Raw genomic sequence first — 57671 nt, 5'->3', positions numbered from 1 at the left:
GTGACGTTGTCCTCGAACGAGGCGTTACACACTTCCAGATGGACCGGTTCGTCGTCGTTCAGGAGGTGGGCGGCGAGGCACTTCTCGGGGGCGGCGTGGCCGTTGGCGTTCGCGCGAATGTACTCGGGGTGCTCGTCGGCCCACGCGGCCCGGACGGTCTTGCCGACGCCGTCGACGCCGTGACTGCGCTGGAACTCCTCGGCGCGCTCGGGCGCGTCTTTGAACAGAATGTCTTTGGTGACGTACACGTCCAACCGCTCGACCGGGTCCAGCCCGAGCGCTACGTCGCCGTACACCCACACCTCCCGGACCGGGACCGGCATCGTCTCGTCCTCGACTGTGGCGACGATTTCTTCGACCCGCTCGACGGCCTCCGGACGGTCCAGACTCATTGCCTGCTCTACCAGTTGCGCGGCCTAAACGCTGACTCTCCGGAGGCGAACACTGATACCACTGTGCTGTCTCCACGAGGATATGTCAGCGCTTCAGGCACAGTTTCGGGACCTGGCTGAGTGGGCCACCGATTCCTCCCCGCTGTACGCTCACCTCTGCCGCGAGGCGGCGGAAGACAGCGATATCCTCGACATCGCAGCGACCGTTCCCGAGGGTCGCCAGGCCCCGCACCTCCTGCTGGCCGCAGTGCATTACCTGCTCGACCGGCATCCTGACCATCGGCTGGCCGAGTACTACCCGAGCATCTCTCCGGAATCTCAGGCCCCTGATGACGGGTGCTTTCCAGCCTTCCGCGAGTTCTGCCTCGACCATGCCGACGCCATCCGGCCGCTCCTGCGGACCCGGCGCACGCAGACGAACGCGGTACGGCGCAGTGCGGTCCTCTACCCGGCCATCGCACAGGTGGCAAGCGCCGCCGACGGGCCGCTCGCGCTGGTGGAACTCGGTCCGAGCGCCGGCCTGAACCTGCTGTTTGACCGCTACCGCTACGACTACGACGGTCGTGTGGTCGGCAACAGCGACTCGCCAGTCACCATCGGGAGTCGCGTCCGACGTGGCGACTCGCCGCTCCCGGAAACGCCGCCCGCTATCCGCTCCCGGGTCGGTCTCGACCGCAATCCGCTCGACGTGACCGACGAGGCCGACAGGGACTGGCTCCGCGCACTTGTCTGGCCCGAACACGAGGAACGGCGCGCCGTCTTAGACGGTGCGCTGACGGTTGCACGCGACGACCCACCCGAGCTTATCGAGGGCGACATGCTCGATGACCTGCCGCCGGTCCTCGACGAGATTCCGTCCGACGTCCCGGTCTGTGTCGTCAACACGCTCGTGCTGTATCAGGTCCCGGCGGAACTGAGCGAGGCGCTGACGGCGTTGCTCGAAGCGCAAATGGCCGAGCGCCAGCTTCACTGGCTCACCGGTCGGCGGGACCTGTCAGGCGGCGAGTCGGTGGAACTGGACTGGAAGCGCTGGAGTGGTGACGGCGTCAAGACGACCCACCTCGTCGACTACGAGCCACACGGGGCGTGGCTGTCGTGGCGGCCGTGAGCGCACACGGGCGATCCATATCGACAACGCGACGGACGGCTGTCAGGCGTTCACCCGGGCTTATGTCCTCGCCGCGGGAACGTCGGGTATGCAGATTCGCGTGTACGACGAGGGGGCTGTACAGGATTGCCTGTTCGTCCTCGGCTGGGGGAACCGGTGTCGACACCGGACTGTCCAGTGGCTCATCGACCAGCTTACCACGGCGTACCGCGTTCACGCCGTCGAACTGCCGACACACATCACCGACTACCGGCGGGAGTGGGTCGGTCCGGTTCAGGAGTACGCCGCCGACCTCGGCAGGTTCGACCTGCTCGGACACAGCGCGGGCGGACTGACAGCAGCCCATCTCGACGCCGACGGTATTGGGAATCGAGTGTACCTGAGCCCCTGGTGGGACAGTGACTTTCCGGTTCCGGGGCCGGTACTCGACGCTATCGCATCGCTCCCGATTACGAAACCGTTCATCCCTATCGATACCTTGGACGCCGATGCTATCGGCGACCTGGCGACGGCCCAGCAACTCGCGGAGGCTCCGTCGTCGGTTTCGCCCGCCTTCCTTCGGACGGTGTTTCGTGCCCAGCGGTCGCTGCCGCCGGCCCGGGACACTGCCGCGGCGTTTTGCTCACTTACGGACACAGTTGTCGACCCGCGTGCCGTCGGGGAGCGCCTGCCGGCCGACCGTATCCGGCTGTATGACGGCGGCCACGAACTGTTCTCCTCGAGCGGCCGCGAGGACACCGCCGAGACAGTCATCGACACGTTACAGCACGGCCCCGACGCGCTGTGAGGTGTGGCTGTGACCGGTTCGGTGCGACCCTGTCCGTCGAGGCCGAGACGAAACCCTCTCACCATTGCGGCCACGACTACTCGCTACGATGGAGTGCGACAAATGCGGCGAGAATGCGGTGTTACACGCGGCCTATTCCGGGCTTCACCTCTGTGAGTCTCATCTCTGCCGAGCGGTCACGAAACGGGTCCGCCGTCGCATCCGCGAGGACGGCCTCGTGTCCGACGACGCCACGGTTGAGGACCCTGAGACGTGGGTCATCGGCCTCTCGGGCGGCAAAGACAGCGTCGTTCTCACGCAGATTCTGCACGACACGTTCGCCGAAGACCCCCGCATCGAACTGGTTGCGCTTTCTATCCACGAGGGCATTGAGGGCTATCGCGACGCGAGCTTAGAGGCCTGTGAAGAACTGACCGATGATCTGGGCATCGAACACGTCACCGTCTCCTACGCCGAGGAGTTCGGCGTCCAGATGGACGATGTCGTCGAGGACGACCCCGAAGGGATGGCCGCCTGTGCCTACTGTGGTGTGTTCCGCCGTGACCTCCTCTCGAAGTACGCCGAGGAACTCGACGCCGATAAACTCCTGACCGGCCACAACCTCGACGACGAGGCCGAGACGGCACTGATGAACTTCCTCGAAGGCGATATCTCACAGATCGCCAAGCATTTCGAAGCGTCGCTGGGACCGTTCGACTCGTCCGCCGACGCACCGACGGAGCAGACGCGTGAGGCGCAAGACCACCATATCCCACGGGCCAAGCCGCTCCGTGACATCCCGGAGAAGGAAGTCGCGCTGTACGCCCGGTTCGAAGATCTCCCGGCGCACATCACCGAATGTCCCCACGCCGAGGAGGCTTACCGCGGCGAGATACAGGAGCTCATGCTTGGCCTCGAAGAGAACCACCCCGGAACCCGCCACTCGATTATGGCCGGCTACGAAAAACTCGCCGCGTTAGCCGCCGACACCTACGGCGGCGAGAACAGCGACACCGACTACGGCGAGTGCGACAACTGCGGCGCACCGACGGCGCGGGACCTCTGCCGGAAGTGCAATCTGCTGGACGCGCTGGAAGCGGTCTGACGCGCGTGTCTGACATCCCGACGTACACGTATCGGTTCTGTATACTATTGTACCGATCGCGTCGCTCGCGGCCGTAGAAACCGAAAGAAAAGTCGTAGACGTCGCTACTTGTTCGTCCGGATGACGTCGAGTCCGTTGTTCTTCTCCCGCTGGTCCTGCCCGCCGTCGGTCTCGCTGTAGCCGGTGGTGCGACCGCCGCTGCTCTGACTCCCGCTGTTCGGGGCGGGGCTGTCGAAGCTTTCGACGTTGTCTGACGCGTCGAAGGACGTGTCGTCGCCGACTTCCTGAATCGCCTCGCGGGACTTGTTGGCCTGCTTCTGGGTCGTCGGGCCGAGTACCTGGGCGGACTGGACGCCGGTCATGATGGCCATGACCCGCACCTTACCCTTGTACTCTTCCTGAATCCGTGCGCCCCAGATGACGTTGGCGTCGGCCTCGAGCCGCTCGGTGATGTTCTGTGCGATGCCCTCGGCCTCCTTCAGCGTGAGGTCCGGGCCGCCGGTGATGTGGACTAGGCCACCGCTCGCGCCGCGGTAATCCACGTCAAGCAGCGGATGGTTCATCGCGTCCTTGACGACCTCTTCGGTCTTATTCTTGTCCTGAGTCTCGCCGACAAGCATCACCGCGACGCCGCCCTGATTCATGATGGATGTCATGTCGGCGTAGTCGAGGTTGATGAGGCTCGGCTGTGTGATGGTCTCCGAGATACCCTTGACAGTCTCGGCGATGATCTGGTCCATCACGGAGAACGCCTTGCCGATCGGCAGGTTCGGGACGTAATCGAGCAGACGGTTGTTGTCCAGCACGATGATGGAGTCCGCTTCGTTGCGGAGCTTCTCCAGGCCTTCCTCGGCCTTGACCGTCCGTGCTCGCTCGACGTTGAACGGCGTCGACACCATGCCGACGACGATTGCGCCCTGTTCCTTGGCGATCTTCGAGACGACGGGGGCGGCCCCGGTCCCGGTTCCGCCACCCATGCCGGCGGTAACGAACACGAGGTCAGCGTCGCCCAGCACTTCCTTGATAGTCCCCTGTGCCATCTCCGTCGCGCGCTCGCCCATCGACGGGTCGCCACCGGCACCGAGGCCGTTGGTGAGAGACTTGCCGACCAGAATCTTCGTGTCGGCTTCGATCATCTTGAGGTGCTGTTTGTCCGTGTTGATGGCCACGGTGTCAGCGCCCTCGACGCCGATGTTGTACAGGCGGTTGACCGTGTTGTTGCCGGCGCCACCACAGCCGACGATGACGATGCGCGGGTCGCCGAAGCCGTCGACATCACTGTCGGACAGCTGTTTCTGCTCCTGCTCGTCGCGTTCGAGGGCCTCATTAACGATATCCTGCATCGTTACACCTTGGCCCAGGACCGCTTCTTTTCGGAGGCTTTCTCGGAGCCTTCCTCGGCGAGCATCTCCCGAACCGCCGAGCGAATCGCTTCGCTCCGATTGGGGTACTCGCCCGTCTCGACCATTTGTTCGACCTCTTCAATCTGCTGCTTCGGAATCCGTAGTGTCACACGCTCCATGTTTGGTAGTTTCCCCTTGGGTAAGACGGCCCGGACGGGATCTGTTTACGACCCGCACGAGTGTTTACACAGCGAAACCGCAGTACGAGGGCGGCATCCCCTCGCGTTCGCCGCTGTGTAAGACGACCGTCTTACGCAGAATAAACCACTGACCCTGATGTATTAAAACTTACGGGCAGTGTCATACACTTTCCCGCTTACGGCGTTTAGAGGGCGTGTAATGCGTGCAAACGCTGGTTTAGGTCTGGTCAAGCACATCCGCCGCAGGCGTGCGTCTTCCGCACCCCGGACAGAAACCCCAGTCCGACCGGAGCTCATCGCCGCAATCACAGAACACCCGACGGGATGCCTTCTCACCGCAGTTCGGGCAGTAAACGTGGTCAGAGCCCAGATTTTCACCGCATTGCGCGCATGTCTTACGTTCCTCTGTGTCGGACCTCTCCCGTGTTTCCGGCTCTGTCTTACGCCCGCTCGTGTCGGACGCCTGACTTTCACTGTGAGACCGCCCGTCCTCGGCGCTTGCACCCCGGTCAGCGGTGCGCCGTTGTTCGGTTTCGGCGTTCGCTGCCCCTGCGCTGACGCCGTCTAACGAGATGTTTACGTTGACATCCTGTGGCTGCGGGTGGTGGTGTCGCGTTTGCAGTCGGTCGGCGATGATACTGTCAACACGTTCTTCGATGAGTTCGTCGATCGTCTCGGCGTCGGTCACGGACTCCGACGCCGACGACGGTGGGTCCGACGCTGACGGAGACGCGTCTCCGAGGTACTCCCGGAGCGCCTCGCGCATGACCTCGCTCTTCGAGGCATCGAACGCCTCGAGTTGGTCGATGAGGTCATCGTCAGCACGGAACGTTATTTTACTCATCGGACTCGGTGAGAGTATTATACATGATGGTATTTTAATCTTCCCGCGCTGTCTGACGCCCGTCAGCTACCGGCATGACGCGATACACCGCCTTGCTCAGATTCCCTTGGAGACTGCTTTGACCCGTCTGTCAGAACATCGGCAAGCGGGTCAGACGTGTCTGACATTGGCCAGTGTGTCACTCCGCGTCGTGTGACCGTCCGGCGAACCCTCCGCGAATAACAACCCTTAAGTCCAGACGGCGGGGTATTTTCGGGTGTCGACCGCCCTTAGCTCAGACTGGTAGAGCAGTCGACTGTAGATCGACTTGTCCCCCGTTCAAATCGGGGAGGGCGGACTTGGTTTTCTGTTGATTCGCAATCGGCTGTAGATCGACTTGTCCCCCGTCCTCGTGAGCGAAGCGAGCGAGGGCTCGGAAGACGCGCAGCGAAGTGAGCACGTCTTCCGGCGTTCAAATCGGGGAGGGCGGACTTGGTTTTCCGCGAATCATCGAACGTGAGACTGTGAGCGGCAAGTACGCCTACCGGGGCGATTTGAGCACGAGTCAGGCGTTCAAATAAGAACGGGCTTGCGTTTCAACCTTGCACCACCCGGCCACTGAAGGCGGTCAGCCGGTGAGCGTAACCGGGCGTTCGGCAGCGAGCATGATGTCCTGCGTGGTGCCCCCGAGGAGGACGTTCGCGATCCCCGACCGTTTGCGTCCGCCTATGACGATGCTGTCGGCGTCCCGGTCCGTTGCGGCGTCGAGTATCTTCCGTCCGACCTCGCCGCCGACGGCGACTCGTTCGACGGAGATGCCCTTCGCTTCCAGATGCTCCGCAGCAGTGACAGCGGCGTCGACCTCCTCAAAGTCGTGGGATGGAGCGCCCTTGTAATCCTGATGTGGGAATACGAAGAGGACCGTTGCTTCGACTGAATCGGGAATGTTGGGAAGGGAAGTCAGGTACTTAGCCTGGTTCCGTGCTCGCTCTTCGCTCGTATCGACTGGGACGAGGACTCGCCGTATTCCGTCGCCGAGGACAACGCTCTCGCCCGTGATTGTGACCGGCCGCTCAGCTGAGAGCAGGACGTCCTGTGCAGTACTACCGAGCAAGACTTTCGAGACGCCCGATCGCTTGCGTCCGCCGACGACGATCTCATCGCTGTCCAGTTCGGTCGCGGTACGGACGATCTGTTGGGCAACGCCGCCGTCATCAACCATTCGAGTTACCGAGACGCCAGCCGCTTCCAGTTGGTTGGCCGCCTGGACAGCAGCGTCTATGTCGTCGAACGCCACCTCAGCAGCGTCGGCGAATTCGTCGGGGGGCACCACGTAGAGCACTGTCGCCTCGACGGTGTCAGTGGCATCCGGGAGCTGTGAAACATAGCTCGCTTGATTCGACGCGCGCGCTTCGTCTCTGTCGACGGGTATGAGTACACTGTACATCACACGTAGATGTGTTAGTGCAACTGAATTAAATCATGACATATGTTCTCGCAGGGTAAGAAAGCCAGTCTGCGTGACCAGCTCGACCGGGTGATATGAACCGTACTGCTGTGATGCGCTTGAAGCAGTAGACGCAGGTCTCGAAACAAAGCAAAAACCGAGGGGCCACAAGGTGCTGAATATAGACCTGCAGAATCTCGAATCGAACTGCGGGTGTCGGCTTGGCGTGGCGTTAGAAGCGCTCGCTCATCGCCGCCAGTCCAGCGTCCACGTCTATGGCCGCGCCCTGCTCACCGAGCGCGTTACCCAGCGCTGCAAGCAGATAGCTGACGTTCTGCCGTCGGGCCGAATGGCCCATGCAGCCGATACGCCAGATGTCGCCTTCCAGTGCACCCAGTCCGCTGGCGATTTCGAGGTCGTACTCGTCTAGCAGGTACTGGATGACCGCGCCGTCGTCAACGCCGTCGGGCACGCGGACGGTGTTCAGACTCGGGAGCCAGAAGTCGTCGGGGGCGTTCATCTCCAGCCCCATGCCCTCGACGCCGGCCTTCAGCGCGCCAGCGACGCGCAGGTGGCGGTCCCAGCGTTCTTCGATGCCTTCCTCGGCGACGAGTCGGAGCGCCTCACGGAGTGCATACACGTTCGTGATCGGGGCCGTGTGGTGGTAGGCGCGCTCCTCGCCCCAGTACCCTTCCAGCAGGGAGATGTCCAGATACCACGAGCGGGCCTCGGACTCGCGGGAGAGGACCTTGTCCATCGCGTCGTCGTTGAGCGTGAGCGGGCTCGCGCCCGGTGGACAGGAGAGGCATTTCTGCGGGCCGGAGTACGCCACATCGATGCCCCACTCGTCGACGCGGAGTTCGACGCCGCCCAGCGAGGTCACGCTGTCAGCGATGACCAGCGCGTCGTTTGCGTGGGCGATGTCAGTGAGTTCAGGCACCGACGGCTGGAGAACGCCAGTGCTGGTCTCGGCGTGGACGAACCCGAACACGTCCGGGCTGTGTTCGTCGAATGCCGCTTCGACCGCTGCCGGGTCGAGCGGCTGGCCCCAGGGTGCGTCGACGGTGACGACCTCGCCGCCCGCGCGCTCGGCCATGCTTGCCATCCGGTCGCCGAAGTAGCCGTTCGTCGGGACGAGCATCGTATCGCCCGGCTCGACGACGTTGCCGATGGCCGCCTCCATCGCCGCGGAACCGGTCCCGGAGACCGGAATCGTCCACTTGTTGTCCGTCCGGAACGTATACCGGAGGAGGTTCTGGACCTCGTCCATGATCTCGATGAACGAGGGGTCAAGATGGCCGACCAGCGGCGTACTCATCGCCTTGAGCACGCGCGGGTGGACGTCGCTCGGGCCGGGACCCATTAGCGTTCGATCCGGCGGTGTCAACTCCCCGACAGTGGGTGCCGCATCCATACCCTGGGGTACCCGGTGACTGGGCATTAAAATCAGTGGTCACGACCCCTTAGTCAGGGGGCGGCCTCACATTTCTGCTGGGATCGTCCCTCTCTCTCCTGCAAAAGTATAGACTAATTATCACTTATACGCTGCCAGTCACCGGCTGCCACTACCCTACCCCATAATCACAATCGCCAGACGCCACTGGTGTGAAAGGTGTGAACAATCTACCCTGTTTTTACTCTCGTACTGCTAAGGTGGCGTGTGGTCGTCGATGGGATTGTTCGATAACGCTGCGTCCCCTGGGGAGGAACCGAGACGCCGGTACACCTGTTTGGTGTGCCGGGCGTCGTTCGACGTTCAGTACCACTCGTGTCCGGACTGCGGTGGGTACGACATCCGCCGGACGAAGTGGCTCACGTAGCCCCCGGCGTCCACGTTGGCACGTCCACCGGACTGCCTGCTATCGGGCTACACCGCCCTTTTTTGCTCAGCGTGTCTCCGTGTACCACAGCCACCAAGTGACCGCCGCCGGTACAGCCGTACGTGAACCGACGACAGTTAGGGACAACAGGGTACGACGTGACAGCCGTCGGACTTGGAACCTGGAACATCGGTGGAGATTGGGGCGATGTCTCGGCAGAGGAAGGCCGGGAAACGATCCGGACCGCGCTCGATGCCGGCGTCGATTTCATCGACACCGCCGACGTGTACGGTGACGGCTTCAGCGAGCAGCGCATCGCAGAAGTGCTGGACGAACGCGGGGTCCGCGACGAGGTGACCGTCGCGACGAAGGCCGGCCGCCGGCTCGACCCACATACGGCCGACCGTTATAACTACGAGACTCTCTCTGCACACGTCAACCGCTCGCGGGAGTATCTCGGAACCGATACGCTGGAACTGTTGCAACTGCACTGTCCGCCGACCGACGCCTACTACCAGCCCGAGACGTTCGACGCCCTATCGCGGCTGCAAGCCGAGGGGAAGGTCGCCCACTGCGGTGTCAGCGTCGAACGCGTCGAGGAAGCGCTGAAAGCCATCGAGTACCCGGAAATCGAAACGGTCCAGATCATCTTCAATATGTTCCGCCAGCGGCCTGCGGAGCGGTTCTTCGAGGAAGCCAAGCGCCGCGACATCGGCGTCATCGTCCGCGTCCCACTGGCTTCCGGGCTCCTGACTGGCAAACTCTCCCGGGACATGGAGTTCCCCGAGAGCGACCATCGGAACTTCAACATTGAGGGCGAGGCGTTCGACCGCGGTGAGACCTTTGCCGGGCTCCCGGTCGACGCGGGCTTCGACGCTGTCGACGAACTCCGCGAGCACGTCCCCGAGCGAATGACGATGGCCCAGATGGCGCTACGCTGGATTCTGGACCACGACGCAGTGTCGACTGTCATCCCCGGCTCCACCTCACCGGACCACGTCCGGGCGAACGCGGCGGTCAGTGAGATGGCCCCACTCTCGAATCAGGTCCACGGCGCGGTGCGTGATATCTACGAGGAGTACGTCTTTGAGGACGTTCACCATCGCTGGTAGTCGCCGCTCGGTAAACGTTTGCGATTGCGCACACTTTTCACGGCGGTAAACAACGACTGACGCAACGAAATCTGTCTTAGATTTCTATCTGGAGTACCGCTTGCGTCCCCGAAATCATATACCAAATCTGACCATTCTGGCCACAGAAAACATATGAATACAGACATTTCACGGCTATCGTCGTGTCAGAATCTGAGAGTTCGTCAGACAATTATCTGCCCTGTAGTCCACACCCCGAACTGCCCATCAGTCGTCGGCGGACACCGGGTCACACAATGCCTGCCATCGCAGGCGGACGTTCTATTCCCGTGGCTCGCGACCCGTGTACTGTGAGTACCGCTCAGCTATCGATCACAGTCACCATCACCGGAACGCGCCCCAGACACCGATGAGTGGTCTCGTGACCGGACGCGAGATCGTTCAGACGGCCCGTGATGAGAACGTCCCATTCATGGGGGCCAGCATTGCCTACTATGCGATTGCATCGATCGTTCCACTGCTTGCGCTCTTGCTCGCTGCGCTCTCTACGTTTGGAGGCACTGTTACGCTGCTGGAACTGCTTCGAACGGTCCTCTCCGAGAACGGCCAAGTGATTCTGACGGAACTGCTTGAGAACACGCGCGGCCATGGGGCGACCGGAACCCTGAGTCTGGTGTTGGTCGTCTGGAGCGGCAGCAAGGTGTTTCGCAGCCTCTCCGTTGCCTTTACCGAGGTGTACGGCGAGGTCACGGACATATCGCTGCCGGCCCAGCTTGTCCGTAGCGCAGTCGTGATGGGCGTGCTCCTCGGTGCTGTCGTCTTTCTGTCGGCCACTAGCGTCGCACTTACGTACGTCAAGTTTCAGGTCCCGTATCCGACGCTGGTCGGCAACGTCGCTGCGTTTGCCGCCCTCGGTGTCGCGTTCGTCCCGATATACTACGTTCTGCCACCCGTCAAAACCTCGCTTACACACGTCGCCCCGGGAGCGCTGTTTGCCGCGGCGGGCTGGATCACCATCCAAGTCGGATTTTTCTATTACGCCGGGACTGCCGGTCGGTACGCGGCATACGGCTACCTCGGTGCGCTGCTCCTGTTCGTCACGGCGCTGTATCTGGCCGCTATCGTGTTGCTGCTCGGTGTCGTCGTTAACGCGACGCTGGACTGGTAGCACCTGTGGACAGCCACGTCGGGTCTTGCATTGGCAGGCAGTAGCTTCCTCCTGTTTCCCCCGGTCTATTCAGTCGCCACATGAGCGAATCATCGTCACTGCGGCCTCGGATCGCCGGGCGTCTGCAGTCCAGGGCGGAACAAGCCATCAAACGCCCAGTCAGAGAAGCCGTCCAGGAGGCGCTCGCAAACGCGGCTCAGACCGGGGGCGGAAACGTCGAACCTGGAAAAGCGGCCACGACTGCGTCGAGACGCGCCAAAACGGACCTGTCGGACAGCACGGACGCTGACCAGTCGATGTCGTCCGCCGGGGACAACAAACCAGTCGGCTCGCGTTCAGGCTCCAGCAGTCGACTCCGGTCTCGCCGGACGCTGGCCTTCGGGCTCGTTGCACTCGGTGCCTACCTCTCCCGCCGCCGTCGGTCTGCAAGCGGGGAAACGTAGCACCGGTAACGACGCACAGTCCGGGTCATCAGTCAAAGTCGACAAACAGTACGTCCTCGACGAGGGCGTCGGTCGCGCGTCTGAGCCGCTCGGAGGCTGCCTGGTGTGTTATACCCAGCGCGTCGGCGAGTTCCGCTAAATCCACCTCGCGGGGCACCTCGAAGTAGCCGCGGTCGGACGCCTCGGCGAGGATCTCGTACTGGGCTGAGGTAAGTCCGTAGCGGCCGGCCGGGTCTTCGTCGAGTTCCCGGATCGAGGAGACCTCGAATGCGAGGTTGTGCTCTGCACAGAAGTCGTGAGTCTTGGAGAACAGCGACCGACGCGGATACAGCACGCGCAGCTTCCAGGCGGTCCCATGGCCCACGGCATCGAGAATCGTCGCCTCCGAGTTCGTGAGCATCTGGACGATGAGGTCGACGTGGTCGACCCATTCCATCCTGAACAGCCACTCGTCCTCAAAGTCGCCCAGCAGTTCGACGTTGTCAACGGAGGGGTCCGCTTCGAGTGTCTGCTCGATGTCCTCGCGCTGACTCCCGCGGACCCACAGCATCGGCATGAGTGCATCGTCACCGCTCGTGACGATCCGCTCAATTTCGAACTGCAGCTCCGGTAACTGTTCCAGCGAGTGATTGAGCGCCAGGTCGCTGGCTGGAACCGTCCCGGAGACGATGGTGGGCATAGATACCCGAACTGGGAGTGGCACGCTGGTATGTCTTTTCGTTGACTATTACGGGTCGGTAGCCACATGATCGTCTCATCGCCCGGCCAGCGGTTGCGTGTGCAAGCACGTCGGTGATGCGCGTCCCGCCGGTAGCGACGACTGCAATGTCTACGATCCAACTGACCGACGACGACGTCGGCAAGACAGTTGTCACGAGTACCGGCAACGAAATCGGCATCGTTAGCGGGTACAGATACGGCACCGCCTACGTTGACCCGGACCCCGGGCTAAAAACGACGCTCCTGACGAAGCTCGGCTGGGAGGACACCGACGCCGATGACGGCTACCCGCTGCAGACCGACGCCGTCGACACTATCACCGAAGACCAGATCCGTCTCAGCACGGACCTGTAAGGGATCTGCAGCTGTCGGACAGACGTATCACGGACCAACGCCGGGTGGGCAAACCCGGCGTGAAACCGTCCCGTACAGGGGAGCATGAGACGGTGGGCGTCGGGAGAGTACGAGCACCCAATGTGCTCGCATACAGTGGTCTGCGCTATCCGATGTTTGTTATACGGCTCTTTATCTGGCGACCATCGGTGAACTGGGCAGCAGGAAGCCGCTACTGAACTTCCTCCACGGCGACCGGACCTACTCGCCGTTGAACACCGCAACCGGTACTCCGGTGGGCGTTATAGCCGTCGACTTCGGCCGTTACTGTCCGTTTGCGACGGACTAGCCAACCGCTACCGGCCGGACTGTGGTACGTCACACGCCGTCCCGGTGTGAGACAAGCCGGCCCATGTCGGACCCGCCGTGATGGCTCTTATTCCTCGGTGGTAAGTTTCGGGCCTGGCTTCCAGGTGTTGCCTTCGAGGACAACAAGGTCGTAGCGTTCGAGCACCTGAAGCGTGTCGACGACCGCCTGGGCGTCGAAGGAGACGGTCATATCCTCGGGCAGTTGCTGGGCGATTGCGCTGCGTGTCCCACCGTCCATCCGGACCACTGTGTCAAGCAACTGTTCGAGGTCATCGAGCAGCGAGACAAGCGACGTCGACCCCTCGTCTTCTGTCGCCAGTTTCGACATGACTTCGTCGTAATTCCCCGATATCTCCATCGATACGGACACGGCTTCGTCTTCGATGTCTTCTTCGTCTCCCATAGGAGTGAATATATGCACACTTATAGAAATACGTTTCCATATCTGTTACAACAGATGCATCTTGCGGCTGTTTCACTGCAAAAACGCTCTGTCTGGATATTACTAAGATTTAGAGATATGACTACATATAAGGATATTATAGACCCATTTGGTCAAGTACGAGTATGAAAATGCCGATTTGGTATTTTATATATGAATATAATACCTTAGCGCCGGGTTAGCTAAACATAATATAGATGTTTAACGTCGAATCTCTGGCCGAGCGTATTACTGTGGTCGCAAAAATCTCACGCCTCGACGCAGGAACATTGCCCCTGTCGTAACCGTTCGGATAAGCCGAACGATAAGCAGTTGCTGTCGTAACGTAAGCCCCGTTCATCGGTGGCTGATTCGACTCTGTCAACGATTAAAAGTGGCGCTGGGGTGGTGTATCCGTCTCGGCCGGCGACATACGACTGACCGGGCAGACTGCCTTTGCCCCTTCCACGAAATAACAAAAGTACGGTTATTATATTTTCGCACTGGACCGTTTACTGTGTCTACTGCTGGACCGGACTGGGGGCGAGCCACGGTGGCGTGGAACACCGCCAGTTCCAGCATACGGAACAAACAGCGTCTCGATTGGGTTTGCCTCCGGTGCGCTTTGCGTTTCCCGACAGTGGACCGACCTTGTGGGAGACGGTGGCAAGCGTGTATAGCCACACATCCGTACATTTCGCTGGGTGCTGTAGTCCGGTGGGTGGCCATCTGTCGCTTCCACAGTATTCAGCACGTGTTCGAGAATGTGAACCATCGGCAGTGAACCGCGACTGCGCGAGTGCCAGCCGGCGACGGACACGTGGTGGCAGCACAGGCTACCAAATTCAGTTCGCCACGCCCGTTCAATGGATACCGACGTACGCCTCCGTGATGTAGTCGTTGTCCCGGAACGCTGTGGCGGAGCCACTGAGCTCGACCCGACCGGACTCCAGCAGCGAGAGCCGGTGGGCGTGGCGTAGCGCGAACGTGGCGTTCTGCTCGACGAGCAGGAGCGTCTGGCCCTGCTCGTTCAGCGTCTCGATAGCGTCGCTGATGTCGTCGATGATGACGGGAGCCAGCCCGAGCGTTGGTTCATCGAGAACGAGTAACTCTGGGTCGCCCATCAGCGCCCGTCCGACGGCCAGCATCTGCTGTTCGCCGCCGCTCATGGTCTGGGCCTCTTGGTCCCGGCGGTCGTCGAGCCGCGGGAACAGGTCATACACCATGTCCAGGTCGGCCCGGACGGCATCGCGGTCCTCGCGGAACTGCGCGCCCATGCGCAGGTTCTCGTGGACCGAAAAAAACGGGAACAGGTCGCGGTCCTCGGTACAGTAGACGAGGCCGTCAGTGACCAACTGCTGTGGGTCGAGGTCGGCCACGTCTCGCCCGTTGAACCGAATCGTCCCGTCGTAGTCGAGGAAGCCGGCGACGGCGTCCAGCAGCGTCGTCTTTCCTGCGCCGTTGGGGCCGATGATGCCACCGATTTCCCCGCGCTCGACGGTCAGCGAGACGCCGTCAAGCGCCTGTGACTTGCCGTAGTACACGTCGAGGTCTTCGACTTCGAGCAGCGGGTCGCTCATTGGACCGCGCTCACCTCCCCGGCGAGGTAGGCGTCCTGGACCCGTTCGTCACCGACGATGTCGGCCGGGTCACCGGCTGCCAGCTTCTGGCCGTTGTGCAACACGACTACCCGGTCGACGAGGTCCATCAGGCCGCGCATGTTGTGGTCGACGACGACCATGGTGATGCCCTGCTCGCGGAACGACTCGAACTGCTCTGAAAGCTGCCGGACCTCCGTCTGGTTCAAGCCGGCGAAGGGCTCGTCGAGCAAGAGGAGGTCCGGCTCTGTCGCCAGTGCCTTCGCGATTTCGAGGCGGCGAACGTCGGCGTGGGGCAGGGAGCCGGGGTCGTCGTCGAGAGCGTCCTCGATATCGACCCGTGCGGCGTAGCTCGCGATTGCCTCGTCGCTCGCGCCGCCGTCGAACGAGCGGACGCTGTTGGGGAAGGTGAACAGCTCGATGTTCTCTCGGACGGTCATCGACCCGATTGGATTGGACTCCTGAGAGACGCGCGACAGTCCACGGTTGACAATCTGGTGTGTCTTGTCGTCCGTAATATCTGTGCCGCCGAAGCGCACCGTTCCGCTGGTCACCGCGTAGATACTCATGATGCAGTTGAACACGGTCGTCTTGCCGGAGCCGTTGGGGCCGATGAGGCCGAGTATCTCGCCGCTCTCGACGCCAAAGGAGAGGTCGTCGACGGCGACGAGGCCGCCGAACTGCTTGGCCAGCCCGTCGACCGACAGCAGCGTCACCGTCGGTCACCTCCCAGCGCGCCGAGTGCACGCCAGAGGAGACGGAACAGTCCGTCGCGGGCGAACACCAGCACGAGGAGGACCAGCAGCCAGAGGGCGAGCCAGCGCAGTTCCTCGCCAAGGCCGACGAGGAACACGTCCCGGAGTCCGACGAACAGGAACGCGCCGCCGAGCGGTCCCAGAATCGAGCTCATGCCGCCGATGACTGCCATCGCTATCATCTGGATGCTGTTGTCCACGATGACGAACGTCTGTGGGTCCACGCCCGCGTTGACGTGGGCGAGCAAGACGCCGCCGATACCCATCGGGACGGCGCTCAGCACGAACGACCAGAGCTTGAACTTCGTCGGGTCTACGCCGGCCGCGGAGACGGCGTCCTCGTTCTCGCGAATCGCGACCAGCACAGTGCCCACGTCGGAGCGCCCGACGTAGGTCAGCGTGGCCGCAACCGCGAGCATCGGCACCACGACCATGTAGTACTGCAGCGTCAGGTCGTAGGTGAACACGTCGACGCGGATGCCCCGCAGGCCGTTCGTCCAGTGACTTAGCGCCTTCGTCAGCCGGTAGAACAGCAGGACGGTGACGAAGGTGACGAGCGAGAAATACGGGCCACGGAGCCGGAGCGAGGGGACGGCGATGGCCAGCCCCAGCACCGTCGTCGCGAGTATCGACAGCGGGACTGTGACAAACAGCGATAGCTCCGGATTCAGATGGAGCACCAGCAAGCCGGTCGTGTAGCCGGCCGCCCCCGACAGCGCCGAGTGGCCGAAACTGATGTAGCCGGTGTAGCCGCTCTGGATGTCCCACCCCATCGCGAAGACGGCCCACACCGCGCCGAGCGTGAGCGGCCTGAGGTAGTCCTGGCCCCACAGCGGCGCGGTGACGAGACCGCCAAAAGCTACCAGCAACAGCAACAACTGCAGGCCGGTAATTTCGCCGAAGCGTTTGCCGAGTGTCCGGTTGTACCGCTCGGCGACCGGCCAGAGCAGCCGCTCCGCTGGCTGGCCGACCGCTCCGATGACGCCGGCCCCCTGGGCGAGGAGGCTGTCTCTCAGGACCGATTCGACGCGGCCAACGAGTCGGCCGATACCTCGGCCGGTCTGCTCTCGGTCACTCATGGACGAACTCCGTGCCGTACAGGCCCTGTGGCAGCACCAGCAGGACGACCACGAGGACCACCAGCGACATGATGCCGCGGACGCTCTGTCCGAGGAACTGTCCGGTCGCCGTCTGCAGGTAGCCGACGATGTAGGCCGCGGCGACCGACCCCTTGATGGAGCCGATGCCGCCCACGACGACGATGATGAACGCGAGCGCGAGCGGTTCCAGCCACATCGTCGGTTCGGCCGCCCCGATGCCACCTAAGAACACGCCGGCGATGCCGGCCAAACCGCCCGCGACGAGCCACGTGCGGGCACGCACGCCGGACACATCAACGCCGGTAAGCATGGCCCCGCGCTCGCTCATCGAGGTGGCGCGTATCGACCGCCCGCTGTCGGTCTTGGTGACGTAGTACCAGAGCAGCCCCATCGCGACCCACGAGACGACGAAGGCCGCGAGTTCGACGTACAGGATTCGGGTCCCGAGCGCCTGGACCTGCAGCACGCCCGGCACCACGCTGTACTGGTAGGGTTGCGCGTGGAACACGAGCGTGACGAGTTCGGTGAAGGCGATGGCGACCACGATGGTCGCGAGGAACGTGATGACGACGTTCTCCTCGATGGTCCGAACTAACACGACGTAGAGGCCGTAGGAGATGAGGCCGACGACGACGATAGTGAGCGGGAACGCGACTATTGGATGCAGCGTCACGCTCGCGAGGATGCTGTCCGAGACGAGACTCAGGTAGGTGTACGCGCCGGCCATTATCAGCGCACCGTGGGCGAGGTTCAACACGCCGCCGACGCCAAACACCATGGTGAAGCCGATAGCAATCAGGGCGTAGACGGCGCTGATGAGCGCGCCGTCGACGATGACGCTGGCAATGTCGCCCAGCATCGTTCACCCCATCCACGGCGGCGCGGCGTGTTCGGCTGTCTGCAAGCCCTCCGGGTAGACGGACTCCAGAGACCCACCCTCGCGCCACTGGGTAAGCGGGTAGTTCGTGATGATGCCGTCACTGTCCCGCTCTTCTCGGAGGTCGTGGGCGTACGTCTCGTCGGCCCCGTAGAACTGGATTTGCCCGGCCACACCGGTGAAGTCAGTCTGGAGCAGCGCGTCGACAATTGTATCGAGGTTGTTCTCCTGGTCGACGGTACCGGCGCGCTCGGCGGCGTTCTTGAAGACGTGTATCGCGTCGTAGGTCACAAAGCCCATGTACATCGGCTTGCTCGGCGGGTCATCGGCGTCGCCGTACGCCTCCATGTACGCCTCCGTGAACGGGACCGTCTTCGACGTGATGTCGGTGACACCCGCCGCGCCGGACTGTGTCGTCGTCTCGTAAGCCGCCGCGCCTTCGGTGAGCTGGTAGTACGCCGGCAGCATCGACGCGACGTGCACTCCCTCGATGCCGAACTCGTACTCGCCCTGTGCCCAGCGGGCCGCCATCGGCCCGCCGTTGATGTGTGCGAAGAAGCGGAACATCGCGTCCGCGCCCGCCGCGTCCACATCGTCAAGCACCGACCCGAAAGAGGTAGTATCCGTTGCCAGCCCGTTCACCATCGGCACGTCCAAGTCCGCCTCCTTCAGCAGGTCGACCAGCCGGTTCCGGAACACCGTCGTCCACTCCGCGTCGTCGGCGACGACGGCAAACGTGTTCCACCCGTGGCGGTCCGAGAGGTGGCTGGCGTACTGGCTGATGACCTCCGCCTGGAAGTGGGAGTTCACCGGCCCGACCCGGAACGTGTTCTTGTAGCGCTCGTAGTCGGACGCGACGAACTCCGTGACGGTACTCGGCGCGGCGGAGCCGGTGACCAGAAACGGCGTGTTGAACTCCGACACGAGGTCCATAATAGACTGAGTCACCTCGCTGGAGAACGTGCCGACGATGGCGTCGACTTCCTCCTGTCGGACCAACTCGCCTGCGACGGTGCGCGCCTCGGACGGCGACGCCCGCGTGTCCTTCGTAACGAGTTCGACGGTCTGGTCGGCGATACCACCGTCGTCGTTGATTTCGGCGACCGCCATCTCCGCCGACCGCTTCGAGCCAACGCCGAGCGGGTTGTTCAGCGGTGCGAGGTGGCCGATGGTGACTGTCTCGGCGATGCCACCACCTCCATCGGGGTTCTCCCCACCACCGCCGCCGTCACCGCTGCAGCCGGCGAACAGTCCGAGTGCCGCGCTCGCCCCGGCCGCTCTGATGAATGACCGCCGACCGATGCTGTTGGTATATGCTGTGCTCCTGTCGCTGGGTGTGCTCGTTGGGTCTGCCATGGTCTACCCTCGGTGGGTGGTACCACGTTCCAAACCATACACATTAAAGATGCGGGAGAATTCGACCAAATCTATATTTGGGTGGCCGTCACACATCGAATATGGCGTTTAGCTTGACGGCCGAGCAGACGGCAGTCCGAGAAGCGGTGCGCGAATTCGGCGAGAACGAAATCGAGCCGCTCGGAAAGGAATGCGATAGGGAGAAACGCTACCCGGCGGAACTGATGGAGCAGGCGGCACAGTACGACCTCATCGCGCCGGAAGTCCCCGAGAAGTACGGCGGCGCGGGGATGGACAGCCTCACTGGCGTCGTCGTCACCGAGGAACTCTGGCGGGCCGACCCGGGCATCGGGAGCGCCATCGGCTCCCGTGGCTTCGGGTCGAGCATGATTCAGAAGTACGGCGACGAGTGGATGAAAGAGAAGTGGCTGCCGAAGATTACCAGCGGCGAGTCGGCGTGTGCCAGCGCCATCAGCGAACCCGCCCACGGCTCGAACGTGGCTGGTATCGAGACCTACGCCGAACGCGACAGCGACGGCTGGGTCCTTAACGGCAATAAGATGTGGATTACGAACGGAACTGTCGCCGACGTGATGGTCGTGATGGCCAAGACTGACCCCGACGCCGGCCACGAGGGCATCAGCGCGTTCCTCGTGCCGACGGACACCGACGGCCTGCAGGCCGAGAAAATCGACAACAAGCTCGGCATCCGCGCGTCAGATCTGGCCGAAATCATCATCGACGACGTTCGCGTGCCCGAGGAGAACCTCATCGGAGAAGCGGGCGCTGGCTTCTACCAACTGATGGACTTCTTCGCGAGCGGGCGGGCAAACGTAGCCGCGCAAGCCGTCGGCACCGCTCAGGCCGCCATCGACGACTCTATCGAGTACGCGAACGAGCGCGAGCAGTTCGGCCAGCCGATCAGCGAGTTCCAGGCCATCGAACACAAGGTTGCGGAGATGGCCACCAACGTCGAGGCTGCGCGGTCGCTTACCTATCGTGCCGCCAGCGCCATCGATTCGGGCAACCTCGATGTGGCGACAAAGCTGACCAGCATGGCAAAGCTGTTCGCCAGCGAACACGCCGTCGACGTGGCCGACGAGGCGATTCAGGTCCATGGTGGGGCCGGCTACGTCACCGACCACAACGTCGAGCGGTACTATCGGGATGCCCGAATCACCAAGATATACGAGGGGACCAGCGAGATACAGAAGAACATCATCGCCGACCGCGTGCTGTGAGGCCACGATAGACGGACTGCCGACGCTGCCACTGATTCGACAGTCGGCCTACCGCCGGAGCGTCAGGAACTCGGCCGAAAAGACAGCGTCGTCGGCCTGATTCACGGCGGTGACTTCGGTTCGGACGACGCCCGTCGCAACCGGGTGGTCCCGCCGTTCGGTGTCGACAATCTCGGCCTCGACGTGAATGGTCTCTCCCAGGAACACCGGCTTGATGAACCGAAGCCGGTCGATACCGTAGAACGCGACCATGTGCCGCTTTTCGGCCTCGTCACGGGCCTGCCACAGGAGGCCAGTGACGACTGAAAACACCAGCGCGCCGTGGGCGATACGCTCGCCGTACCCCGAGTCGGCCATCCGCTCGGCGTTCGTGTGGAGGTGATTGAAATCCCCGCTGACACCCGCGAAGTTGACCACGTCGGCCTCGGTGATGGTCCGTCCCGAGGTGGTGAAGCTATCGCCAACATCGACCGTGTCGAACTCGCCGGCCATCTTACCGGCTCCCGCAGGTGCTCGTGGGACAGCGCTTCGGTTGCTGGTCGAGTCGCCACTGCCGCGTTCGCACCCGCTGGCCCCGGGACTGCAGTCTGCTACTGTTGCTGGACATACACATCGTCACCGTGTCCCGCACCGGTGTTAATGCTACCGGGGCTCGCCGGTTACTCTCGGCACTGCCACAGGGAGACGTAGCGGTTACAGGCTGCTCTGACTGTTCAACTATATTCAACGGAACCCGGCAGAGAGCACGCAGGACGTAGCTTTATTGCGGATGCCCGAGATGTCTGATGCGATGTCAAAGCCACACACGGAGCGGTTTCGCCTGGAGAATCAGCGGGCGATTATCACGGGTGCATCGAGCGGCATCGGCCGGGCAATCGCAGAGGAGTTCGCGGCCGACGGGGCCGACGTGGTTGTCTGCTCGCGCGAGCAGGACAACGTCGGACCGGTGGCCGACGAAATCAACGATAGCGACCGGCCCGGTGAGGCGGTCGCTATCGAATGCGACGTGACAGACCGCGAGGCCGTCGAGGCGCTGGTGGAAGCGACCGTCGACGAGTTCGGCGGACTGGACGTGCTCGTGAACAACGCCGGCGCGAGCTTCATGTCTGGGTTCGACGACATCAGCGAGAACGGCTGGAAAACCATCGTCGACATCAACCTTCACGGGACCTACCACTGCACACAGGCGGCCGGGGACGCGCTGGCCGCGGACGGCGGTGGGACGGTCATCAATCTCTCCAGCGTCGCCGGGGAACAGGGCGCGCCGTATATGAGCCACTACGGGGCTGCCAAGGCCGGCGTCAGCAATCTCACGTCCACGCTGTCGGCGGAGTGGGCTGACCGAGACATCCGAATCAACTGCATCGCGCCGGGGTTCGTCGCCACGCCGGGCGTGGAGTCACAGATGGGCGTCAGCGCCGACAACATCGACCGTGAGGCCGTCGAGCGGCGTATCGGCCTCTCGGAGGAAATCGCCGACATCGCGCTGTTCCTTGCCAGCCCGGCGTCGTCGTACATCGTCGGTCAGACCATCACCGCCGCCGGCGTCCCACGGCTCGAAGAGACGCCTGACATCTGAGCGCTGGGAGTTCCAGTACCGACGGTCGAAGCCGCAGTTTCACTCCAAGACGCCAAGCCAGTCCGGCAGCTCTCGGAGGTCGTCGAAGGCGATATCCACGGCGGGTCCGTCCTCGGCTCCGTAGGCGACCGTCCACAACCCGGCCCGTGTCCCGCCGTCCATATCGTGCTCGTAGCGGTCACCGACCATCACGGCCTGTGCCGGTTCGACCCCGGCCTTCCCGAGCGCCGTTTCGAACATCGCCGGGTCAGGCTTGGTTCGACCGACGGCCTCCGAAGCGGTGTACGAATCCATCGCGTCCCAGACGCCGAAGGTCCGCAACAGTTCCTTGCCCTCGTCGTCGTCTACATCGCTGATGACGCCCTGATGGAGCGGCGCGTCTGCCAAGTCCTCGATGGCCGCGACGGCGTCGGGGTTGGGCTCGACCTGTTCGGTACGGATTTCCTGAAACAGTGCTTCCCACTCGGTTTTCTCGGGACTGACTGTCAGAATCTCATCGATTGCCCGCCGGTAGCCCTCGCGGGCTGGCCGGAACGCTGTCCCTTCGCGTTCACCGAAGTACGTTCCGAGGACATCCCGCCATTGTTCGAGGGCCGCGTCGGAATCCCCAGTCGCCGGGTACTCGGCACACAGGCGGTCGACAAACTCGCGGTGGGCCGCCCGGACGGACGCCATCCGAAGGATGACGCCCCCGATGTCCCAGAAGACGGCCTCAACGTCTGGACTCTCGCTCACGGCAGCGGCTTGGACTGGCCCGGGTATGAAACTACCGCCGACGCCCGGCGTCTCCCGGATGCGTCGCGGTGGGCGTGTCGGAGCACAGCGCCGGGAAATAAACAACCGACCACGCGTTCGCTGTGCTCCAACACTTATGATGTCGACGTGCGAGAACGAGAATGTGCCATGATATCGTTCACCGATTCCGAGGCCGCGACTGCGCTCGCCGAGCGTGCCCGAGCGTTGATGGACGAGGTCGTCATTCCGCGGGAGCGAGAACTCGCGGGCGGGACGGCCATCTCCGATGCAACAGTCCGCGACCTCCGCGCTGCCGCACGGGAGTACGACGTGTACGCCCCACAGATTCCTGAAGAGCACGGTGGGATGGGCTATGACTTCCGGGACGTGTTGCCGACGTTCGAAGAAGCCGGTCGGAGTCTGCTCGGTCCACTTGCGATGCGCGTCGACGCGCCCGACGAGGGGAATATGCACCTGCTGGAGATGCAAGGGACTGACCTCCAGAAATCGGAGTACCTCGACCCGCTCGTCGAGGGTGAGATTCAGTCGGGCTTTGCGATGACCGAGCCGATGCAGGGCGCGGGCTCTGACCCGAAGATGATACGCACCACGGCACAGAAGGAGGGTGACGAGTGGGTCATCGACGGCCACAAGTGGTGGACGACCGGTGGCGTCGACGCCGACATCCTGCTCGTCTTTGCCCGGACGGACGAGGACGTGCATCCGTATGAAGGGTGTTCAGTGTTCATCGTCCCGGCCGACGCCGACGGCGTGGACATCGTTCGGAACGTCCCGCATATGGGCAGCCAGGGTGACCCGAAGGGCCACGCCGAAATCGAGTTCAACGGCGTTCGCGTCCCCGAAGAACACCTGCTGGGCGAGGAAGGCAACGGCTTCCAGCACGTCCAGCAACGGCTCGGCCCGGCGCGGCTCACCCACTGCATGCGTTTCTCGGGGATGGCCGAACGGGCGCTGTCCATCGCCAAGGCCTACACCACCGAACGGCAGGCCTTCGGCGACTCCGTGGCCGACAAACAGCACGTCCGCTTTGAAATCGCCGAACAGGAGACACAGATTCAGGCCGCGCGGGCGCTGGTCCGGGCCGCCGCAGACGCCATCGCCGCCGGGCAGGAGGCCCGCGTCGAGGTGTCGATGAGCAAGGTGTTCGCCGCCCGGGCGACACAGGACGCCATCGACACCGCGGTCCAGTTCTGTGGCGGCAACGGCATCGGCCGGGACCTCCCGCTGGCGGATTTCTACGAACTGGTCAGGACGTTCCGCATCGTCGACGGGGCCGACGAGGTCCATCTTCGGACCATCGCCCGCGAGGCGTTCGAGGACGTGGACAGCGACGAGTTGGAGCCAGTCCGTCGCTACCGCGAGTAGGGCAGAGCCGTCAGCGGCAACGGCCGCTACTCTCCCTCGAACTCCGGTTCGCGGTCGGCTGCAAAGGCCGCCGTCCCTTCCGCTACGTCGTCAGTGGTCAACAGGAGCGCAAAGGCCTGGCTCTCCATTTCGAGGCCGGCGTCGAGACTCTCGTCGGCCCCCTCGTTCATCACGCGCTTGGCCTTCCGCAGGGCAATCGGCGGCCCTGAAACGAGGTCATCGACGAACTCCCCGACCACGTCATCGAACTCGTCGGCGTCGACGGCCCGGTTGATGAGTCCCCAGTCGGCCGCCCGCTCGGCGGAGATGTGCTCGCCGCGGAACACGAGTTCCTTCGCCCGGGCGTCGGTCAACATTCGGATCGCGCGCTGGGTCCCGCCGCCGCCGGGTAGCAGGCCGAGCGTGATTTCGGGGAAGCCGAACTCCGAGTCGGTCGTCGCCAGCCGGAGGTCACAGGCGAGGGCAAGCTCCAGGCCCGCCCCGAGACAGTAGCCGTCGATGCGCGCCAGCGTCGGTCGGGGATACTCGGCGACCGTCGTGAACACGTCCGTCGGCTCCGATGTCTGTGCGGGGTCGCGGTCCGCAAAGCCGGAGATGTCGGCCCCGGCAGAGAAGGCGCGGTCGCCGGCCCCTTCGAACACGACGGCCCGGACTTCGTCATCATCGACCGACGAGAGCAGGTCAACAACCTCGTCCGCGAGGGTTTCGCTGATAGCGTTCATCCGCGACGGGCGGTCGAGTTCCACTTCCAGCAGGCCATCGTCGTCGAGTTCCCAGTTGATGGTGTGGTAGTCGCCCAGGCCGTCGCCGGTGTCGTACTCGTGGAAGCCCCGGCCCGCTTCCGTGCCGGTGTGGCCGGCCTCGACGAGTTCGACGAGGTAGTCGGCCGGCTCGTAGCGGTCGTCACTGTGTTCGTCGGAGAGCGCTCGGAGTTTTTCGAGGATGGTGTCGAGACCGATGTCGTCGGCCCGCCGGCAGGTTCCCTCGGGGAAGCCCGCGCCGAGTTGCATCCCCGTGTCGATGGCCTCCGCCGTCGCCACGTCGTCGCCGACGAGCTTTGCGGCCTCGTTCGCCATCACTGCCTCGACGCGGCGGTGATCGAACCCCTCGCTGTCTTCAGGGACGTAGTCCGAGCCGTCCCCGTCGTCGTAGTCGTAGTAGCCCTCGCCGGTCTTGCGGCCAAGGTTCCCGTTCTCGACTTTCTCCGCCATGATGGGCGGGACCGGCCTCCCGGCCTCCGTCCGGACGTGGTAGCCGATGTCGATGCCGGTCAGGTCGCCGAGTTCGAACGGGCCCATCGGGTAGCCCCGCTCGTGGACCATCGCGGCATCGGCCTGCCGGATGGTCGCCTCGCCCGCCGAGACCATCCAGGCCGGCTCGCTCATGAACGGCCCGAGGACGGAGTTGACGACAAACCCACGCACGTCCTTGCGGACGTATATCGGCGTCTTGCCGAGCGATTCGATGAACTCGTAGCCGCGCTGGGCTGTCTCGTCGGTCGTTGCCTTGCCGTAGATGACTTCGACGAGGTCCATCTTCACCGGCGGATTGAAGAAGTGCAGACCCAGCACCGATTCCGGCCGCTCCGTCGCTGCGGCAATCTCTGTAATGGACAGCGAGGAGCTGTTCGTCGCCAACAGTGCATCCGCGGGCGCTGCGGCGTCGACGGACTCGAAGATGTCCTGTTTCACCGAGAGCTGTTCCGGGCCGGCCTCGATGACCAGATCCGCGTCGCTCACTGCCGCCTCAAGATCGGTCGTCGTCGCGACCCGCGCCGCCACGTCGTCGGGGTCCTCGTCGAGTCGTCCCTTCTCGGCGAGCTTTTCGAGCGACCACTCGATTTCGTCGTAGCCGTCTTCGACGATGGCTGCATCGATGTCACGCAGCACGACATCGTAGCCGGCGATTGCCGCGACCTCGGCGATGCCGTGGCCCATCGTTCCCGCACCGAGCACTGCAACTGTCGCTATCTCTGGCTGGTCAGCTCGCATACGTGTAGTGTCTGTTGCAACACATATCAATCATCCCCATAGTATCGACTGTGTCTCGTGGGACGACGAGGATTATTCCCAGCCAGAAAGCCCGGTGGGCTGTGTATGAAGACTCCGATGCCATCTACGGGGACTTCGACACGAAAATCGGCGCTTATTTTGTCTCTGTTAGAGCGGTTCGTCGCCCTCAATAATCCGAACCGCACGGTTGGCCAGCGCGGGGACGCGGTCCTCCATCAGCGGGTAGAACGGGTCGTCGGCGTTGCCCTCCAGATAGCGGCGGTAGAACATCTCACCAAGGGCGGCGAGCTTGTACACGGCGAGCGTCCGATAGAACCGCTCGTGTTCAAACGTCAGGCCGGTCTGGGCTTCCCAGCGGTCAACCAGGTCCGTCCGGGTCAGGTAGCCCGGTGCTTCGATGAACTCCATGGCGAGGTCGGGGATCTCCGGCTCGGGGTCCTTGGCGTCGCGCCAGTACGAGAGCAGCCAGCCGAGGTCGGCCCGCGGGTCACCCAGCGTCGCCATCTCCCAGTCGAAGACGGCGGCGAGCTCCGGGTCGTCACCGGGGCCGAACATCACGTTATCGAGCTTGTAATCGCCATGCACCAGTGTCTTGGGGTGGTCGTCAGGGCACTCGTCCTGTAACCACGAGCCAACCCGCTCCAGTTCAGGGATGGTGCGGGATTCGGCTGTCCGCTCGAACGCCCAGGCCAGCTGTTTCCCCCAGCGTGCGACCTGCCGCTTCGCATACCCGTCCGCACGGCCGAGGTCGGATAGGCCGACGGCTGTGGGATCTACCTCGTGGATGGCCGCGAGGGTGTCGACCAGCTCGGTGCCGACTGCCGCCCGGGCGTCGTCGCTCCCGAAGCGCGCCGGCTCGTCGTCTCGGATGACGGTCCCCTCGACGCGGGCCATGACGTAGAAATCGCTGCCGATTATCGTCTGGTCGTCACAGGCCGTCACCGTCGGCGGGACCGGGACGGCTGTGTCCTGCAGCGCGTCGATGACGCGATACTCCCGCAACACGTCGTGGGCTGTCTCGGCGGTCTGGCCCGGCGGGGGCCGCCTGACGACCAGCTCTCGGTCGCCCCAGGTGACAAACAGCGTCTCGTTGGAGTGGCCCTGCTCGTGGCGCGCAACGTCGAATGTCTCGGCCGGGCCTATTTCCCTTGTGAGAAATTCTTCGAGTGCACTTTCGTCGACCAGCCGCTGGTAGTAGTCGCTGCTGTGTTCAGTCATAGTGTCTGATTTGGCTCCGTGTCATGAAAAACTGCGGGTCGTGTCACCGTCCGACGAACTCCGGTCGGCGGTCGGTCAGGAACGCCTCGACACCCTCCTCGTGGTCGGCCGTCTCGAAGACGATGCCCTGTGCCGTCGCCTCGTCGCGCTGGGCGCGGTCGAAGGACTTCTCCAGCCCGTCCTGAATCAGTCGCTTCGAGTGTCGGAGGGCAACGGTCGGCCCATTGGCGATACGGCTGACGGTCGCCTCGACTTCGGACTCGAACGACTCGGCGTCGTAGACGTGGTTGAACAGGCCCAGTTCTGCGGCTCGCCTGGCATCCAGAATCTCGCCGGTGAACACCAGCTCCTTTGCGACGTTCGTCCCAACGACTCGCGGGAGCAGGTACGACGTGCCGGCGTCGACGCTGAGGCCGACCTGCCGGAACACGAAACCGATGCTGGCCGACTCGCTCGCCAGCTGGATGTCACAGGCGATAGCGAGGTTCGCGCCGGCCCCGACGGCCGACCCGTCGACCTTTGCGACGGTCGGGACCGGCAGTGCGACGACTCTGGCGATGGTGTCGCGGGTCCGACGAGCCAGTTCGCTGACGGCGTCGTCGGTCGGGTCGTCGTTCGTGAGCCGCTCGCTCATTCCCTCGATGTCGCCGCCGGCCGAGAACGACTCGCCGGTGCCCTCGATGACGACACACCGAACACCGGACGCAGTCTCGATGGTATCGAGGTGGCGCTCCAAGGCGTCGTATACGGGCTGTGTGAGTGCGTTCCGCGTTTCCGGTTCGTTCAGCGTCAGCGTGGCGATGCCGTCGGTGATGGAGAGCAGTACGGACTCGCTCACTGGATATCACTCCGTTGTCGCTGCATGGGGTCGCTTCACATGGTTCCGGTATAAATTTACCGCTGGTTCACAGTTTCAGACAGCGCTGGCCACGAACTGTGGGTGGCACGTCGAGGGTTACCACAGCGAGCAGGGCTAGTTTTAACATATCGGTGTGTGTTGACACGGAGTATGCCAGGTGGTGCACCACTCAACCTCCGGTCATTCCTGTGGCGTGGCGAAAACGTGTTCCCCGACAGCGAGATCGTCTCGCGGACACATCAGGGGATTCACCGATACACAATAGCGGAGTACGCCGAGCGCGTGCGGAAGCTGGCTTCGGCCCTCGAACAGGCAGGTATCGAACGTGGCGACAGAGTCGGGACGTTCGCCTGGAACAACCACTGGCATCAGGAGGCCTACTACGGCGTCGCCTGCATGGGCGCACAGGTCCACATGATTAACCTCCTCCTGCCCGACGAGCATATTCAACACATTGTAGCCGACGCCGAGGACGAAATCCTCATCGTCGACCCCGTCATGCTGGAAAAGCTGGAAGGGGCCTACGACGAGGAGGCCTTTGATTCCGTCGAGCAGTACATCGTGATGGGTGACACCGTCCCCGAAACGTCGCTGGAGCCGGTCGTCGACTACGAATCGTTCATCGCCGACGGCGACCCCGATTACTCCTTCCCGCAACTGCCCGAGGACCAGCCGGCGGGGATGTGCTACACGTCCGGGACAACAGGCAAGCCGAAAGGCGTCGAGTACACCCAGAAGATGTACTGGACACAGGTCATGGCGCTGATGACCAGTCAGGCCGGTATCAAGACCGACGACGTGGAACTGACGTACGTCCCGATGTTCCACGTCAGCGGCTGGTGTCGCCCGTTCACGACTATCGCTGCCGGAGCCAAGACGGTCCTCCCGGGGCCGAACCCGTCGGCCGAGGACCTGGCGAAGCTCATCGAGGAAGAGGACGTGACCGTCTCCGCCGCGGTCCCGACCGTGTTCATGGACCTGCTAGAGTACGCCCGTGACACCGACGTGGACTTCTCCTCGGTTCGGTACTTCACCAGCGGCGGGTCCGCGACGCCGCGGTCGCTGATGGAAGACTACAAGCAGGAGTTCGATGTGGACCTCATCTCCGGCTACGGCATGACCGAAACGTCACCGGTCACGCACGCCTACGAACCCAAGCCCGGAATGACCGATCTGCCGGAGGAGGAGCTGTTCGACCTGCGGAGCCACTCCGCGGGGCTTCCGATTGCCGGGCTGGAGTTCAAAGTCGTCAACACCGACGGCGAGGAAGTACCCTGGGACGGCGAGTCGCTGGGCGAACTCTGGATGCGTGGCCCGTGGGTCACACAGGAGTACTACAACGCCCCCGACGCAACCGAACAGGCCGTCACCGACGACGGCTGGTTCAAGACCGGTGACATTGTCCGGGTGAGTCCGGAGGGGTACGTCGACGTAGTCGACCGGATGGACGACCTCGTCAAGAGCGGCGGCGAGTGGATCGCCAGCGTCGAGGTCGAAAACGCGGTTATGGGTCACGACGAGGTCGTCGAAGCCGCCGTTGTCCCTGTCCCCCACGAACGGTGGGACGAACGCCCCGCCGCGTTCGTCGTCACACGCGATGCTGTGTCCGACGAAGCCGCGCTCCGGCAGGAAATCAAAGACCTCGTCGCCGAGTCGTATCCGTCGTGGTGGGTCCCCGACGCCATTCGTCTGGTCGACGGGATCCCCAAGGGTGCGACCGGGAAGTTCTCCAAGCAGACGCTCCGTGACGAGTACGTCGACGAGTCGGTCATCGAAACCGTCGCCGAGAACGCTCCGGCGACGTAACTCGGCCATACCGTGGCAGAGCCTTCTGGCTGTCAGGTATCGTTTCGACGGCGGCGTTCTCGATACCGTGCAGCCACCGCCACTGAGCCAGCCACAACAGGTCTGCCCGTGGATAGGTATTTATGATAGTCCTGTGACTATTGTGGTATGCGAGCAGCTGTCATTGAGGAGCACGGCGAACCGCTCACGATTCAGGATGTGCCCTATCCGGAGCCCCAGCCGGACCAGGTCGTCATCGAGACAGAAGCCTGTGGAGTCTGCCGGAGCGACTGGCACGCTTGGCAGGGGGACTGGGAGTGGTTCGGCATCCAGACCGGACCGGGGCAGATTCTGGGCCACGAGCCGGCCGGCGTCGTCGCCGACGTGGGCGCGGACGTCGAACAGTTCTCTGAAGGGGACCGCGTCACAGTTCCGTTCCACCTCGGGGACGGGTCGTGTCAGTACTGCCAGCGCGGGCACGCGAACATCTGCGAGACGTCGATGCCGCTTGGCTTCCTCGAGGCCGCGCCGGGGGCGTTTGCCGAGGCGTTCCCTGTCCGTGAAGCCGATTTCAACTGCGTTACGCTGCCAGACGCGGTCGACTTCACCGAGATGGCCGGGCTCGGCTGTCGGTTCATGACGGCGTACCACGCGCTGACCGACCGGGCGACCCTCAGGCCGGGCGACGCCGTCGCGATTCACGGCTGTGGCGGCGTTGGGCTCTCGGCAGTCCATATCGCCGATGCGCTCGGGGCCGAACCGATTGCGGTCGACGTCCAGGACCGCAAACTCGACCGGGCGCGGGACCTCGGCGCGGCGGCGACAATCAACGCTGCCGAGGCGGACAACGTCCCCGGTGAGGTTCACGCAGTCACGGACGGCGGGGCCGATGTGGCAATCGACGCGCTGGGTATCGCGGAGACGTGTCGCAACGCTGTTGGCTCGCTGGGCAAGCAGGGCACCCACGTGCAGGTCGGGCTCACGACTGACGATGAGGCCGGGGAAATCCCGCTTCCGGTGGATACGATGACCCTGCAGGAAATCGACTTCCACGGCTCCTACGGGATGCCGCCGGTTCGCTACGACGAACTGTTCCGGCTCATCGACGCCGGGACGCTCGACCCCTCTCAGATCGTCGGGGAGACGCTCGCACTCGAAGACGTGCCGGCCACTCTCTCGTCGATGGGTGAGTACGAGACGGTCGGCATCCCCGTTATCGACGAGTTCTGAGACACGCCGGCACTGCTCCGTGGTCGCTGATACCTACGAACGATTTGCTGTCAGCCACTCGACAGCGAAGTCCACCATCGGCTGTTGTGCGAGGAGTTTCGACTCGCCGACGCCGACAGTCCCCGTCTCGACGGCGCTGGGGTGTGCACGCTCGAATGCATCGCCGCAGGCCTGAAAATCCGTATCGGTGAGTTCGATGTCCGTCCACTGGCGCCATTCGCGCTCGCCCTCAGCAAGTACGGCACTGGCGTGTTTTGTCGTGTCGGCGTCGATATCGGCGCGGTACTCAGCGAGGTGCAGCGAGGTGTTTGTCGCATGTGAGGTTCCAAGAAACAGGACTCTCCCGGCACGGTCGTAGACCGCTGACAGCGGTGAGGCTTCCCCGAGCGAGTAGTCGTAGGCGTGCCCGCCAGCGATGGCCTCGGCGTCGGTCCCCCATGCGGCGAATGAATGCTGTGGGTGGTCGCTCCGGTGGACAGCTGGATACGTGCGAAAACACTCGGCGATTGCACCCATTCCCTGCGTTGGCGTCACTGCTGGTCGGTACGGTGGGAACTGCTCGCGAATTGTGTCGGCCCACGAGTCTGGGACTGGTGGGTTCCCCATATTATCGGGGTCCCTGTTGCCGGGTGAGTGCGTTGGCATCACTACCGTCCCGCTTTCGGTGACGACACGCTGCAGGGCGTCTACCACCGCTGGTGCGCCACCACAGACCCATCCCAGCTCGGACAGCGACCCGTGGACCAGTACTGTTTCCCCGCGTTCGAGACCCAGCGTCCGGAGGTCATGTGCTATCGAATCCACGGTGACCGGTTCCGCTGAACGGTCGCTTGGTCGCGGCGTATCCATAGGCGATGCTAGCCGAAAGCGGGCATAAGTTTCGTGTTCCCGGAGACACCGAGCCGCTGTTGTGGGTTACTGCCGTGGCCCCGAATCGACTGGCTTAGAGCAGCTGGTAGTCGCGCTCCTCGTGCTGGACGGAAATCCACTTGGTCTCGGTCAGTTCGTCCATGATCCACTCGCCGTTGTACCGGCCGAGGCCGGAGTTCTTCATCCCGCCGAACGGGGCGTTGGGTTCGTCCTGAATCGGGTGGTCGTTGACGTGGACCATCCCGGCGTCGATCTGGTCAGCGATGGACCGACCGTGTTCGACATCACTGCTGTACACGCCCGCGGCGAGGCCGTACTCGGTGTCGTTTGCGAGTTCCACAGCTTCCTCGTCGGACTCGAACGGGATGACCGGAGCGACGGGACCGAAGTGCTCGTTACAGGCCGCGGACATATCGTTGGTACACTCCGAGAGGACGGTCGGTTCGAGGAACAGGTCCTCGACCTCGCCGCCCGTTTCCAGCGTCGCGCCGGCGTCGACGGTCTGCTCGATGAACGAGGTGAGCTGCTCGACCTGACTCTCGTTGATTATCGGACCGAACTCCACGTCTTCGTCAAGCGGATTTCCGATAGTCAGCGACTCCGCGTGCTCGACGAGCTTCTCGACGTACTCGTCGTAGACGTCCTCGTGGACGAGGTGGCGATTAATCGAGATACACACCTGTCCCTGATGGCCGAAGGCACCGACGGAGCCGGCCTTTGCGGCTGCCTCGATATCGGCGTCCTCGGTGACGACGAACGGTCCGTTCCCACCGAGTTCAAGCGCCGGGAGCGCGAGCGCGTCCCCGGCCTGACTGGCCACAGACCTGCCGACTGCCGTCGACCCAGTGAATGACATCACGCGGGCGGTCGGATGGCCGGCCATCCGGTCGCCGATGTCGGAGCCGTGGCCCGTGACGACGTTGACGACGCCGTCCGGGAGACCGGCTTCCTCGGCAATGTCGGCCAGCAGGAGCCCGCCGGTAATCGGCGTGTCCGTCGCGGGCTTGATGACGACAGTGTTCCCCAGCGCGAGCGCGGGGCCGAGCGCCCGTGTCGTGAGGTGCAGCGGGAAGTTCCACGGGGAAATAATCCCGACGACGCCAGCGGGCTCGCGGACGATGTGATGGTCCTTGTCCTCGTGATACATCGAATCGCGGACCTCCTCTTCCGGCGGGACCATCTCCAGAGCGCTCTGGAAGTCCGCCATGGCGAAGTTGGCCTCGGCAGTCGCTTTGGCCTGAACACTGCCCGACTCCGTCGCGAGCAGTTCGACGATCTCGTCGAGTCGTTCCTGCATCACCCCGATCATCGCCTGAACGTACTCGTTGCGTTCCTCGCGCGACAGCGCCGCCCAGTCGGACTGGGCCGCCTCGGCGGCCTGATAGGCATCGTTGACATCGCCTTCCGTTCCAGCGGGTACCGCCGCGATTTCATCGCCTGTCGCGGGGTTCGTCACCGGAATCGTCTCAGATGTGCCAGCGTCTCTCCATTCACCGTCGATGTACAGTCGGTCCCACGCCGTCTGGCTATCTGGTTGTGACATTCCATAGTATCGACAGCGCCACGGACTTTTAGCACTTTGGCAGCAGGCAAACGCTTAATTGAACCCCGGCCACAGGTCCTATATGATCGATTACCTCGGTCTCGAAGGCGACCTCGGCGAGGAAGAGCGGATGGTCCGTGACACAGCCCGGGACTTCGTCGAGAACGAAGTCAAGCCGGATGTCGGGCAGCACTGGATCGACGGCACGTTCCCGACGGACCTCATCACCGAGATGGGCGAACTCGGGTTCTACGCCCCGAACCTCGATGGGTACGGCCTCCCGGGGCTCAGTGAGACGGCGTACGGCCTTCTGCTGCAGGAACTGGAGGCTGGCGACAGCGGCCTGCGCTCGATGGCCAGCGTACAGGGTGCGCTCGTCATGTACCCGATTCACGCCTACGGTAGCGACGCCCAGAAGGAGGAATGGCTGCCGGCGCTCGGCAGCGGCGAGCGGGTGGGCTGTTTTGGTTTGACCGAGCCCGAACACGGATCGAACCCGTCGGCGATGGAGACGACGGCCGAGCGCGACGCTGACGGCTACGTCCTGAACGGCTCGAAGACATGGATCACGAACGCGCCTATCAGCGACCTCGCAGTGGTCTGGGCCAAGGTCACGTCCGCCGACGGCGACCCCGTGCGAGGCTTCCTCGTCGAAACGGACCGCGACGGCGTGACGACGAACAAGATTGACGAAAAGCTCTCGCTACGAGCATCGATTACCGGCGAAATCAGCCTGCAGAACGCCCACGTCCCCGAGGAGAACGTTCTGCCGGGCGTCGAGGGAATGAAGGGGCCGCTGTCCTGTCTCACGCAGGCCCGCTACGGCATCGCCTGGGGGACGGTCGGGGCCGCGATGGACTGTTTCGAGACCGCCCACGAGTACGCCACCGACCGCGAGCAGTTCGGCAAACCGATCGCCGGCTATCAGCTCCAGCAGGAGAAGCTCGCGGAGATGGCGACCCAGATATCGCTGGGCCAGTTGCTCGCCCACCGGCTTGCCGACCTGAAGGAACGCGGTGACCTCCGCCCGGAACAGGTGTCGATGGCAAAACGCAACAACGCGCGGATGGCCCGCGAGCAGTCACGGGTGGCCCGCGAGATGCTTGGCGGCAACGGCATCACGGCTGATTACTCCCCGATGCGGCACCTGACGAACCTCGAAACCGTCTACACCTACGAGGGGACGCACGACATTCACTCGCTCATTATCGGGCACGATCTGACCGGCATCCCGGCCTTCGAGTAGGGACTGTCCGACATATTCCGGTATGCGGAACGACCGGGCCGGCGTGAACCAGCACTTCTCAATCGTACGTGAGGTCGATCTTCAGCTCGCTGGCCTTCCGTGCCAGCAAGTCGGGATACGTTGATTCGATATCCGTCTGGCTCACTCGGCCGCTCGGGCCGAAGACGCTCAGCGCGCCGATGAGGTCGTCCTCGTGGTTGTACACCGGGACACCTGCCGCACGCAGGCCATCCATGTGTTCGGACATATTGGTCGCATAGCCCTGCTCGCGGACCTGTTCGAGTTCCTCGAACAGCGCGTCCCGGTCGGTGATCGTGTTCGCCGTCAGTCCGTCAAGGGGCGTGGTTTCGACGAACTCCTCGATGCGTTCGTCAGCCCACTCCGCGAGAATGGCTTTCCCTGCGGCGAGCGCGTGCAGTGGCCGGCGTTTGCCGATCATCGTGTCGCTCTGGAGCGGATTCCGGCCGCCGGCCCGGTGCAGGTACACGCCCTCGAACCCCTCCTCGACCAGAAACAGGGCTCGCTCGTCGGTCTCTATCGCCAACTCGATGACTTTCTGCTTGGCGACGAGATAGCCCGGCCGCCGTATCCGCGGCGGTTCGCTGAGTTGCAGAAACCGCAGTGAGAGCCGGTACTCCCCGTCCTCCTCGACGAGATAGTCCATGTCGTGCAGCGTCTTGAGGTGCCGATACACCGTACTCTTTGCTAGACCTGTCTCCGCCCGGATGTCCGCGATTGTCGCGCCTCCCGCGTCCCGAATCAGCGCTAGAATCTCGAACGACGTCCGGGTCGTCGATACCTCGGACGTTCCGTTCTTGTTTTCGAGCATACGGAGTTGTGACCGCTTAGTGACATCAACGTTTCGCATAATCGACCATGATGGTCTGACAGCTCGAACGCAATCAGTAGCCGTCCGCTGCTCGATTCCGCGACCGAACAGAACCTAACTTCTATTATCTCGCCGGAGCCAAGACAAGGTATGCCACAACTCAGCGAAGACGCCATCGAACAGCTCCGGGCTCAGTTCGACCGACAACTCGAGGTCGGACTGCACCACGGCGCACAGCTGGCGGTGTACATCGACGGCGACCTCGTCGTCGACTTCGCCGGCGGTTCTACGGGCCCCGACGGCGACGAAACGACGCCCGAGACGCGTCACGTACTGTTCTCCTGTACGAAGCCGTTCGCCGGCGTCGGCCTGCACCAGCTCGTCGAGCAGGGCGAACTCGACTACGACGACCGGGTCGTCGAGCACTGGCCGGAGTTTGCCGACGACGGCACGCAGAAAGCATCCATTACAGTCCGGCAGGTACTCAGCCACACCGCCGGCCTCCCCTTCGGTGAGTTCGACGAACAGTACGAAAGCTGGGGCGACTGGGACGCTGTCGTCGCGGCGATGGAGGACATCGAACCTGTGTTCGAGCCCGGAACGACGCCAGCGTATCACGTCATCAACTACGGCTGGCTGGTCGGCGAACTCATCCGCCGCTGTAGCGGCCAGCCGGTCGAGGAGTACGTCGCGGAGCACGTGTTCGAGCCGCTGGGGATGGACCACACCGGTATCGGTCTGCGGGATGACGAGTCCGACGACGTGGCGACTCTGGCCGGCTACGAAGCGTTCGAGCGGTGTCACGACGTCGAAGAAGGGCTCGAGGACCCTGCCGCATACGCCGGAGCGTTCAATCAGGAAGCGACTCATCGGGCAGTGATCCCCGCGGCTAACGGCATCGGTACGGCACGGGACATGGCCCGGTTCTACGCCTGTCTCGCCAACGGCGGGTCACTGGACGGGACGCAACTGCTGACCGAAGCGACCGTTGATGAGGCGACCACGACTCACGCCGAAACCGAGTCCGACGGCACGCTGTCGCGCCCGGCCCGCTACGGCCTTGGCGTCTGGACCGGCGGGCTCGCCGCCGACATGTTCGGGGCCGCTAGCAAAGAGCGGATGTTCGGCCACGCCGGCCTCGGGAGTTCCTTTGGATGGGGCGACCCTGAACTGAACGTCGGGTTCGCGCTCGTCACGAACGGTATCCGCGACGAGTCCTTCGAACACGCCGCTCGCGTCGGCCAGCTTTCCGACGCCGTCCGGCTGTTGTTGCAGGACTGACTGCGCCGGTCTGGGGGTTGCCGTCGTAGGCATTCCTGATCGTTCGGGTCGATGTCCGTATCCCCGGTCACCATAGAGCTGGGCGACCCCGGTTTTTGTATGGCTCGGCACTGATCCTCCGATATGAACTTCCCCGACCGAGGCGACGTGGACGCCCTCATTGACCCACAACCGCTTCCGGACTTCGCTCGTGTCCAGTACGAGCCAGAGACAGCCGCCGTTGACGACCCGTCTGCCGCGGCGCGGACCGAACTCGACCGGCTCGACTTCGACGGGCTGGAACCCGGTGCGACTGTCGCCGTCGCCGTCGGCAGCCGCGGCATCCACCGTATCGACGACATCGTCGAGACTGTCGTTGCGGATATCCGTGATCGGGGCTTCGAGCCGGTCGTCGTCCCGGCGATGGGGAGCCACGGCGGGGCAACGCCCGAGGGCCAGCGCGAAGTGCTGGAGAGCCTGGGTATCACGGAGTCGCGCCTTGATGCCCCCATCGACGCCCGGATGGACACTGCACAGGTCGACACCGTTACTGTCGGTGACACCGAGTTTCCGGTCCACGTCTCGACGGCGGCACAGGAAGCGGATGCCGTGGTCGTCGTGAACCGGGTGAAACCCCATACCAACTACAGCGGCCGCATCGAGAGTGGTCTGATGAAGATGACCGTCGTCGGGCTGGGCAAGCAACACGGCGCGAAGGCGTTCCACTCGACAGCCATCAAGGAGGGGTACGTGGAGACGCTGGAAGCTGCACTCCCGGTTGTTGGGTCGGCACTGCCGCTGGTCGGCGGCGTGGCGCTGGTCGAGAACTTCCACGAGGAGACGGCCCACGTCGAGGCGATTCCAGCGGGCTCGTTCACCGACCGTGAGCCAGCGCTGCTGGAACAGGCCTACGACGAGATGGCGACGCTCCCGGTCGACGACATCGACCTGCTCGTCGTCGACGAGCTCGGCAAGGACGTCTCCGGCGCGGGAATGGACACGAACGTCATCGGCCGCTACCGCGTCCTCAACGCGCCGGACCCCGACGAGCCGTCGATCAAGCTGCTGTACGCCCGCGGGCTCACCGAGGCGACGAAGGGCAACGGCAACGGCATCGGGCTGGCCGACATCACCCGACAGGCTGCCCTCGACCAGCTGGACCTGCAGAAGACGTACGCGAATGCACTCACCAGCGGGTCGACGGCGAAGGCGAAGCTCCCCCTCGTTGCGCCGGACGACGAGTTTGCTATCCGGACGGCGCTGTCCGCGCTCGGCGGCTACGATCCTGACACTGTCCGCATCGTCTGGATACAGACCACACAGGACCTCTCGACGCTCCACGTCTCCGAGCCGCTTGTCGATGAGCTGCCAGCCGCCGCCGAAGTCACCGATCTCGAGTCGCTTGCGTTTAGCGACGGGACAGCGTCGTTTACCCGGGAGTGACCCATCGGTATCGGCGGCCCCGTCATGCCGCTGAAACAATTTCTAACAACTGTACATCCGTTTCTCTGACCGGCTGTGTCGCTGTGCTCCGCTGTGGCTCAGACCGGACTGCAATCCGTACCAGTGTGAGAGCTAAAGCAGGGATGGATACTGAATTTCCACGCCGATACTGTGTCATAACAAACTTGTATATACTATGTGTGTGCACATAGAACCTATATCTCAGTAAAAGCTGTCTTCTGAATACATTAGCGAGCGTTAAGATGCTAAAGCTCAAAATAAGATTTCAAATCCCGAGAAAAGAGATGTATATCCTATTGGTGTAAGCCTGGCAGTAGATACCCAGTCTGAAAACACGGTCGTCTCCAGCCGGCAGCCGGCGATATCATCGGAGTCCGCCCGCGACAGCGCAAGCAGTGCATCCGGTGTTTAGCTTATCGCTGCCGTTGTGCTCCAGCCGGCTTCCGGCAGGGAACGAACGTCCAGATTCCGCGTCCAGCCATCGCGATGTCCACCCCTGTTGCCGAGAGCGCTCAGCGAGTTCTCGCGTTGCCGCGAGATTATGATGTCGTCGTCTCCGGCACGCGCTCGGCGACGACTTCGATAGGATGGGGCGGAATCTCGTCGACGCCGTCGCGGTCACCCAGCTGCGAGCGGCAGGAGCCGCCCGGAGCAACGACACGGTCGCCATCGCTTTCTTCGACCTTGTCGAACAGCAGCCGCCCGATCGTTTTCGAGAGGTCGTAGTGCTCGTCGTGGTAGCCGAAGCTTCCGGCCATGCCACAGCACGTCGAGTCCAGCGGGTCAACCTCGTAGCCGACGCGGCGCATGACGCCGACGGCGTGGTGGTCCTTGTTGGTCCCCTTCTGGTTACAGTGGCCGTGGTAGCTGACCGCGCCGGCAGCTCCCAGTGAGCGGTCCTCGACCGGCAGCGCGTCGTCGAGTCGGAACGTGTCGAGGTATTCCAGTACGCCGTAGGCGCTGTCGGCCACCTGCGACACTGCCGACCCGTCGAGTAAGTCCAGATATTCGTCCTGGAACATCACGGCGTCGGAGGGCTCGACGAAGACGATGTCCCACCCCTCTGTGACGCGGTCCGCCAGCCGGTCCGTGTTCGTCTCGGCTCGGTCGCGGGCCACGTCCAGCATTCCGGTGGAGTACGCCGCTCGTCCGGACGGCGCGGTGTTGTCCGGAATGGTGACGTGGACGCCTGCGGCTTCCAGCGTTTCGACGGCGGCCTTGCCGGCCGTCGGGTACGAGTAGTTCGTGTACGTATCGGGGAACAGCAGGACTTTGCGGTCGGCTTCGGCCCGCGAGACAGTCGAGCCACCGCGTGCATCGAACCAGTCTTGGAGTGTCTCCCGGCTGAAGGTGGGGAGTTCGCGCTCCGGCGCGATGCCGAACAGTTTCTGCATAACGGCCCGCGCGCCCGGAATGTCTGTCGCCCAGTTCGAAATCGGTGCCAGCGCCGACCCGAGCTTCGAGGCAGTGTCGATGTTAGCAAACAGGCGTTCCCGGAGGCTGGCCCCCTCCGCTTCGTGGTGCTGGTGTTTCAGCTCGGTCTTGAGTTTCGCCATATCGACGCCGGTCGGGCAGTCGCTCTTGCAGCCCTTGCAGCCGACACAGAGGTCGAGCACTTCCTCCTGGAAGCGGTCGGAGTGAATCTCGTCTTCGTCTAGGTCGCCACTAATAGCCGACCGGAGGAGGTTCGCGCGGCCCCGCGTCGTCTGGACCTCCTCCTCCGAGGCGCGGTATGTCGGACACATCACGTCTCCGTCGGTCTGGCGGCAGGTCCCACAGCCGTTACACAGTTCGACGAGCTCCGAGAAGCCGCCTTCGTCCTCGAAGTCCAGCGTCGTCTGTGGCTCCAGAGACTGGTAGTCGGGCCCGTACCGGAGGTTCTCGCGCATGTCCGCACCGACCCCTCGGTCGGCATCAGGGCCGATATCCGCCGGCCCGTCGCGGTAGACGACGTTGCCCGGGTGCATCCACCACTGCGGATCGAAGGCCGTCTTGACCTGTTTGAACGCATCCCAGAGCGTCTCGCCGTACATCTTGGGCGTGAACTCCGTTCGGGCCATCCCGTCGCCGTGCTCACCGGAGAACGACCCATTGTGTTCGAGCACGAGGTCGGTCACGTCGTCGGTGATGGAGTGCATGTCTTCGATACCGGATTCCTCCTTCAGGTTGAGAATCGGGCGGATGTGGAGTGTTCCGGAGCCGGCGTGGGCGAAGTACGCGGCCGAGGTGTCGTGGTCGGCCAGCACCTCCTCGAACTTCTCGACGTACTCGGCCAGTTCGGCGGGCGGGACCGTCGCGTCCTCGATGAACGGGTACGGTTTGGGGTCGCCGTCCATGGACATCAGGAGCGGAATCGCGGCTTTGCGGAGCTTCCAGAGGTCAGCCTGGTCGGCGTCGGTGTAGGCTTCCACCACGTCAAAGGCCGCTCCGTTATCGAGGAACCGTTCGTTGGTCCGCGCGATGGCCGCCTCGAAGTCATCGTGCAATTCCGAGTCGTATTCGAGCATCAACGCCGCGGCCGCTCGGTCCGGAATCGGGTCGACGTACTCGGCGTAGCCGTCGGAGCCGGCTGCGAGCCTGAACATCTCGTCGTCCATCAACTCGACCGCGCTGACATCGTAGTCAAGCGCGACCGGGACAGCCCGCATCGCATCGGGAAGCGTGTCAAAGCAGTACAGCGCCAGCGCGGTCTCCTCGGGGACGGTCACCAGCGAAAGTTCGGCTTCGACAATGACCCCGAGGGTCCCCTCGCTCCCGACAAACAGCTTCGCGAGGTTCAGCACGCGCTCGCCGTCGTCGTTTTCGTAGATAACGCGGTCGAGGTTGTAGCCAGACACCCGGCGCTTGAGGTCAGGGTAGCGGTCCTCGATTTCGTTGGCGTTCTCCTCGACGACTTCGCGGACCGTCTGATAGATGTCGGCCTCGCGGTCGTCCTTGCTCACGATATCGTCCCACTCCGGTGAGTCGATAACGACCTCCCGGGCGTGGATGAGCGAGCCGTCAGAGAGGACAGCTTTCACTGCATCGGTGTAGGCATCGGTGATGCCGTACCTGACGGAGTGTGCGCCGGTAGAGTTGTTTCCGATGCCGCCGCCCACCGAGGCGCGGTTCGACGACGCCGGGTCCGGCGCGAACTTGAGACCGTAGTTGGCCAGCGTGTCGTCTAAGTCGTCCTGCACCACACCGGGCTGGATGTGCGCCGTCTGCTCGTCCGGCCGAATATCGAGGATATCGTCCATGTGCCGGGACATGTCCAGAACGACACAGCCCGGGCCGACGGTCTGCCCGGCGAGCGACGACCCGGTCCCGCGGGGCAGTATCGGAACGCCGTGGCTCGTCGCAACCTCGACAGCCGCCCGCACGTCGTCGATATCCGTCGGATACACGACCCCTGCCGGTTCGGCACGGTAGATGCTCCCGTCCGTTGCGTACAGAATCCGGGCGTATTCGTCGAACTCAACCCCACCTGTGACGCGTGCACGGAGCGCTTCCGCTAGATCCCGATACGCGTCGACATCCGGTCGATTCAGGTCCAGTTCCTGTGCTGACCAGATGTCCTCGACATTTTCGATCGCCATACGAGCATTCAGGAGTAATAATCATTAAAGTCTGTGGCATGCGGTCACAATTCGCTTTACGTAGCCCGCCAGCTATTTGACGCAGGGCACTGGAAGCGATGTATGGGCAATGCAAGCATCCTTCATATGTGCCTGAACGTGGCCGACGCCACAGCATCGATCGCGTTCTACGAGCAGTTCGGCTTCGAGGAGTCCTGGCAGTTCACCACGCCCGACGGCGAGACGACGAACTACTACGTGGCCGACGACAGCGGCGTCGAACTGCAACTGGCAGAAACGGACGGGGAGACGAGCTTCGAGATGGGGTCCGGCTGGGACCATCTCGCTCTCGGCGTGGACGACGTCGACGCAACGGTCGACCGCATCGACCACCACGGCGTCGTCAAAGAGCCCGGCCCACAGCCGGAGGCCGGCGCGTACACGGCCTTCGTCGCGGACCCCGACGGTCACCACGTCGAACTCATCGAACCGCTGGAAGACTGAATCGCGCCCACGGCGTTTCGAGTGACGAAACGGTACGTATCCGTCAGTTCCCGACGGCCGTGGCGCGTTCGACGATGTCAGCGCCGTACATCTCCGCCAGTTCCTCGTGCTGGTCCGGCCGGTGCTCGTACACGTCCTGGAACAGCGTAATTGGCGTCTGGGCGGCCTGATAGGTCGCTTCGTCCCACATCCGGTCCTTGCTGATGTCGACTTCGACGCCGTTGATGACCAGCGTGGCGGCCTGAGTCATCGCGATGGCTCCCTTGCCGGCCTCCTTCGCGGCCTCGAATTCCTCCATCGAGTCGACGATGTCGGTCATGCTGGGGATGTACGCGGTGCGGTCGAGCAGTTCCTCGGTGAGTTCGTCCTCGTCCAGTTCCAGCCGGTCACCGCCCGCCTGCAGAACATAGCCGCCGTCGCTGACCTCCTCAAGCGAGAGGTCGTCGCCGTCGTACACCTGCTTGCCGTCCTGTGCCTCGAGTTCGACCTCCTGACCGCCGGCTTCGAGGAGCCAGCTCCCAGTCTTCGGCGGGAGCGGAGCAGTGTTCGCCTCCACGACTTGCCCCGGCGTCAGCGACCAGATGCCAGTCATCCCCTTCGCGCGGTTGTCCTTCATCCGCTCGCGGTACCCCTCGACGTCGCGGATATCGTCGTAGGGGCCGTCGACGGCGATAAGGCCGGCGGCGCTGGCACCGCGGGAGGTGTTGTGGCGCAGTTCCGGCCACGGCGGGAGTTCGCCGGTAGGCGTCATCGCGCGCATATCCTTCGTGTAGTCGACCTCGCCGTCGACGAGCAGGAACATACGTTCGAGGTTGTTCGAGGGCTTGCCCATCTCCTCGCGCAGGTCGCCCATCGCCAGTTCGGCCTCGCCGCTCTCGACGATGACCGACATGGAGAGGCTACCCTCTTCGAGCCCGTGCTCGTGCTCGATGATGGTGAAGAACTCGTCGGCCTTCTTCCAGTCGTCGATGTCGCCGACTTCCGGAATGACGAAGCCGTCGATGTGTTCGACCGCGCCGTTCTCAGGGTCCGTGATCTCCAGCATCTGCTGGAAGCCTTTGTAGCGGGTCGCCGGGGACTCGCGGTGCCAGACGACGCGCGGGTGGATCTCACCGGGGAACTCAGCGCCCTGGTTGGCGACGACGTCGATGATGTTCTCGACACCCTCGGCGCGCATATTCGGTGCCGTCGCGTCCTCGTTATCCGGGACCCAGACATCCGGGGCCTGCAGGCCGCGGAGCTGGCCGGCGCTTCGCAGCATCTTCGCGGAATCCTCCTCACCGTCCACCGCTGTCGGCGAGGTAAAGAACGTTCTGACGAACTCGCGGTCGTAGTGTCGCGTCACACTCATAACTCATCTCAAAAAACCCAACGGAGCCGCTTAAATCTACCGTCCACCATCGACCGAATCATCAACGAGAGCGGTCGCTCCACCGTCTCTCAGTAGATTCGAAAATACGAAATACATATTCTATGTTACCTTTCATTACTTCTCCGTTCGGACGACACAACGGTCAACGGCGTACACTGGTCTCTCGGTATCTCGTGGCCGTCCGGTCGCCACATTAGGGAGCCCCCGGCGACTTCAACCGGTGGTTTCGCGCCAGTGACCCGATTTTCCGTTTCGTCTTTTCGAATACCTGTGCCGGTCGAAAAGCTCGATGACGCACACTTTGCCGTACGTGTCGCCCCGGAAGCTACCGCAGAGCGGTTGTCACAGTCGATACGGCAATTTTATTCGAGCGGCGGCAGAACTAATGACTAATGACACGGGCAAAAACGGACTCGGTCCGGGCGACGCAGACTTCGCTGGCGGTACTCTCGGGTATCAAAGACCTCGGTGGGAGTGCGACGCTGGTCGAACTCGCTGACTCGCTGGAGCCGGCCAAGAGCACGATATATAAACACCTGGTGACGCTGGAAGACGAAGGACTTGTCGTCGAACGGGACGGCGAGTACCGAATCGGGCTCCGGTGGCTGGAGTTCGGCGGCATGGCACAGCGCTATGACGGAATCTACGAAGTCGCAAAGCCCGAGGTCAGACGGATGGCCGTCGAGACCGGCGAACTGGCGAACCTGATGATCGAAGAGCAGGGCTACGGCATCTACATCCACACGACCAGCGGCGACCAGGCAGTCGCGCTCGATACGCGCCTCGGGAAGCGCATCCACCTCCATAAGACCGCCATCGGCAAAGCGCTCCTGTCGAGTTTCGATGACGAGCGGGTCGCAGAAATCATCGAAACTCGCGGGCTGCCGGCCGAGACGGACAACACTATCACAGACCGCGAGACGCTGTTCGCGGAACTGGAGACGATCCGAGAACGCGGCGTCGCCGACGACACCGAGGAGCGGGTTGACGGCACCGGGTGTGTCGGGGTTCCTATCGATACCGGTGACCGCCGCGAGGCCGCCATCAGCATCACCGCGCCCATCAACCGGTTGCAATCGCCGGGCCGCAAGGCACAACTCATCGACACGGTACAACAGGCTGCTAACGTCATTGAGGTCAATCTGGCCCACGAGTAACCACTCTGTCTATCGTCAGGTCAACCGAGTTCCGTTGCCGACACCTGGCCGATACCGGTCGAATCTAATACTCGTACAGCTGTTATTCAACAGCCGAGTCCCCGTCCCGTGGTGGACAGGTCGGACTGCATCAGAGAAGGACACTCCGCTCCAGATATATCCATACAACCTCAGATTCTGACTATTGTAGCCCTGAATAGTGTCTTACAGCCTATTTTGTGGAGAGAAATTTACCAGATAAGACCAGATAGCTAAAAATAGACTTTTATAGGTGTAATATGGGTACAGAAATAGACTCAGACTGTAAATTGGCTATAAAACTCGAGTAAAGATTTTGAGCGCTGAAATGAGATGCATATCTGCCAGATATATCTATCTATCAACACGCATCGGTGTCATTTGTCGCTACCCAGAGTCCTAAACAGAGTTGCTGGAAGACCACCGGCTGGTGTTGTGACTGGACTGTCCTTGTGAGGAGCGAACGATTATGGGTACCACAGACTCACGGCGAGGATACCGAAGTACGTTGTGAGCCCCCAGCACGCCGCAGCGACGACGATTGGTCCCAGAAGGACTGCGAACCCGCCAGCAACACCCAGAAGCGCGACAGCCGAAGCCGTCCGCACGCCGCGGCGCTCCCACAGCGACGCCACAGGTGTGTCGAGCACAAACAGCGCTTCGACACCTAGTGCGCCGATTACCCCGACAGCGACGGCGGATTCGGCCCAGAGCATGTCGAGTGCGCCGGCCCGGCGCAGATACGCGACGAGCACCAGTCCACAGAGCAGCGCAAACCCGGCATCGCGTCGGTAGTCGGGCACAAAGGTGGTACACGCCGTAGTCAGAAAGCGGTGCTGCCGGCGGCGGGACGCTCGCGGCTACCCCAAGTACAAAGACACTGTCAATCGCAGTGAACCTATGCACCATCCTGGACCGCCGCGGTTCGTGGCGACGGGTGACGAGGTCGAACTCGCGCCCCGCGACCCGGACCCGTCGGCGACCTACACGTGGCGACTGACGCAGGCACCAAAGGAATCAACGGTATCGCTCGGCGACGACCCGGTCGAGCACCTCGTCCCCGACGCGCCGGGCAGATACGTCATCCGACTCACTGCACCCGACGGCGAACACGACCTCACCGTGCGCGCGTTTCCAGGGAGACTCCAGCCGAGTGGCACACACACGTCCGGCCGCTCTGGCGGTCATAGCGGCGTCTCCAGCGGTCGAAGTGGCTCAGGTCACAGCGGGAGCGGCGAGTACACCTCGGCAAGGGACAGCGGCGACGAAGACGGTGGCGGCGGGCAGCCCCGCCTGACGTTGCGACCGGAGATCGAGGGCGACGAAGCCGTCGTTCGAGCGGACTGCAGCCCCCACCCGGAGGGGACCGAGACGGCCGGCGACCTCACCGTCGAGTTCCTGCTGGATGACCGTGACGACATCGACGCCGACGCGGTGACCCGCGATGGAACGGCCCTCCGGATTCCGCTGGACGCGCTTCCGGACCGCGCTCGCATCCACGCCGTTGCCATCGGAGACCACGGCTACAGCGTGCCCGACGCCGTCGAGTTTAGCCGCGACGGGGGCGGCATCGAGACCGTGACGAGCGGCGACGGGGTCGCTGCCAGTCGACCGTACGACGCGCCGGCCTGGGCTGAGGACGCTGTCATCTACGAGATCTACGTCCGCACGTTCGCCGGCGAGAGCGACGCCTCGCCTTTCGACGCGATCATCGACCGGCTGGACTACCTCGACTCGCTCGGCGTCGACGCCATCTGGCTCACGCCGGTGTTACAGAACGACCACGCGCCCCACGGTTACAACATCACTGACTTCTTCGAAATCGCGTCGGATCTGGGCACCCGCGCGGATTACGAGCGGTTCATTGAGGCGGCCCACGACCGCGGGTTCAAGGTCCTGTTCGACCTTGTGTGTAACCACTCGGCGCGGACCCACCCCTACTTCGAGTCCGCCGTGGAAGGACCGGACGCCGACTACCGGGAGTGGTACGAGTGGCGAAGTGACACCGAACCGGAGACGTACTTCGAGTGGGAACACATCGCGAACTTCAATTTCGACCACCTGCCGGTCCGCCGACACCTGCTCGATGCGGTCGCCCAGTGGGCCGAACTGGTCGACGGGTTCCGCTGTGATATGGCCTGGGCCGTCCCGAACGGCTTCTGGCGTGAGATCCACGATTACTGCAAGGACCGCGACAGCGAGTTCTTGCTACTGGACGAGACCATCCCGTACATCCCCGACTTTCAGGCCGGGCTGTTTGACATGCACTTCGACTCGACGACCTACGCCGCGCTCCGGCAGGTCGGGGACGGCGGCGATGCTGAAGCCGTCCTCAGTGCCATCGAGGGGCGGGCGGAGATCGGCTTCCCGGAGCACGCGTCGTTCATGCTGTACGCGGAGAACCACGACGAGACGCGGTACATCGTCGACTACGGGCGGGACGCCGCCGAGGCCGCCGCGGGGGCGCTGTTCACGCTCCCGGGCGCGCCGTTGCTGTACGCCGGGCAGGAGTTCGGCCAGCGCGGCCGGCGCGACGACCTCGCGTGGGACCACGCTGACAAGGCGCTCCAGTCGTTCGTCAGCGACCTTTCGGCAACCAGACACGACCAGCCGGCGTTGTCGGCGGATGCGGACCTCGTCCGAATCCCGTACGAGGTCCGGGACGGCCCGTCCGACCGTGTCGTCGCGTACGCACGGGCGACTGACGAGGACGCGGCCGTCGTAGTACTCAACTTCGGCAGCGAGCCGACGACGGTCAGGCTCCCGGCCGGGACTGACGATACCGACCTCGTCTCCGGGGAGCACCGTGGGGCTGCTGGTGACGGAGGCGCGACCGTGACCGTCGATAGTGTGAGCGTGTTTCCGGCTGACGAGAGTGACCTGAGCCAGTAGTCCGCGCTGGTGGGTCCGTTCAGCAGTACCAGCTTCGCTCTTCGGCGATATGCAGCCACGCCCTTCGAAGTATCACTAATTTGTCCGAACCACAGGAGTTTATAGAGATTGGTCTGCTTTGATGTGTATGCGGCTTTCGACAGCGCTCAACGAATACAAACGGACTCGTCATGAGCGCTTTCCAGAGGAGCGCAGGACTGTTTCAGGCTCTTTCTCCGGGCACGGTGACCGACTCGTACACGTCGGCGAAGACGGCACGCTGAAGGACTACTCCGATTCGCTCTCCGGGCTTTCCGGTATCGACCGCTCCCGACTCGGGGTTATGCTTGGGGACGAAACACGGTGGTTCAGTGACCTGGAGACGATCAGACAGCACTACTACCGCGAGACGCGGCTCGTCGAGACCGAATACGACGCAGGGTCGTTCACGGTCCACCAGTACGACCTGACGCTGGGGCGGGCACACGTCACACACGTCGCGATGCGCGGGGCTGTGCCTCAGAACGCCAAACTCGTAGCGTTCGTCACACTGGCCCCCGACAGTAGCGACAGCGGCGTCGGCTCGCTGATTCACGAGGACGCCGGACCCGACAACTCGCGGGTGCTTGAAGTGTACCACCGGCGAGAACACGATTACCTCGCCTCGTCGACCGGGCTGGACGCCGTCGCCGGACAGCGACCGGAACGCCTCGCCGAGATACTCGAGGACAGCCCGATCGAGTTCCCGCGGTCGGAGCCGGTCGAGCGACGCGACCAGACCCGACTCACCGGCGACTTCCTCGTGACTGCGCCGCTTGACCGGTCCGGGCGCAGCAAGGACACGACGCTCGTCAGTCAGCTCTCGAACCACGACGAGGTCGACCGGGAGACGGCACTGCTCGATCTCGCTGACTGCGTGACGGAGCATACGACGTCTGACGACCTTCGGCAGGCTGGACGGGAGCGAACGCGCATCGACGTGGCCGAATCCATGCCACGCTCGGACTTGATACGGATGGACCTGCGGGTGCTCGACTTGCTGTCCTCGCCGACCGGCGGCCGCATCGCTGCCCCGGAGTTCGACCCGTTCTACTCGAACTCCGGCGGCTACGGGTACGTCTGGTTCCGCGATGACGCCTCGGTCTCCCGGCATCTGCTCGAAGCCGGCGACCGACTTGATATCGATACCGTAGAGATGTTGACCGAGAGCGCCGCGTTCCTCTGTGACAGCCAGCTTTCCGACGGGCGGTGGCCCCACCGCGTCTGGGCCGACACCGGGGCTATCGCGCCGGGCTGGGCCAACGCCAGAGTCGAGCACAACGCCGAATCGCCGGAGTATCAGGCCGACCAGACTGCGACCGTCACCGCCTTCCTCGCGACACTGTTGCGAACACACCGCAGCAAGATGGACGCCGAACTGACGGCGATGGTTCGGGAAACTATCCAGACAGCCGTCGATACGCTCATCGAAGACATCGCGGCCAACGACCTGCCCGAGCCGTGTCAGAACGTCTGGGAGGACTCAATTGGACAGTTCACGCACACTACTGCGACGTTCATCGAGGCCTTCGCTGCGGTGGGCCGTGCCCCGATGCCCGAATCGGTCTGTGAGCAGAGTCTGGCGGCAGCCGACCGGTTGCTAGACGGGCTGGATACGCTCTGGGACAGTGATCTGGGCGTGTATGTGATGGGGCTGACAAACGGAACGCCGGACCACCGCATCGACGCTGCAGGGCTCCACCTCGCGGACGCGCTCCAGGAGTACGACAGCGTCGAGCGGACGGCGCTCTCTGACCAGCACCTCACACGTCTGGCCGACCATGTGAGCACGACGCTCGACACGCTCTTCCGGAACCCCACCGAGAGCCGGGTCGCGGGACTGGCCCGCTACGAGGGTGACCGCTGGCGGACCGGCCATCAGGACAGCGAGAAGGTCTGGACCGTCACGACGGCGATGGGAGCACTCGCCGCCGCTCGCGTCGGCGATATGCTGAACGACCGCGACGAGCGCGGCGACGCCTACCTCGACCGTGCGAGCGACCTGTACGAGCTGCTCGAGGAGGACGGACCGCTCACGACCGACGCCGGCTACCTCGCCGAACAGGCCTTCGACGACGGCGCTCTCGACAGCGCGACGCCGCTTGGCTGGTCCCACGCGCTGCGGCTCCACGCGACGGCCCGGCTGGGTGAGCTAAACGCGCTCCCGACGACGTCTGCCGGAACCGAGGGGCCGAGCGAGCGTCCGACGTGGACGACCGGAGAGAAGTACGGCATCGGCACCGTCGCCGACCACGACGAGCAGGACCCCTCGCGCGTCTGGTTCACGCTCACCGAGGGCGCGCTGACGGAGGCCCGCTATCCGCAAGTCGACATGATGAATCTGCGGACGCTGGATTTCCTGGTCCGGTGTACGGACGAGACGGATTATGCCGTCCGGACCCACCGCGAGAACCGACGGACCGACGACAGTGTCAGGCGACGTGTCGAGCCGGTCGACGACGAGGCGCTGCTCTACCGCCACGTTTTCACCGAGACCGGCGACGGCCAGGGTCACGAGTGGACGCTCACCGTCGACTACGCGACTGACCCCGAACACGACGCCATCGTCGCCGATGTGTCGTTCAGCTCAGCGGACGACAAATCCTACGACGTGTTCTCCGTCGCCGACATCGCGCTCACCAGCACGATTACCGAGGACCGCGCTATCAGATACGGCCAGCCCGGGAGCTACCACCTCGTCGGTCGGAACCCCCGCGCCTACACCGACCAGACCGACAACGACCTGCTCGTCGACGAGAACGGCGACGCCTACTCTATCGCCGTGGCGATGGCCGCGGCCGGGCGCTTCGACTGGGCCACCGTTGGCGCGGCCGGTAGCGACCGCCTCGATGGGCTGTACTCCGACGGCGACCTCCCGGACCCGGTCGAATCCATCGACGGGACGAACCTCGTCCTCATCGGTCGGCTGGATTCGGGAACCAGAGTCAGGGACACGGTCGCGCTCGGCTTCGCGCGACAGGCTGACACCGCCGCCGCGCTGGGCGAAGCCGACGGTGCGCTTGACCGCGGCTACGAGACGGTCAGTGCCGAGTACGCTGACAGCTGGGGCGACTTCCTTTCGGACAAGCAGCTCCCGGACTCGGTTGCTGACGACGAAGCGCTGGCGAACCAGTACAGAACAGCGCTGATGACACTTCTAGCTGTGGAGGACAAGACCTACCACGGGGCGTCTATTGCCTCGCCGTCCGTGCCGTGGGGCGAAGCCGTCCACGCCGAGGAGCCAAAGGGCTACGGCTACAACTTCGTCTGGTCGCGTGACCTGTATCAGGTGTTTAGCGTGTTCGACGCCATCGGGTCGCTGGACATCGCAACGGACCAACTGGAGTACATCTACGAGTACCAGCAGGACGACGCCGGCTTCATCCCGCAGAACACCTACGTCAACGGGACGACCCGCTGGGGCGGCGAGCAGATGGACAACATCTCGTTCCCGCAGGTGATGGCCTATCGCCTCGCCGAGAGCGGCGTCGACTTCGAGGATGTCGAGTACAGCTACGAGAACGTCCGGCGGTCGGCCGAGTACGTCGTCCGCCACGGTCCCGAGACCGCACAGGAGCGCTGGGAAGAGGAGGCCGGCTTCTCGCCGTCCTCGATTGCGGCCGAAATCGCGGGGCTCGCGTGTGCGGCGAAGCTCGCACTCGACACCGGCCACGAGGCCGACGCGCTTGTCTGGCTGTCGCTGGCCGACCAGTGGGCGAACAACGTCGAGGCCTGGACCGCGACCGAGACCGGGACCGAGCGCCACACCAACACGCCCTACTACGCGCGGGTCACGCTCGATGGGAACCCCGAGATGGGGCACCTCCGGACACTCGCCAACGACGGCCCGACGCTTGACGAACGCAACATCATCGACGGCGGCTTCCTCGAACTTGTCCGGCTGGGCATCAAGCCCGACGACGACGAAACTATCCGGAACTCGCTCGTCGAAGTCGACGACACGATCAGCGTCGACACGGAGTACGCACCCGGGTTCTACCGGTACAACGGCGACGGCTACGGCGAACGCGGCCGGGACGACCAGGGCGCGCCGTGGACGGTCGAACACAAAGGGAAGGGCCGCCTCTGGCCGCTGCTCACCGGCGAGCGCGCCGAGTACGAACTCCACCGTGACGACCCGGACATCCCGCCGGAGAACGCCCTCCAGATGATGCAGGACGTGGCGAACTCGGGACGGATGATCGCCGAACAGATCTGGGACCGGGGCCACGCGACCGAGTACGACTGGGAGTTCGCCGAAGGAACCGGCTCGGCGACGCCGCTGGCGTGGTCGATGGCCCAGTACGTGCGGCTGGCTCACGGAATCAGCGCCGGCGAGCCAGTCGAAACGCCCGCGTTCGTCGACGACCGCTACCGGGAGCGGCGGGCCCACACGCCCGACCGCAGCCCCGCGCTCCGCGTCGACACGCAGTTCCGCGGGAACGAACTGGTCGTCTCCGGCGAGACGACCGGTGTCTGTGTCGTTGTCAAGACGCCTGCCGACATCACGTACATCCCCGTCGATGACCGTGAATTCGAAGTCGCCGTCGACGTCGACCCCGGTGAGAATCAGGTAATCGTTGCCGCCGCGGACGACGAAGATCTCGTCACTGCCGGGACAACTGTCTGGCAGCTCAACCTCTAGAGCCGCCGACAATTAGTTACCACTTTATAATTCGGGTCTGACTGTGGGATATGGACGCGATAGTTCTAGCTGGCGGCTACGCGACACGGCTGTGGCCTATCACTCGGCGTCGGCCAAAGATGCTCCTCCCGGTCGGCGAAACGACCGTCATCGACGGCGTTCTCCAGTCACTGGAAGACGACGACCGGATCGGGACGACGTACCTCAGCACGAACGAGGCCTTCGCCGACGAGTTTGAGGCCCACATCGACGAGATGGGCTATGAAAAAGTCCAACTCTCCGTCGAGAGTACGGCTGACGAAGACGAGAAGTTCGGCGTCGTCGGCGCGCTCGCGCAACTGATCGACCGCGAGGGCATCGACGACGACCTGTTTGTCATCGGCGGCGACAACCTCATCGGCTTCGACCCCTCGGAGTTTCTGGATTTCTTCGAGGAGCGCGACGGGCCGGCACTCGCCGCCTACGACGTGGGCTCACGGGAGAAAGCCAAGTCCTACGGGCTCGTCGAACTCGACGGCGAGCGCGTCGTCGACTTCCAGGAGAAGCCCGACAACCCCAAGAGCACGCTCGTCTCGATTGCCTGTTACGCCTTCCCGGCCGACTCGCTCCGCTTTGAGGAGTACCTCTCGGGCGACAACAACCCCGACGAACCGGGCTGGTACATCGACTGGCTGCAACAGCAGGAGCCGGTGTCCGCGTTCACGTTCGACGACGTCTGGTTCGACATCGGAACGCCCGACTCGTATTTCGAAACGGTCGAGTGGAAACTCGACGGCGGGTCGCTCATCCACCCCGACGCGACCGTCGAGAACTCCGAGATCGGTGACACCGTCCATGTGATGGCTGGGGCGGAAGTGACCGACAGCAGCCTCGACCGGTCCATCGTCTTCCCGGACGCCGAGGTCCACGACTGTGATATCGACGAAACGATTCTCGGCGAGAACGTCCACGTCGAGGGGTACAACATGTCCGGGTCGCTCATCATCAACCGCTGATGGCTCGCGGCGATGGGGCCACCGTTCGAGTGCAGGACGCGACACGATTCGCCGCCAGCCACCACACCGCTGGCGAAGGACTAAGTGACACAGCGCCGTTTACTCGCCGTACGCAAGCTACTTGACAACATGGCACAACCAGAAACGGAGCCAGTCACGTTCGAGATGACAATCGACGACGGCCGGACCAGAATCGATGTTTCGGGCGACCGCGACACGGCCGTCGTGGTCCGCTCGAAATCGGGCGAGAAAATATACCTGCCACCGGAGGATTTCGACCGCCCGCCGGAAGACAGACAGACACCGTACGACAGCCCCTACCAGTCGGCTGACGGGACCGCTGACAGCCCCTATCGGACGCAAACGGATACGACGTCCGTGACAGGGCTGGAGCCGACTGCCGACGGCTACCTAATCGTTCACCCGGAGCCGGTCACTGACGTTCGCTTCCTCCGGTAAGCGTTCGGTCGTCGTCAGGCTTCGTTCAGAACCTCGTGGTAGAACGCGACGTGCTCGTCAGCGACTTCGCCCCAGGTTCGAACGTCGTACTCGATCGGCGTCGACAGCGATAGCGCGTGCTCGATTCCCTCGGCGATGGAGTCCGAATCGGGCTCGACCTCAATGACACAGTCCTCGTTGAGGAGTTCCGCCGCCCCGCTCTCGCAGGCGACGACGCGCGTCCCGACCGACAGTGCTTCGACGATGGTGATGCCGAACGGTTCCGCAAGCGACGGCGAGACGAACAGGTCGGCGCTGTTGTAGTAGTCCCCAAGTTCCGACTGAGGGAGATACCCCGGGAAGTAGACCCGGTCCTCGACGCCCAGTAGCTCCGCGAACCGTTCGAGCTGTTCGGTGAGGTGGCCTGAGCCGCCGAGTACAAGGCTCACGTCGTCCTGACCGAGCTTCGAGAGCGCGTACAGCAGGTACGACAGCCCCTTCTGGTCGGTGTGTCGACCGACGAAAAACAGCATTTTCCCGTCGATACCGAGCTCCGCTTTGATATCCCGACCCGTCGGCTCCACCGACGAGAACCCGTTGTAGATGACCGTCGAGTCGGCGTCGTACTGCTCGCGAATCCGCCGCTGTGTGAACTTGCTCACCGCGACGACGTGGTCCGAGCGGTTGGCGACCCGCTGCTCTGTTTCGACCTCACGCTGTGGTGGCGTCACGTTGCGGTCCGCCGATAGCGAGTGGAAGGTCGAAATCCACTCCACATCGTGGGACGATTTGGCCCGCGAGCCGGGGTTGTAGCCGAACCAGTCGTTCGTGTGGATGATGTCGGCGTCGGCCGCTTTGTCGGCGAACTCCCCAGCTAGCCGGCCAATACGGGTGATGATGTCACCGCTGCCCGTCGAGACGCCGTGGATGCCGTCGCGGTCCGGCGGCGCGTACTCCGCGGGCAACACCAGTTCGAACTCGATGTCGTCTCTCGGTTCGAGCTGTTCGAACAGCTCCCCGATAGCGGTATCAAGCCCGCCGGTGATGTTGGGTGGGAACCCCCAGCCAAGCATCAGAACGTTCGGTGGCATCTCTGTAACTGACTCTCTCGTCATAGCATCAAATGGATACAATATATATGTTTGCGTACCCCCGCCGCCGCGTCCTGACACGGATACGACGGCGCTCACTGCTCACGGGTCGTTCCTCCCCGCTCGCTTTGCCGAGGGCCGCTCACTTCGTCCGCGCCCCTCGCCCAGAAAAACCCCGCCCATTGAAATGCCTGTCAGGGCAACAGGTGCGTATGCAATTCGAACGGCAGAGTGGCGTGTTTCTCCACCTGACGTCGCTTCCGGGGCCACACGGCATCGGTGACCTCGGTGCTGGCGCGCGGGCGTTCGTCGATTTCCTCGACCGGGCAGACCAGTCGCTGTGGCAGTTCTGTCCGCTCGGTCCGACGGCGAGCATCCACGGGAACTCCCCGTATCAGTCCTCGTCCGCCTTCGCGGGGAACCCCTTGCTCATCGACCTGCGGGACCTCACCGACCGCGGCTATCTCACGGAGGCCGACACTGAACCGCCCGACGACTTCTCAGGACAGCAGGTCAACTACGACCGCGTAACCGAGTTCAAGGAAGCCCGGCTCCGGGACGCGTACGCCGCCTTCGAGGAGAGCGCAAGCGACGCGGACCAGCAGTCGTTTACCAAGTTCTGTGAGCGCGAGGCCGGCTGGCTCGACGACTACGCACTGTTCACGGCACTGAAAGCCGAGTTCGACGATGCCGGCTGGATGGACTGGCCGGACGATATCAGAACGCGCGAGCCAGCGGCCATGGAGCGATATCAGGACGACTTGGCCGACGACATTCGCTATCACAAGTTCGTCCAGTGGTGTTTCGACAGCCAGTGGCAGGCGCTGGCCGACTACGCGGCCGAGCGGGACATCGGCCTCGTGGGCGACCTGCCGATCTACGTCGGTCTCGACTCGGCGGATGTCTGGGCGTATCCCGAGGTGTTCCGACTCGACGACGACCACCACCCTGCAGAGGTGGCCGGCGTGCCGCCCAACCCCGGCGACGACGGCCAGCGGTGGGGGAATCCCGTCTACGACTGGGACGCTCTCCGTGCGAACGACTACGGCTGGTGGGTCGACCGATTCGAGCGGCTGTTTGATCTCGTCGACATCGCCCGCATCGACCACTTCAAAGGCTTCGACGAGTTCTGGTCGATTCCGGCCGAAGCGGACGACCCGGCCGCCGGACAGTGGCGGGACGGCCCCGGCGCGCATTTCTTCGAGACGGTCAGAGACAGGCTCGGCGAACTCCCGTTTTTCGTCGAGGACCTGGGCTTTCTCGACGAGAGTATCGTCGCGCTCCGAGACGAGTTCGGCTTCCCCGGGATGCGCGTGCCGCAGTACGCCGACTGGTGCGAAGAGGGGCACATGTATCAACCGATGCACTACCCGGAGTCCGCCGTCGGCTACACGTCGACCCACGACACGGACACCATCGTCGGCTACTACCGCGACCTCGCGGACCGGCAACGGGACTGTCTCCACTACAATCTCGGCACTGACGGAGATGAAATCAACTGGGACCTCATCGAGGCGGTGTGGAACTCGAACGCAATCGTTGCCATGACCACTATGCAGGACCTGCTCGGCCTCGGTAGTGACACCCGGTTCAACGTTCCCGGCACGGCGACCGGGAACTGGCAGTGGCGGGTGACCGATACGGCGCTTGATGCCGATATTGCCGAGCGACTTCGGCGCGTCACCGACAGAACAATCCGCTGAGTACCCTCAGAACTGCAGGATACCGTCCTCCGTGACGACCGTGTCGAGCAGGCTGGTCGGCGTCGCGTCGTAGCCCGGGTTCCCGATATCGAACCCCTCTGGCGGTTCGAGCATCACGTCAGAACCTTGCCGGAACGTGTTCCTGAAGGTGAAGCCGCTTCCGATGAACTTTGAGGAGGTTCCGACGACGGTCACGGGAACATCCATCTCGTTAGCCGTCGCGGCCAGCGGGAGCGTTCCGATACGGTTGTACACCACGTCGTCGATGAGGCAGTTCATACCGACGAAGACGCGGTCGGCCTCCGAGAGATAGTGGCCAACTGCGCCGTCGACGATGAGCGTCACGTCGGCCCCGTCCCGGTCGGCCAACTGGCGGGCGGTTCGACGGCCAAGGAAATGCGGCCGGGACTCGCTCGCGTACAGGTGGAACTCCTTGCCGTCGTCCAGTGCCGCCATGAGCGTCGCCATCACTGTCGAGGAGTTCTCGTGTGTTACCAGCACATCGCCGTCGTCGATGAGCGTCGCTGCTCGCTCCGCTGCGCGGTCCTTACTGGTCTCGATTTCCGTAACGACCTCGTCGATCGTCTCAAGCAGTCGCTCCTTGGCCGCCGAGACAGAGTCGAGGTCAGCGTCTTTCAGGTCTGTGACGATACGTTGCTGTGTGGTGTATAGCGGCGCGTGCGAGCGGTTTGCCCGCTGGAGTGCGCTGCTGTTGCGCTCGACAACGCGGCAGAAATCCTCGACCGTGTGGCACTCGCGGTCTGTCAGTTCGCGGAGCGCTTTGGCGGC

General features: G+C 63.5%; 48 protein-coding genes and 1 tRNA gene (2 of these 49 only partly in view). 23 read left to right on the top strand and 26 right to left on the bottom strand.

Going from position 1 to position 57671, the window contains the following annotated elements; translation table 11 throughout:
* Positions 1-392 carry the 5' portion of a DUF7095 family protein gene (locus RR_RS12940; RefSeq protein ID WP_004591112.1) on the bottom strand. 259 nt of this gene lie to the left of the window's left edge, so only the first 392 of its 651 coding nucleotides appear in the window; it begins with the start codon at positions 390-392; its stop codon lies beyond the left edge, outside the window.
* 82 nt (positions 393-474) lie between these two features.
* Between RR_RS12940 and RR_RS12935 the strand changes: the two genes are divergently transcribed.
* The 3 genes from RR_RS12935 (at position 475) to RR_RS12925 (ending at position 3371) form a co-directional block, all read left to right on the top strand.
* Positions 475-1500, top strand: coding sequence for a DUF2332 domain-containing protein (locus tag RR_RS12935; protein ID WP_011223982.1), 1026 nt, complete (start codon positions 475-477; stop codon positions 1498-1500).
* 88 nt (positions 1501-1588) lie between these two features.
* Positions 1589-2287: an alpha/beta fold hydrolase gene (locus tag RR_RS12930; RefSeq protein WP_007188696.1), complete on the top strand. Its 699-nt coding sequence runs from the start codon at positions 1589-1591 to the stop codon at positions 2285-2287.
* An 88-nt stretch (positions 2288-2375) separates the two neighbouring features.
* Positions 2376-3371, top strand: a complete 996-nt coding sequence (locus RR_RS12925; protein WP_007188697.1) for a tRNA 2-thiolation protein NcsA — start codon at positions 2376-2378, stop codon at positions 3369-3371.
* A 104-nt stretch (positions 3372-3475) separates the two neighbouring features.
* Here the strand turns inward: RR_RS12925 and ftsZ are convergent, their stop codons facing one another.
* The 3 genes from ftsZ to RR_RS12910 form a co-directional block, all read right to left on the bottom strand.
* On the bottom strand, positions 3476-4714 hold the full coding sequence (ftsZ, locus tag RR_RS12920) for a cell division protein FtsZ (protein WP_007188698.1): 1239 nt from the start codon (positions 4712-4714) through the stop codon (positions 3476-3478).
* Between the two features lie 2 nt (positions 4715-4716).
* Positions 4717-4893, bottom strand: coding sequence for a ribbon-helix-helix domain-containing protein (locus RR_RS12915; RefSeq protein ID WP_004958264.1), 177 nt, complete (start codon positions 4891-4893; stop codon positions 4717-4719).
* A 238-nt stretch (positions 4894-5131) separates the two neighbouring features.
* Positions 5132-5758: a double zinc ribbon domain-containing protein gene (locus tag RR_RS12910; RefSeq protein ID WP_004958261.1), complete on the bottom strand. Its 627-nt coding sequence runs from the start codon at positions 5756-5758 to the stop codon at positions 5132-5134.
* Between the two features lie 263 nt (positions 5759-6021).
* On the opposite strand from RR_RS12910, the gene RR_RS12905 reads away from it, so the two are divergent.
* Positions 6022-6095 (top strand) — tRNA-Tyr (locus RR_RS12905).
* 270 nt (positions 6096-6365) lie between these two features.
* Here the strand turns inward: RR_RS12905 and RR_RS12900 are convergent.
* Together RR_RS12900 and RR_RS12895 are read right to left on the bottom strand one after the other, a co-directional pair.
* Entirely contained in the window at positions 6366-7184 is an 819-nt protein-coding gene (locus RR_RS12900; protein ID WP_011223981.1) for a universal stress protein, read from the bottom strand.
* Between the two features lie 232 nt (positions 7185-7416).
* On the bottom strand, positions 7417-8598 hold the full coding sequence (locus RR_RS12895; protein ID WP_049938957.1) for a pyridoxal-phosphate-dependent aminotransferase family protein: 1182 nt from the start codon (positions 8596-8598) through the stop codon (positions 7417-7419).
* 528 nt (positions 8599-9126) lie between these two features.
* Here RR_RS12895 and RR_RS12890 point away from each other — a divergent pair.
* The 3 genes from RR_RS12890 to RR_RS12880 all read left to right on the top strand — a co-directional run bounded on the left by RR_RS12890 (position 9127) and on the right by RR_RS12880 (position 11706).
* Positions 9127-10116, top strand: a complete 990-nt coding sequence (locus RR_RS12890; RefSeq protein WP_049938956.1) for an aldo/keto reductase — start codon at positions 9127-9129, stop codon at positions 10114-10116.
* Positions 10117-10504: 388 nt separating this feature from the next.
* Positions 10505-11263, top strand: coding sequence for a YihY/virulence factor BrkB family protein (locus RR_RS12885; protein WP_011223978.1), 759 nt, complete (start codon positions 10505-10507; stop codon positions 11261-11263).
* Positions 11264-11343: 80 nt separating this feature from the next.
* Positions 11344-11706 (top strand): hypothetical protein, encoded by a 363-nt coding sequence (locus RR_RS12880; RefSeq protein WP_049938955.1) that lies wholly within the window; start codon positions 11344-11346, stop codon positions 11704-11706.
* Between the two features lie 28 nt (positions 11707-11734).
* On the opposite strand, the gene RR_RS12875 is transcribed toward RR_RS12880, so the two are convergent.
* Complete coding sequence (locus RR_RS12875; RefSeq protein ID WP_011223977.1) at positions 11735-12385, bottom strand: helix-turn-helix domain-containing protein; 651 nt, start codon at positions 12383-12385, stop codon at positions 11735-11737.
* A 146-nt stretch (positions 12386-12531) separates the two neighbouring features.
* Here RR_RS12875 and RR_RS12870 point away from each other — a divergent pair, with 146 nt between their 5' ends.
* The gene (locus RR_RS12870) at positions 12532-12780 is read left to right on the top strand and encodes a PRC-barrel domain containing protein (RefSeq protein WP_232508526.1); all 249 of its coding nucleotides are present in this window, start codon (positions 12532-12534) and stop codon (positions 12778-12780) included.
* 415 nt (positions 12781-13195) lie between these two features.
* Here RR_RS12870 and RR_RS12865 read toward each other — a convergent pair whose 3' ends face one another.
* The 6 genes from RR_RS12865 to RR_RS12840 form a co-directional block, all read right to left on the bottom strand.
* On the bottom strand, positions 13196-13531 hold the full coding sequence (locus tag RR_RS12865; protein WP_011223975.1) for a hypothetical protein: 336 nt from the start codon (positions 13529-13531) through the stop codon (positions 13196-13198).
* 881 nt (positions 13532-14412) lie between these two features.
* A complete protein-coding gene (locus RR_RS12860) occupies positions 14413-15129 on the bottom strand; it encodes an ABC transporter ATP-binding protein (RefSeq protein WP_011223974.1) in 717 nt (238 codons plus the stop codon).
* Positions 15126-15863: an ABC transporter ATP-binding protein gene (locus RR_RS12855; protein WP_049938954.1), complete on the bottom strand. Its 738-nt coding sequence runs from the start codon at positions 15861-15863 to the stop codon at positions 15126-15128. Before RR_RS12855 ends, RR_RS12860 begins: the two co-directional genes overlap by 4 nt.
* Positions 15860-16981 (bottom strand): branched-chain amino acid ABC transporter permease, encoded by a 1122-nt coding sequence (locus RR_RS12850; RefSeq protein ID WP_011223972.1) that lies wholly within the window; start codon positions 16979-16981, stop codon positions 15860-15862. Before RR_RS12850 ends, RR_RS12855 begins: the two co-directional genes overlap by 4 nt.
* The gene (locus RR_RS12845) at positions 16974-17861 is read right to left on the bottom strand and encodes a branched-chain amino acid ABC transporter permease (RefSeq protein WP_011223971.1); all 888 of its coding nucleotides are present in this window, start codon (positions 17859-17861) and stop codon (positions 16974-16976) included. The genes RR_RS12850 and RR_RS12845 overlap by 8 nt, the downstream gene beginning before the upstream one ends.
* A 3-nt stretch (positions 17862-17864) precedes the next feature.
* Positions 17865-19235: an ABC transporter substrate-binding protein gene (locus RR_RS12840; protein ID WP_011223970.1), complete on the bottom strand. Its 1371-nt coding sequence runs from the start codon at positions 19233-19235 to the stop codon at positions 17865-17867.
* Positions 19236-19336: 101 nt separating this feature from the next.
* Between RR_RS12840 and RR_RS12835 the strand changes: the two genes are divergently transcribed.
* Entirely contained in the window at positions 19337-20476 is a 1140-nt protein-coding gene (locus RR_RS12835; RefSeq protein ID WP_011223969.1) for an acyl-CoA dehydrogenase family protein, read from the top strand.
* Between the two features lie 48 nt (positions 20477-20524).
* Here the strand turns inward: RR_RS12835 and RR_RS12830 are convergent, their stop codons facing one another.
* Entirely contained in the window at positions 20525-20968 is a 444-nt protein-coding gene (locus tag RR_RS12830) for a MaoC/PaaZ C-terminal domain-containing protein (protein ID WP_011223968.1), read from the bottom strand.
* Positions 20969-21245: 277 nt separating this feature from the next.
* On the opposite strand from RR_RS12830, the gene RR_RS12825 reads away from it, so the two are divergent.
* Positions 21246-22055 (top strand): SDR family NAD(P)-dependent oxidoreductase, encoded by an 810-nt coding sequence (locus tag RR_RS12825; protein WP_007188709.1) that lies wholly within the window; start codon positions 21246-21248, stop codon positions 22053-22055.
* 39 nt (positions 22056-22094) lie between these two features.
* On the opposite strand, the gene RR_RS12820 is transcribed toward RR_RS12825, so the two are convergent.
* Entirely contained in the window at positions 22095-22790 is a 696-nt protein-coding gene (locus RR_RS12820) for an HAD family hydrolase (protein WP_004958237.1), read from the bottom strand.
* A gap of 168 nt (positions 22791-22958) precedes the next feature.
* Here RR_RS12820 and RR_RS12815 point away from each other — a divergent pair, with 168 nt between their 5' ends.
* A complete protein-coding gene (locus RR_RS12815) occupies positions 22959-24176 on the top strand; it encodes an acyl-CoA dehydrogenase family protein (RefSeq protein WP_049938953.1) in 1218 nt (405 codons plus the stop codon).
* Positions 24177-24202: 26 nt separating this feature from the next.
* Here the strand turns inward: RR_RS12815 and RR_RS12810 are convergent, their stop codons facing one another.
* The 3 genes from RR_RS12810 to RR_RS12800 all read right to left on the bottom strand — a co-directional run bounded on the left by RR_RS12810 (position 24203) and on the right by RR_RS12800 (position 28244).
* On the bottom strand, positions 24203-26167 hold the full coding sequence (locus tag RR_RS12810; RefSeq protein WP_011223966.1) for a 3-hydroxyacyl-CoA dehydrogenase/enoyl-CoA hydratase family protein: 1965 nt from the start codon (positions 26165-26167) through the stop codon (positions 24203-24205).
* Positions 26168-26335: 168 nt separating this feature from the next.
* Positions 26336-27406 carry a phosphotransferase family protein gene (locus RR_RS12805; RefSeq protein ID WP_011223965.1) on the bottom strand — a complete coding sequence of 357 codons (1071 nt, stop codon included), beginning with the start codon at positions 27404-27406 and terminating at the stop codon, positions 26336-26338.
* Positions 27407-27449: 43 nt separating this feature from the next.
* Positions 27450-28244: an enoyl-CoA hydratase/isomerase family protein gene (locus RR_RS12800; protein ID WP_049938952.1), complete on the bottom strand. Its 795-nt coding sequence runs from the start codon at positions 28242-28244 to the stop codon at positions 27450-27452.
* Between the two features lie 171 nt (positions 28245-28415).
* Between RR_RS12800 and RR_RS12795 the strand changes: the two genes are divergently transcribed.
* Both RR_RS12795 and RR_RS12790 read left to right on the top strand, forming a co-directional pair.
* Positions 28416-30071, top strand: a complete 1656-nt coding sequence (locus RR_RS12795; protein WP_007188713.1) for a long-chain-fatty-acid--CoA ligase — start codon at positions 28416-28418, stop codon at positions 30069-30071.
* A 147-nt stretch (positions 30072-30218) separates the two neighbouring features.
* Entirely contained in the window at positions 30219-31280 is a 1062-nt protein-coding gene (locus RR_RS12790; protein ID WP_011223962.1) for a zinc-dependent alcohol dehydrogenase family protein, read from the top strand.
* Positions 31281-31313: 33 nt separating this feature from the next.
* Here the strand turns inward: RR_RS12790 and RR_RS12785 are convergent, their stop codons facing one another.
* Together RR_RS12785 and RR_RS12780 are read right to left on the bottom strand one after the other, a co-directional pair.
* Positions 31314-32129 carry an aminoglycoside N(3)-acetyltransferase gene (locus RR_RS12785; protein WP_004958223.1) on the bottom strand — a complete coding sequence of 272 codons (816 nt, stop codon included), beginning with the start codon at positions 32127-32129 and terminating at the stop codon, positions 31314-31316.
* 94 nt (positions 32130-32223) lie between these two features.
* A complete protein-coding gene (locus RR_RS12780; RefSeq protein WP_011223961.1) occupies positions 32224-33693 on the bottom strand; it encodes an aldehyde dehydrogenase family protein in 1470 nt (489 codons plus the stop codon).
* An 82-nt stretch (positions 33694-33775) separates the two neighbouring features.
* Between RR_RS12780 and RR_RS12775 the strand changes: the two genes are divergently transcribed.
* Positions 33776-34939, top strand: coding sequence for an acyl-CoA dehydrogenase family protein (locus RR_RS12775; protein ID WP_011223960.1), 1164 nt, complete (start codon positions 33776-33778; stop codon positions 34937-34939).
* Positions 34940-34997: 58 nt separating this feature from the next.
* Here RR_RS12775 and RR_RS12770 read toward each other — a convergent pair whose 3' ends face one another.
* The gene (locus tag RR_RS12770) at positions 34998-35768 is read right to left on the bottom strand and encodes an IclR family transcriptional regulator (RefSeq protein WP_049938951.1); all 771 of its coding nucleotides are present in this window, start codon (positions 35766-35768) and stop codon (positions 34998-35000) included.
* A 150-nt stretch (positions 35769-35918) separates the two neighbouring features.
* On the opposite strand from RR_RS12770, the gene RR_RS12765 reads away from it, so the two are divergent.
* Positions 35919-37049, top strand: coding sequence for an EstA family serine hydrolase (locus RR_RS12765; protein ID WP_011223958.1), 1131 nt, complete (start codon positions 35919-35921; stop codon positions 37047-37049).
* Positions 37050-37172: 123 nt separating this feature from the next.
* Positions 37173-38471 (top strand): DUF362 domain-containing protein, encoded by a 1299-nt coding sequence (locus tag RR_RS12760; protein WP_011223957.1) that lies wholly within the window; start codon positions 37173-37175, stop codon positions 38469-38471.
* A gap of 560 nt (positions 38472-39031) precedes the next feature.
* On the opposite strand, the gene RR_RS12755 is transcribed toward RR_RS12760, so the two are convergent.
* Complete coding sequence (locus tag RR_RS12755; RefSeq protein ID WP_011223956.1) at positions 39032-42070, bottom strand: FAD-binding and (Fe-S)-binding domain-containing protein; 3039 nt, start codon at positions 42068-42070, stop codon at positions 39032-39034.
* Positions 42071-42172: 102 nt separating this feature from the next.
* Between RR_RS12755 and RR_RS12750 the strand changes: the two genes are divergently transcribed.
* Positions 42173-42553 (top strand): VOC family protein, encoded by a 381-nt coding sequence (locus RR_RS12750; RefSeq protein WP_011223955.1) that lies wholly within the window; start codon positions 42173-42175, stop codon positions 42551-42553.
* Between the two features lie 43 nt (positions 42554-42596).
* Here RR_RS12750 and aceB read toward each other — a convergent pair whose 3' ends face one another.
* Positions 42597-43904, bottom strand: a complete 1308-nt coding sequence (gene aceB / locus RR_RS12745) for a malate synthase AceB (protein ID WP_011223954.1) — start codon at positions 43902-43904, stop codon at positions 42597-42599.
* 413 nt (positions 43905-44317) lie between these two features.
* Between aceB and RR_RS12740 the strand changes: the two genes are divergently transcribed.
* The gene (locus tag RR_RS12740) at positions 44318-45082 is read left to right on the top strand and encodes an IclR family transcriptional regulator (RefSeq protein WP_004958206.1); all 765 of its coding nucleotides are present in this window, start codon (positions 44318-44320) and stop codon (positions 45080-45082) included.
* Between the two features lie 485 nt (positions 45083-45567).
* On the opposite strand, the gene RR_RS12735 is transcribed toward RR_RS12740, so the two are convergent.
* Complete coding sequence (locus tag RR_RS12735; RefSeq protein ID WP_049938950.1) at positions 45568-45903, bottom strand: hypothetical protein; 336 nt, start codon at positions 45901-45903, stop codon at positions 45568-45570.
* A 97-nt stretch (positions 45904-46000) separates the two neighbouring features.
* On the opposite strand from RR_RS12735, the gene malA reads away from it, so the two are divergent.
* The 4 genes from malA to RR_RS12715 all read left to right on the top strand — a co-directional run bounded on the left by malA (position 46001) and on the right by RR_RS12715 (position 54109).
* A complete protein-coding gene (malA, locus tag RR_RS12730) occupies positions 46001-47992 on the top strand; it encodes an alpha-amylase MalA (RefSeq protein WP_011223952.1) in 1992 nt (663 codons plus the stop codon).
* Positions 47993-48119: 127 nt separating this feature from the next.
* On the top strand, positions 48120-52655 hold the full coding sequence (locus tag RR_RS12725; RefSeq protein ID WP_049938949.1) for a glycoside hydrolase family 15 protein: 4536 nt from the start codon (positions 48120-48122) through the stop codon (positions 52653-52655).
* 50 nt (positions 52656-52705) lie between these two features.
* Positions 52706-53650: a sugar phosphate nucleotidyltransferase gene (locus tag RR_RS12720; RefSeq protein WP_011223950.1), complete on the top strand. Its 945-nt coding sequence runs from the start codon at positions 52706-52708 to the stop codon at positions 53648-53650.
* Between the two features lie 129 nt (positions 53651-53779).
* On the top strand, positions 53780-54109 hold the full coding sequence (locus RR_RS12715) for a DUF7510 family protein (protein WP_011223949.1): 330 nt from the start codon (positions 53780-53782) through the stop codon (positions 54107-54109).
* Positions 54110-54123: 14 nt separating this feature from the next.
* Here RR_RS12715 and RR_RS12710 read toward each other — a convergent pair whose 3' ends face one another.
* Positions 54124-55179 carry a glycosyltransferase family 4 protein gene (locus tag RR_RS12710; RefSeq protein ID WP_049938948.1) on the bottom strand — a complete coding sequence of 352 codons (1056 nt, stop codon included), beginning with the start codon at positions 55177-55179 and terminating at the stop codon, positions 54124-54126.
* A 212-nt stretch (positions 55180-55391) separates the two neighbouring features.
* On the opposite strand from RR_RS12710, the gene malQ reads away from it, so the two are divergent.
* Positions 55392-56882 (top strand): 4-alpha-glucanotransferase, encoded by a 1491-nt coding sequence (gene malQ, locus RR_RS12705; RefSeq protein WP_049938947.1) that lies wholly within the window; start codon positions 55392-55394, stop codon positions 56880-56882.
* 6 nt (positions 56883-56888) lie between these two features.
* Here malQ and RR_RS12700 read toward each other — a convergent pair whose 3' ends face one another.
* Positions 56889-57671, bottom strand: partial view of a translation initiation factor eIF-2B gene (locus tag RR_RS12700; RefSeq protein WP_011223946.1) — the 3' portion only. The gene runs 69 nt beyond the window's last position; 783 of the gene's 852 nt are visible here — the last part of the coding sequence; its start codon lies beyond the right edge, outside the window — the gene reads right to left on this strand; it ends in the stop codon at positions 56889-56891.

The organism is Haloarcula marismortui ATCC 43049 (assembly GCF_000011085.1).
GTDB classification, from domain to species: Archaea; Halobacteriota; Halobacteria; order Halobacteriales; family Haloarculaceae; genus Haloarcula; species Haloarcula marismortui.
This window is presented reverse-complemented; position numbering and strand designations above follow the sequence as displayed.

Coding starts and splice junctions, on each gene's coding strand:
- RR_RS12915 (WP_004958264.1), bottom strand. CDS start 4,893: ATGGAGCGTGTGACACTACGGATTCCGAAGCAGCAGATTGAAGAGGTC.
- RR_RS12865 (WP_011223975.1), bottom strand. CDS start 13,531: ATGGGAGACGAAGAAGACATCGAAGACGAAGCCGTGTCCGTATCGATG.
- RR_RS12875 (WP_011223977.1), bottom strand. CDS start 12,385: ATGCCCACCATCGTCTCCGGGACGGTTCCAGCCAGCGACCTGGCGCTC.
- RR_RS12930 (WP_007188696.1), top strand. CDS start 1,589: ATGCAGATTCGCGTGTACGACGAGGGGGCTGTACAGGATTGCCTGTTC.
- RR_RS12795 (WP_007188713.1), top strand. CDS start 28,416: ATGCCAGGTGGTGCACCACTCAACCTCCGGTCATTCCTGTGGCGTGGC.
- RR_RS12900 (WP_011223981.1), bottom strand. CDS start 7,184: ATGTACAGTGTACTCATACCCGTCGACAGAGACGAAGCGCGCGCGTCG.
- malA (WP_011223952.1), top strand. CDS start 46,001: ATGCACCATCCTGGACCGCCGCGGTTCGTGGCGACGGGTGACGAGGTC.
- RR_RS12850 (WP_011223972.1), bottom strand. CDS start 16,981: ATGAGTGACCGAGAGCAGACCGGCCGAGGTATCGGCCGACTCGTTGGC.
- RR_RS12750 (WP_011223955.1), top strand. CDS start 42,173: ATGGGCAATGCAAGCATCCTTCATATGTGCCTGAACGTGGCCGACGCC.
- RR_RS12845 (WP_011223971.1), bottom strand. CDS start 17,861: ATGCTGGGCGACATTGCCAGCGTCATCGTCGACGGCGCGCTCATCAGC.
- RR_RS12870 (WP_232508526.1), top strand. CDS start 12,532: ATGTCTACGATCCAACTGACCGACGACGACGTCGGCAAGACAGTTGTC.
- RR_RS12755 (WP_011223956.1), bottom strand. CDS start 42,070: ATGGCGATCGAAAATGTCGAGGACATCTGGTCAGCACAGGAACTGGAC.
- RR_RS12825 (WP_007188709.1), top strand. CDS start 21,246: ATGCCCGAGATGTCTGATGCGATGTCAAAGCCACACACGGAGCGGTTT.
- RR_RS12810 (WP_011223966.1), bottom strand. CDS start 26,167: ATGCGAGCTGACCAGCCAGAGATAGCGACAGTTGCAGTGCTCGGTGCG.
- RR_RS12715 (WP_011223949.1), top strand. CDS start 53,780: ATGGCACAACCAGAAACGGAGCCAGTCACGTTCGAGATGACAATCGAC.
- RR_RS12805 (WP_011223965.1), bottom strand. CDS start 27,406: ATGACTGAACACAGCAGCGACTACTACCAGCGGCTGGTCGACGAAAGT.
- RR_RS12765 (WP_011223958.1), top strand. CDS start 35,919: ATGCCACAACTCAGCGAAGACGCCATCGAACAGCTCCGGGCTCAGTTC.
- RR_RS12840 (WP_011223970.1), bottom strand. CDS start 19,235: ATGGCAGACCCAACGAGCACACCCAGCGACAGGAGCACAGCATATACC.
- RR_RS12760 (WP_011223957.1), top strand. CDS start 37,173: ATGAACTTCCCCGACCGAGGCGACGTGGACGCCCTCATTGACCCACAA.
- ftsZ (WP_007188698.1), bottom strand. CDS start 4,714: ATGCAGGATATCGTTAATGAGGCCCTCGAACGCGACGAGCAGGAGCAG.
- RR_RS12725 (WP_049938949.1), top strand. CDS start 48,120: ATGCGGCTTTCGACAGCGCTCAACGAATACAAACGGACTCGTCATGAG.
- RR_RS12860 (WP_011223974.1), bottom strand. CDS start 15,129: ATGAGCGACCCGCTGCTCGAAGTCGAAGACCTCGACGTGTACTACGGC.
- RR_RS12740 (WP_004958206.1), top strand. CDS start 44,318: ATGACACGGGCAAAAACGGACTCGGTCCGGGCGACGCAGACTTCGCTG.
- RR_RS12910 (WP_004958261.1), bottom strand. CDS start 5,758: ATGAGTAAAATAACGTTCCGTGCTGACGATGACCTCATCGACCAACTC.
- aceB (WP_011223954.1), bottom strand. CDS start 43,904: ATGAGTGTGACGCGACACTACGACCGCGAGTTCGTCAGAACGTTCTTT.
- RR_RS12770 (WP_049938951.1), bottom strand. CDS start 35,768: ATGCTCGAAAACAAGAACGGAACGTCCGAGGTATCGACGACCCGGACG.
- RR_RS12710 (WP_049938948.1), bottom strand. CDS start 55,179: ATGCCACCGAACGTTCTGATGCTTGGCTGGGGGTTCCCACCCAACATC.
- RR_RS12880 (WP_049938955.1), top strand. CDS start 11,344: ATGAGCGAATCATCGTCACTGCGGCCTCGGATCGCCGGGCGTCTGCAG.
- RR_RS12780 (WP_011223961.1), bottom strand. CDS start 33,693: ATGTCACAACCAGATAGCCAGACGGCGTGGGACCGACTGTACATCGAC.
- RR_RS12830 (WP_011223968.1), bottom strand. CDS start 20,968: ATGGCCGGCGAGTTCGACACGGTCGATGTTGGCGATAGCTTCACCACC.
- RR_RS12895 (WP_049938957.1), bottom strand. CDS start 8,598: ATGGATGCGGCACCCACTGTCGGGGAGTTGACACCGCCGGATCGAACG.
- RR_RS12925 (WP_007188697.1), top strand. CDS start 2,376: ATGGAGTGCGACAAATGCGGCGAGAATGCGGTGTTACACGCGGCCTAT.
- malQ (WP_049938947.1), top strand. CDS start 55,392: ATGCAATTCGAACGGCAGAGTGGCGTGTTTCTCCACCTGACGTCGCTT.
- RR_RS12790 (WP_011223962.1), top strand. CDS start 30,219: ATGCGAGCAGCTGTCATTGAGGAGCACGGCGAACCGCTCACGATTCAG.
- RR_RS12885 (WP_011223978.1), top strand. CDS start 10,505: ATGAGTGGTCTCGTGACCGGACGCGAGATCGTTCAGACGGCCCGTGAT.
- RR_RS12835 (WP_011223969.1), top strand. CDS start 19,337: ATGGCGTTTAGCTTGACGGCCGAGCAGACGGCAGTCCGAGAAGCGGTG.
- RR_RS12935 (WP_011223982.1), top strand. CDS start 475: ATGTCAGCGCTTCAGGCACAGTTTCGGGACCTGGCTGAGTGGGCCACC.
- RR_RS12775 (WP_011223960.1), top strand. CDS start 33,776: ATGATCGATTACCTCGGTCTCGAAGGCGACCTCGGCGAGGAAGAGCGG.
- RR_RS12785 (WP_004958223.1), bottom strand. CDS start 32,129: ATGGATACGCCGCGACCAAGCGACCGTTCAGCGGAACCGGTCACCGTG.
- RR_RS12815 (WP_049938953.1), top strand. CDS start 22,959: ATGATATCGTTCACCGATTCCGAGGCCGCGACTGCGCTCGCCGAGCGT.
- RR_RS12720 (WP_011223950.1), top strand. CDS start 52,706: ATGGACGCGATAGTTCTAGCTGGCGGCTACGCGACACGGCTGTGGCCT.